This is a genomic window from Streptomyces sp. GbtcB7 (assembly GCF_019091445.1).
In the GTDB taxonomy this organism is placed as follows: domain Bacteria; phylum Actinomycetota; class Actinomycetes; order Streptomycetales; family Streptomycetaceae; genus Streptomyces; species Streptomyces mirabilis.
The window spans coordinates 115,344-173,014 of record NZ_JAGXJM010000017.1; the positions used below are offsets into that span (position 1 = coordinate 115,344).

At 70.9% G+C, this 57,671-nt stretch carries 47 protein-coding genes and 1 tRNA gene (2 of these 48 cut by a window edge); 21 read left to right on the forward strand and 27 right to left on the reverse strand.

Translation table 11 applies throughout. The features are described 5' to 3' along the window. The 6 genes from KVT44_RS26925 to KVT44_RS26950 all read left to right on the forward strand — a co-directional run. On the forward strand, positions 1-705 hold the 3' portion of the coding sequence (locus KVT44_RS26925; RefSeq protein WP_254649919.1) for a lantibiotic dehydratase. 2,115 nt of this gene lie to the left of the window's left edge; 705 of the gene's 2,820 nt are visible here — the last part of the coding sequence; its start codon lies off the left edge, out of view; it ends in the stop codon at positions 703-705. A gap of 2 nt (positions 706-707) precedes the next feature. After that, the gene (locus tag KVT44_RS26930; protein ID WP_217569231.1) at positions 708-1,802 is read left to right on the forward strand and encodes a lantibiotic dehydratase C-terminal domain-containing protein; all 1,095 of its coding nucleotides are present in this window, start codon (positions 708-710) and stop codon (positions 1,800-1,802) included. Beyond that, positions 1,799-3,076, forward strand: coding sequence for a peptidase M50 (locus KVT44_RS26935; protein WP_217569233.1), 1,278 nt, complete (start codon positions 1,799-1,801; stop codon positions 3,074-3,076). Before KVT44_RS26930 ends, KVT44_RS26935 begins: the two co-directional genes overlap by 4 nt. A 65-nt stretch (positions 3,077-3,141) precedes the next feature. Then, entirely contained in the window at positions 3,142-4,068 is a 927-nt protein-coding gene (locus KVT44_RS26940) for an ABC transporter ATP-binding protein (RefSeq protein WP_217569235.1), read from the forward strand. After that, positions 4,065-4,820: an ABC transporter permease gene (locus KVT44_RS26945; RefSeq protein WP_217569237.1), complete on the forward strand. Its 756-nt coding sequence runs from the start codon at positions 4,065-4,067 to the stop codon at positions 4,818-4,820. The genes KVT44_RS26940 and KVT44_RS26945 overlap by 4 nt, the downstream gene beginning before the upstream one ends. Further along, complete coding sequence (locus tag KVT44_RS26950) at positions 4,817-6,808, forward strand: TOMM precursor leader peptide-binding protein (protein ID WP_217569239.1); 1,992 nt, start codon at positions 4,817-4,819, stop codon at positions 6,806-6,808. The genes KVT44_RS26945 and KVT44_RS26950 overlap by 4 nt, the downstream gene beginning before the upstream one ends. Before the next feature lie 92 nt (positions 6,809-6,900). On the opposite strand, the gene KVT44_RS26955 is transcribed toward KVT44_RS26950, so the two are convergent. Next, positions 6,901-7,071 (reverse strand): thiazolylpeptide-type bacteriocin, encoded by a 171-nt coding sequence (locus KVT44_RS26955; RefSeq protein WP_217569241.1) that lies wholly within the window; start codon positions 7,069-7,071, stop codon positions 6,901-6,903. A 198-nt stretch (positions 7,072-7,269) separates the two neighbouring features. Between KVT44_RS26955 and KVT44_RS26960 the strand changes: the two genes are divergently transcribed. The 5 genes from KVT44_RS26960 to KVT44_RS26980 all read left to right on the forward strand — a co-directional run bounded on the left by KVT44_RS26960 (position 7,270) and on the right by KVT44_RS26980 (position 10,789). Further along, a complete protein-coding gene (locus KVT44_RS26960) occupies positions 7,270-8,646 on the forward strand; it encodes an amidohydrolase (protein ID WP_308314122.1) in 1,377 nt (458 codons plus the stop codon). A 58-nt stretch (positions 8,647-8,704) separates the two neighbouring features. Further along, positions 8,705-8,887, forward strand: a complete 183-nt coding sequence (locus KVT44_RS26965; protein ID WP_217569243.1) for a lantibiotic protein — start codon at positions 8,705-8,707, stop codon at positions 8,885-8,887. Between the two features lie 62 nt (positions 8,888-8,949). Beyond that, on the forward strand, positions 8,950-9,132 hold the full coding sequence (locus KVT44_RS26970; RefSeq protein WP_217569245.1) for a thiazolylpeptide-type bacteriocin: 183 nt from the start codon (positions 8,950-8,952) through the stop codon (positions 9,130-9,132). Positions 9,133-9,246: 114 nt separating this feature from the next. After that, positions 9,247-10,308 carry an LLM class flavin-dependent oxidoreductase gene (locus KVT44_RS26975; RefSeq protein ID WP_217569247.1) on the forward strand — a complete coding sequence of 354 codons (1,062 nt, stop codon included), beginning with the start codon at positions 9,247-9,249 and terminating at the stop codon, positions 10,306-10,308. A gap of 46 nt (positions 10,309-10,354) precedes the next feature. Next, complete coding sequence (locus KVT44_RS26980; protein ID WP_217569249.1) at positions 10,355-10,789, forward strand: DUF1707 domain-containing protein; 435 nt, start codon at positions 10,355-10,357, stop codon at positions 10,787-10,789. 374 nt (positions 10,790-11,163) lie between these two features. On the opposite strand, the gene KVT44_RS26985 is transcribed toward KVT44_RS26980, so the two are convergent. From KVT44_RS26985 to bldG, 12 genes are all read right to left on the reverse strand, one after another. After that, positions 11,164-11,237: transfer RNA gene (locus tag KVT44_RS26985), tRNA-Thr, on the reverse strand. Between the two features lie 107 nt (positions 11,238-11,344). Further along, entirely contained in the window at positions 11,345-12,904 is a 1,560-nt protein-coding gene (locus tag KVT44_RS26990) for an alpha/beta hydrolase (RefSeq protein ID WP_217569251.1), read from the reverse strand. 343 nt (positions 12,905-13,247) lie between these two features. Then, positions 13,248-14,453 carry a DNA polymerase III subunit delta' gene (locus KVT44_RS26995; RefSeq protein ID WP_075032478.1) on the reverse strand — a complete coding sequence of 402 codons (1,206 nt, stop codon included), beginning with the start codon at positions 14,451-14,453 and terminating at the stop codon, positions 13,248-13,250. Positions 14,454-14,530: 77 nt separating this feature from the next. After that, a complete protein-coding gene (gene tmk, locus KVT44_RS27000) occupies positions 14,531-17,836 on the reverse strand; it encodes a dTMP kinase (protein ID WP_217569253.1) in 3,306 nt (1,101 codons plus the stop codon). Between the two features lie 161 nt (positions 17,837-17,997). Then, the gene (gene topA / locus KVT44_RS27005; protein WP_099921391.1) at positions 17,998-20,811 is read right to left on the reverse strand and encodes a type I DNA topoisomerase; all 2,814 of its coding nucleotides are present in this window, start codon (positions 20,809-20,811) and stop codon (positions 17,998-18,000) included. Positions 20,812-21,047: 236 nt separating this feature from the next. Further along, positions 21,048-21,245, reverse strand: a complete 198-nt coding sequence (locus KVT44_RS27010; RefSeq protein ID WP_054237424.1) for a hypothetical protein — start codon at positions 21,243-21,245, stop codon at positions 21,048-21,050. 107 nt (positions 21,246-21,352) lie between these two features. Continuing rightward, the gene (locus tag KVT44_RS27015) at positions 21,353-23,758 is read right to left on the reverse strand and encodes a serine/threonine-protein kinase (RefSeq protein ID WP_217569255.1); all 2,406 of its coding nucleotides are present in this window, start codon (positions 23,756-23,758) and stop codon (positions 21,353-21,355) included. A 156-nt stretch (positions 23,759-23,914) separates the two neighbouring features. Further along, entirely contained in the window at positions 23,915-25,435 is a 1,521-nt protein-coding gene (locus tag KVT44_RS27020) for a class I SAM-dependent methyltransferase (RefSeq protein ID WP_217569257.1), read from the reverse strand. A gap of 281 nt (positions 25,436-25,716) precedes the next feature. Beyond that, a complete protein-coding gene (locus tag KVT44_RS27025; protein WP_217569258.1) occupies positions 25,717-26,301 on the reverse strand; it encodes a small secreted protein in 585 nt (194 codons plus the stop codon). Positions 26,302-26,513: 212 nt separating this feature from the next. Continuing rightward, entirely contained in the window at positions 26,514-28,919 is a 2,406-nt protein-coding gene (locus KVT44_RS27030; protein ID WP_217569259.1) for a sodium-translocating pyrophosphatase, read from the reverse strand. Between the two features lie 299 nt (positions 28,920-29,218). Continuing rightward, a complete protein-coding gene (locus tag KVT44_RS27035; protein WP_099921394.1) occupies positions 29,219-29,653 on the reverse strand; it encodes an ATP-binding protein in 435 nt (144 codons plus the stop codon). Positions 29,654-29,770: 117 nt separating this feature from the next. After that, positions 29,771-30,112: an anti-sigma factor antagonist BldG gene (bldG, locus tag KVT44_RS27040; RefSeq protein ID WP_010986038.1), complete on the reverse strand. Its 342-nt coding sequence runs from the start codon at positions 30,110-30,112 to the stop codon at positions 29,771-29,773. A gap of 80 nt (positions 30,113-30,192) precedes the next feature. On the opposite strand from bldG, the gene KVT44_RS27045 reads away from it, so the two are divergent. Then, complete coding sequence (locus KVT44_RS27045) at positions 30,193-32,646, forward strand: DEAD/DEAH box helicase (protein ID WP_217569260.1); 2,454 nt, start codon at positions 30,193-30,195, stop codon at positions 32,644-32,646. Here the strand turns inward: KVT44_RS27045 and KVT44_RS27050 are convergent. The 7 genes from KVT44_RS27050 to ssd form a co-directional block, all read right to left on the reverse strand. Beyond that, positions 32,612-33,058 carry an Rv3654c family TadE-like protein gene (locus KVT44_RS27050; RefSeq protein ID WP_217569261.1) on the reverse strand — a complete coding sequence of 149 codons (447 nt, stop codon included), beginning with the start codon at positions 33,056-33,058 and terminating at the stop codon, positions 32,612-32,614. The two genes, KVT44_RS27045 and KVT44_RS27050, sit on opposite strands and share 35 nt — an antisense overlap. Beyond that, positions 33,055-33,468 (reverse strand): TadE family type IV pilus minor pilin, encoded by a 414-nt coding sequence (locus tag KVT44_RS27055; RefSeq protein WP_217569262.1) that lies wholly within the window; start codon positions 33,466-33,468, stop codon positions 33,055-33,057. The genes KVT44_RS27050 and KVT44_RS27055 overlap by 4 nt, the downstream gene beginning before the upstream one ends. Next, positions 33,455-33,661, reverse strand: a complete 207-nt coding sequence (locus KVT44_RS27060; RefSeq protein WP_190171278.1) for a DUF4244 domain-containing protein — start codon at positions 33,659-33,661, stop codon at positions 33,455-33,457. Before KVT44_RS27060 ends, KVT44_RS27055 begins: the two co-directional genes overlap by 14 nt. Before the next feature lie 61 nt (positions 33,662-33,722). Then, positions 33,723-34,505 (reverse strand): type II secretion system F family protein, encoded by a 783-nt coding sequence (locus KVT44_RS27065; protein WP_190171279.1) that lies wholly within the window; start codon positions 34,503-34,505, stop codon positions 33,723-33,725. Beyond that, on the reverse strand, positions 34,502-35,371 hold the full coding sequence (locus KVT44_RS27070; protein WP_217569263.1) for a type II secretion system F family protein: 870 nt from the start codon (positions 35,369-35,371) through the stop codon (positions 34,502-34,504). The genes KVT44_RS27065 and KVT44_RS27070 overlap by 4 nt, the downstream gene beginning before the upstream one ends. Further along, positions 35,371-36,564 carry a TadA family conjugal transfer-associated ATPase gene (locus KVT44_RS27075; protein WP_099921400.1) on the reverse strand — a complete coding sequence of 398 codons (1,194 nt, stop codon included), beginning with the start codon at positions 36,562-36,564 and terminating at the stop codon, positions 35,371-35,373. The genes KVT44_RS27070 and KVT44_RS27075 overlap by 1 nt, the downstream gene beginning before the upstream one ends. Beyond that, on the reverse strand, positions 36,561-37,655 hold the full coding sequence (gene ssd, locus KVT44_RS27080) for a septum site-determining protein Ssd (RefSeq protein ID WP_217569264.1): 1,095 nt from the start codon (positions 37,653-37,655) through the stop codon (positions 36,561-36,563). The genes KVT44_RS27075 and ssd overlap by 4 nt, the downstream gene beginning before the upstream one ends. A gap of 596 nt (positions 37,656-38,251) precedes the next feature. Between ssd and KVT44_RS27085 the strand changes: the two genes are divergently transcribed. Then, positions 38,252-39,085: an HAD family phosphatase gene (locus KVT44_RS27085; RefSeq protein ID WP_217569265.1), complete on the forward strand. Its 834-nt coding sequence runs from the start codon at positions 38,252-38,254 to the stop codon at positions 39,083-39,085. Between the two features lie 359 nt (positions 39,086-39,444). On the opposite strand, the gene KVT44_RS27090 is transcribed toward KVT44_RS27085, so the two are convergent. Next, positions 39,445-40,269, reverse strand: coding sequence for an oxidoreductase (locus tag KVT44_RS27090; RefSeq protein ID WP_099921403.1), 825 nt, complete (start codon positions 40,267-40,269; stop codon positions 39,445-39,447). Positions 40,270-40,370: 101 nt separating this feature from the next. Between KVT44_RS27090 and KVT44_RS27095 the strand changes: the two genes are divergently transcribed. Then, positions 40,371-41,351, forward strand: a complete 981-nt coding sequence (locus KVT44_RS27095) for an ATP-binding protein (RefSeq protein ID WP_217569266.1) — start codon at positions 40,371-40,373, stop codon at positions 41,349-41,351. Here the strand turns inward: KVT44_RS27095 and KVT44_RS27100 are convergent. Next, positions 41,341-42,612 carry a hypothetical protein gene (locus KVT44_RS27100; protein ID WP_190171282.1) on the reverse strand — a complete coding sequence of 424 codons (1,272 nt, stop codon included), beginning with the start codon at positions 42,610-42,612 and terminating at the stop codon, positions 41,341-41,343. The genes KVT44_RS27095 and KVT44_RS27100 overlap by 11 nt on opposite strands. Before the next feature lie 334 nt (positions 42,613-42,946). On the opposite strand from KVT44_RS27100, the gene KVT44_RS27105 reads away from it, so the two are divergent. From KVT44_RS27105 to KVT44_RS58355, 6 genes are all read left to right on the forward strand, one after another. Then, a complete protein-coding gene (locus tag KVT44_RS27105; protein WP_217569357.1) occupies positions 42,947-45,370 on the forward strand; it encodes a bifunctional SulP family inorganic anion transporter/carbonic anhydrase in 2,424 nt (807 codons plus the stop codon). 479 nt (positions 45,371-45,849) lie between these two features. After that, positions 45,850-47,850 carry an acetate--CoA ligase gene (gene acs / locus KVT44_RS27110; protein WP_217569268.1) on the forward strand — a complete coding sequence of 667 codons (2,001 nt, stop codon included), beginning with the start codon at positions 45,850-45,852 and terminating at the stop codon, positions 47,848-47,850. A 1,193-nt stretch (positions 47,851-49,043) separates the two neighbouring features. After that, positions 49,044-50,444, forward strand: a complete 1,401-nt coding sequence (nhaA, locus tag KVT44_RS27115) for a Na+/H+ antiporter NhaA (protein WP_217569270.1) — start codon at positions 49,044-49,046, stop codon at positions 50,442-50,444. 259 nt (positions 50,445-50,703) lie between these two features. Then, a complete protein-coding gene (locus tag KVT44_RS27120) occupies positions 50,704-51,180 on the forward strand; it encodes a phage holin family protein (protein ID WP_054237407.1) in 477 nt (158 codons plus the stop codon). Further along, positions 51,177-52,127, forward strand: coding sequence for an alpha/beta fold hydrolase (locus KVT44_RS27125; RefSeq protein WP_054237406.1), 951 nt, complete (start codon positions 51,177-51,179; stop codon positions 52,125-52,127). The genes KVT44_RS27120 and KVT44_RS27125 overlap by 4 nt, the downstream gene beginning before the upstream one ends. 150 nt (positions 52,128-52,277) lie before the next feature. After that, positions 52,278-52,457: a hypothetical protein gene (locus KVT44_RS58355; protein ID WP_075033566.1), complete on the forward strand. Its 180-nt coding sequence runs from the start codon at positions 52,278-52,280 to the stop codon at positions 52,455-52,457. 86 nt (positions 52,458-52,543) lie between these two features. Here KVT44_RS58355 and KVT44_RS27130 read toward each other — a convergent pair whose 3' ends face one another. From KVT44_RS27130 to nth, 3 genes are read right to left on the reverse strand one after another with little or no spacing between them, the layout of a single operon-like run. Next, positions 52,544-53,743: a MarP family serine protease gene (locus KVT44_RS27130; RefSeq protein WP_217569272.1), complete on the reverse strand. Its 1,200-nt coding sequence runs from the start codon at positions 53,741-53,743 to the stop codon at positions 52,544-52,546. Between the two features lie 13 nt (positions 53,744-53,756). Then, entirely contained in the window at positions 53,757-54,506 is a 750-nt protein-coding gene (locus KVT44_RS27135) for a CoA pyrophosphatase (RefSeq protein ID WP_229889134.1), read from the reverse strand. Positions 54,507-54,558: 52 nt separating this feature from the next. Further along, positions 54,559-55,590, reverse strand: a complete 1,032-nt coding sequence (gene nth / locus KVT44_RS27140) for an endonuclease III (RefSeq protein WP_217569274.1) — start codon at positions 55,588-55,590, stop codon at positions 54,559-54,561. A 303-nt stretch (positions 55,591-55,893) separates the two neighbouring features. Between nth and KVT44_RS27145 the strand changes: the two genes are divergently transcribed. Further along, positions 55,894-56,568 carry a Crp/Fnr family transcriptional regulator gene (locus tag KVT44_RS27145; protein ID WP_006382668.1) on the forward strand — a complete coding sequence of 225 codons (675 nt, stop codon included), beginning with the start codon at positions 55,894-55,896 and terminating at the stop codon, positions 56,566-56,568. A gap of 190 nt (positions 56,569-56,758) precedes the next feature. On the opposite strand, the gene KVT44_RS27150 is transcribed toward KVT44_RS27145, so the two are convergent. Beyond that, the gene (locus KVT44_RS27150) at positions 56,759-57,589 is read right to left on the reverse strand and encodes an MBL fold metallo-hydrolase (protein WP_054237403.1); all 831 of its coding nucleotides are present in this window, start codon (positions 57,587-57,589) and stop codon (positions 56,759-56,761) included. Then, a protein-coding gene (locus tag KVT44_RS27155; protein ID WP_099921410.1) for an NUDIX hydrolase crosses the window boundary here: on the reverse strand, positions 57,586-57,671 show its final stretch. The gene runs 784 nt beyond the window's last position; the window shows 86 of its 870 coding nt (coding positions 785-870); its start codon lies off the right edge, out of view — the gene reads right to left on this strand; its stop codon occupies positions 57,586-57,588. Before KVT44_RS27155 ends, KVT44_RS27150 begins: the two co-directional genes overlap by 4 nt.

Below are 57,671 nucleotides of genomic sequence, written 5' to 3' on the forward strand. Positions count from 1 at the left end.
GTCTGCCCCGGCGAGACCAGCTCCGTACCGGCCGACGCGCAGATCCCGCTGGACGACCTGTGGGTGGAGCACGACCCGGCGGCCGACCGTCTGGTGCTGCGGTCGCGGCGCCTGGACCGCGAGGTGATTCCGGTCTACCTCGGCTACCTGCTGCCGATGGCCCTGCCGGAGGTTCCCCGGATTCTGCTCCTTCTCTCCCCGGCGACCATGGCGTCGCTGGACGTGTGGGGCGGCGTGCCGCGGCGTCCGGCGCGCGACGGAGTCACCGTCCGTCCGCGGGTGCGCCACGGCAACGTCGTCCTCAGTCGCCGCAGTTGGACCGTCGACACGGCGCAGCTGCCCGTGCGGACGTCGGAGACCACGGACGCGGACTGGTTCCGGGCGTGGCGGGCGTGGCGGGAGCGGCACGGCATCCCCGAGCAGGTGTACGCCACCGCCGGGCTCACCGTGCGCGGCGCGGACGGCGAGGAGCCGGCTGAGTGGCGCGGCAAGGAGAAGCCGCACTACGTCGACTTCGCAGGCTTCCTCTCCCTGACCGTGTTCGAGCGCCTGGTGAAGGACAAGGAGTCCGTCACGCTGCGCGAGGCACTGCCCGGCGAGAGCGACCTGTACATCGGCTCGTCCCGCGGCAGGCACATGGCCGAACTGGTCGTCGAGACCGTTTCCCAGCCCGGCCCCACCCGCCGTCGACCGGAAGAGGCGTGACCATGACCCTTCAGGAACCCACCACGACCGCCCCGTTCACCCCCCCGGCCTGGGGCTGCGCCGAGCCCGGCGAGGGCAAGTGGCAGGCGCTGTACATCTTCTACACCGGCAACCCGCGACCCGTGCTCACCGAGTACGTCAAGCCGCTGGTCGACGGCCTGACGGCCGACGGTCTCCTCGCCCGCTACTTCTTCCTCAACTACTGGCTGGAGGGCCCGCATATCCGGCTGCGGCTCAAGCCGTCCACCCCCGGGCACACAGCGGAGGTCCGGCGCCGGGCGGAGGAGGAGCTGCGCGCCTTCCTGCGGGCCCGGCCGTCGCTCTACGAGGTGCGCTCCGACTTCTACGTCGGCCTCTACAACACCCTCTTCGACCTGGAGTTCACCCCCGAGGAGCGCCTGCCCTACCTCGGCGAGGACGGCACCATGCGGCTGCGGAACAACAACTCCTTCAGCTGGGAGCCGTACGAGCCCGAGTACGGCAAGTACGGCGGACCGGCCGGTGTCGAGCTGGCCGAATGGCACTTCAAGCACTCCTCCGACCTCGTGATCGACGCGGCGCGCACGATGAACCTGCATGTGCGCACCGTGCTGCTGGGCACGGCCGCGCAGCTCATGATGGTGATGTCGTCGACGTTCCTCGGCGAGCGGCCCGCCATGGCCGCCTTCCTGGAGCGCTACCACTCCTTCTGGCACAACGCCTTCGCCGACACCGCGCTGATCAGCGGCACCGCCTACGACGGCAACTACGACACGATGGCCGAGTCCGTGCGCAAGCGATTCACCGCGATCCACGGGGCGCTGACCGAGCAGGAGCCCGGCCGGCTCTCCGGGTTCGTCCGCGCCTGGGCCGAGCACTGCGCCGAACTTCGTCACCGTGCCCGCGAGTTGGCGGTACGCGGGGATCTGGTGTTCCGCTCCTGGGACGGCACGCGGGACGAGGCCGTCACCGACCCGGACGTGGCCGCCGAGGCACTGCTCTCCCCCTACATGCACATGACGAACAACCGGCTGCACGTGACCGTCACCGACGAGGCGTACCTCAGCCACGTCCTGGCCCGGTCCCTGCGCGAGTCGTGCGCCGTGGAGGCGGGATGACCGGGGCGCCCGCGGCCTCGCTGCTGGAACGCAGACCGGCCCGGCACCCCGAGGTCGTGCTCGGACCGGCGCTGCGCTGCGGGCCGCGCACCGTCCACCTGGTCAGGCAACGCGGCACCGGGCGCGACTACGAGGTGGGGCCGAAGGAGCACTTCGTGCTCGCCCGCCTGGACGGCGAACGCACCCTCGCCGACATCGGCACGGCGTACGCGCAGACGTTCGGGCGCCGACTGGGCGAGGACAGCTGGCGGCAACTGCTCATGCTGCTGGCCGCGCGCGCGTTGCTGGCGGGCGGCGAGCGCCGTCCGGACGCCGCGAGCGGCCGTCCGATGGCCGGGGACCGGACCGGCTCTGCCGCCGGGCGTCCGCCCGCCGCCCGCCCGGAAGAGGAACGGCGCCCGAATCGGCTCAGTGGTGAGCTGGTCTTCGGTGATCCCACCCCGCTGCTGGAGTGGGCCCACCGCCGGGCGGGATTCCTCTTCTCGGCATGGTTCCTGGTCCCGCTGCTGGCCGCCCTTGTCACCATGGAGGCCGTGCTCGCGCTGCACTCGGGCGAAATATGGCGGCACGGCACCCGGGCCCTGGCGGCCCAGCCCGAGCTGGCGATGCTCGCCTTCACCCTCCTGTGGGCCAGCACCGGACTGCACGAGCTGGCCCACGGCCTGACGTGCCGCCACTACGGCGGCCGCGCCACCGAGGTGGGCATGCGCTGGAACCTTCCCCTGGTCTACATGTACTGCAAGGCCGACGACGTGCTGTTCTTCCCGTCCCGTCGGCCGCGCGTGGCCGCCGCGGCGGCCGGAGTGATCGCCAACCTCCTCTTCCTGCTGCCGTTCTTCGCGCTGTGGCTGTGCCTGCCGCCCGGGGACGTCACCCGCGACTGCGTCGGGGCGATGCTGCTGATCGGCAGTGTCAAGGGGCTGCTCAACTACCTTCCGCTGCCACAGCTCGACGGGTACGCGATGCTCTGCCACGCCCTGGCCACCACACGGCTGTCCCCCGAGACCGCGGGCTATCTGAAACTGCTCACCGGGCACGGCGAGGACGTCCGCAGACAGCGGGCCGCCTATCCGCCGCATGCCCGCGCGATGTACCTGGGCTACGCGGCCGTGTTCCTGGTCTGCGTGACCGGCCTGGCGGCGGGTGCCACGGCGCTCGTGCTGGCGGAGATTCCGGCCGCCCACCACACCCTCGCCCTCGCTGTCCTGGGCGCCCTCTTCGCGCTCATGCTCGCCGCCAACCTGCTGCGGTCCCGCCGCCGCCCCGCCGCGTGACCGCCGGCGCCACACACACCCGAACCGACGATCCACGTACCACCTTCATCTCACTGGGGAGTTCCATGCGGGACACAGCCGGGTCCACCCACGGACCCGCGATCACCGTCGACGCGCTGCACAAGTCGTACGGCAGCGTCCATGCCCTCAAGGGCGTCGCGTTCACCGTGGAGCGCGGTGAGTTTTTCGGCATCCTGGGCCCCAACGGCGCGGGCAAGACCACGCTCGTCGAGATCATGGAGGGCCTGCGCGCTCCCGGCGACGGCAAGGTCAGCGTGCTGGGGCACTCCCCCTGGCCGCGCGACACCGGACTGCTCCCGCTGATCGGCATACAGACCCAGGCGTCCGCCTTCTTCCTTCGGCTGACCGCCCTGGAGCACCTGGAGACGGTCGCGGGGCTGTACGGACTGGGGCGGGACCGGGCCCGGGCCGCGCTCACGATGGTGGGGCTCGACGACAAGGCGGACGCGGCGACCGACAAGCTCTCGGGCGGCCAGCGGCAGCGGCTGGCCATCGCCGCGGCCCTCGTCCACGAGCCCGAGCTCATCTTCCTCGACGAACCCACCGCTGCCCTCGACCCGCAGTCCCGCCGCGACCTGTGGGACCTGCTGCGGGACATCAAGGGCCAGGGCCGGACCATCGTCTACACCACCCACCACCTCGAAGAGGCCGAGGCGCTGTGCGACCGCGTCGCCATCGTGCGCGACGGCACCCTGCTCGCCCTGGACACCCCGGCCCGGCTGGTGCGCTCCCTCGACGCACCCACCCGGGTCCTGGTTCCCGCGGACCTGCTGGCCCCGGAGCGGGCCCGACAGCTCCCGGGCGCCGACGAGGTCACGGCCGAGGGCAGTTCGACCGTCATCACGACCCGCTCCGTGGGCGAGGTCCTGGGCGCCGTGGGGGCCATCGCCGGCCTGCAGGACGTCGAGACGCGCCGCGCCTCCCTCGAAGACGTCTACCTCAAGCTCACCGGAACGGAGTACCAGGCGTGACCGGCTACAACGTGCTGCTGAAGGCACACTTCCGCGCGGCCTTCAGGGACCGCACGACACTCTTCTTCACCTTCGCCTTCCCCCTGGTGTTCATCGTCGTCTTCGGCCTCCTCAACAGCGGCAAGACCCTGCCCGACGGACGCCACTACATCGACTACATCGCGCCCGGCGTGATGTCCTGGGGCATCGGCAACGGGGCGGTGTTCGGAGTCGCGTACACCCTCGTGCTGTGGCGGCGCAGCGACGTGCTGCGCCTGGTGCGCATGACGCCCACTCCGGCGCTGTCCGTGCTGGCCTCGCGGCTGGTGCTCGTCCTCGGCGTCGGGCTCGCCCAGGCCCTGCTGTTCCTCGGGGTCGCGGTGCTGCCGGTGTTCGGCCTGACGCTGACGGCGACGGGCGCCGTGCTCGCGCTGCCCGTGGTGCTGCTGGGGGCGCTCGCGTTCTTCGCCATCGGCGTCCTGGTCGGCACGGTCGCCAAGACGCCCGACGCGGTCGCGGCGATCGCCAACTGCATCATGGTGCCCATGGCCTTCCTGTCGGGGTCGTTCTTCCCGATGAGTGAGTCGCCCCACTGGCTCCAGGTCTTCTCCCGGGTACTGCCGCTGCGCTACATGAACGAGGGCATCACCAACGTGCTGGCCGGCAGCCACGGCGCCGCGTCGCTCGCCCTGCCCTGCGCCGGCCTGGTCGCCTTCGCCACGGTCCTCGGCGCGCTGGCGCTGCGCACCTTCTCCTGGGGCGACGAGGCATGAGCACTTCCGCACAGACGACGCCCTCGGCCATGGCCGAGGCGGTCGTCGAGCTCCAACAGCTGCTGACCGAGCGCTTCGACGAGATGACCGCCCCGGACGGCAGCACCCTGACCGGAGCGCGAGGAGTCGTACCCGCACCTGTGGTCGTGACACTCGGAGCCGAGGACACGCTGGCGGCCGGGTCCGCACAGGCCGAACGGCACGCCCGCGCCACCGTCCACCTGACTGCGCACACCGTGCTGTTCGGCCCCTGGTCCGCCCCGCTCGGAGACGGCACGGCCGACGGCGCGGGGCCCGCGTGCGGACAGTGCCTGGCGCAGCGCTGGCAGCGACTGCGTCCCCGCTACGAACGAGAGGCACTGGAGTTCGGGACCGGACTGCGGGCGGCGGGCAGCTGGCCGCTGGTCACCCCGTTCGTCGCGGACGCCGTCTGGTCGGGCTACCTGGCCTCGCTCAACACCGCTTCCGCGCACGGTCCCCAGGGGCATCCCGCCGGTTCCCGCGTGACCATGATGGACCTCGGCACGCTCATGCTCCGCACGTACCCGCTCGTCGCCGACCCGCTGTGCCCCGCCTGCGTCCCCGCGGTGCCGGAGACCGCCGCGCACGCCCCGCGCCCCCTCACCTCACGGACCAAGCCCGCCCCGGACACGTACCGTCTGCGCCGCCCCGCGGACTACCGGCTGTCCCCCGGGGCGCTGACGAATCCCGCGTGCGGCGTCCTGGGCGCGGCCACCACGATGAGCGTCACCTCACCCACCACCGCACCGGTCTCCGGCCAGGTCCTGGCCCCCGGCTACTACGGTCTGGCCGACATGTCCTGGAGCGGCCAGGCGAACTCCTACGGCCTCAGCCGCGACCTAGCCTTCCTCGAAGGCCTCGAGAGGTACGCGGGCATCGAACGGCGCAGGCGTACCGTGCTGCCTGTCGCCGCCTACCAGGACGTGGCGACCGACGCGCTGGACCCGCGCGAGTGCGGGGTGTACTCGCCGAAGACATACGAACTCGATGACGCGCTCGCGCCCTTCGACCCGGCGGCCGAGATCCCCTGGGTGTGGGGCCGCTCGCTGCGTGACGACCGCCCGGTGATGGTGCCCGCCCGGCTGGTGCACTACGGCTCGGGCTCCCTGGTGGACAACTTCGTCTTCGAGTCGTCCAACGGGTGTGCCGGCGGTGGCAGTCTGGAGGAGGCGGTCCTCTTCGGACTGCTGGAGCTGGTCGAGCGCGACGCCTTCGTGCTCGGCTGGTACGGCGGAGCGGACCTCACCGAGATCGACATCAGCGACACGGCAGACCCGCAGCTGCGCGCCATGCTCGACCGCGCGGCCTTCCTGGGCTACGACGTCAAGGTCTTCGACAACCGCCTCGACCTGCGCATCCCGGTCGTCACCGGAGTCGCGATCAGGAGGGACGGCGGGGACGGAGCACTCTCCTTCGCGGCGGCGGCCGGTCTCGCCCCGGAGGCGGCCGTGCTCGGAGCGGTCTCTGAGATCCTCACCTACATCCCCGCGCTGCCCGGCCGGATCGCCGAACGCCGCGACGAAGTCCAGGCCATGACGGACGACTACTACAAGGTGCGCGAACTGCGGGACCACTCCGCGCTGTTCTCGCTGCCCGAGATGAGGGTCCACGCGCGCCGCTACATCGAGCCCGCCGCCGTACGCCCCTTCGAGGAGGTCTACGACGGGTGGTCGCGGGAACGGCCGCGTACCAGGGACCTGCTGGACGACCTGCGGTTCTGCCAGGACGAGTTGACGGCTGCGGGGTACGACGTGATCGTCGTGGACCAGACGAGCGCCGAGCAGCGGGCACTCGGCCTGCACACCGCGTGCACCATCGTGCCCGGCCTGCTGCCGATCGACTTCGGCTGGGCGCGTCAGCGCGCGCTGCGGATGCCGCGGATGTTCTCGGCGCTGCGGCGGGCGGGCCTGCGGACTTCGGACCTCACGGAGGCCGACCTGCACCGGGTGCCGCACCCGTTCCCCTAGCTGACAGCGGGTCCCGGGGGCCCGGCGCGGTGCGCCCGGCCCCCGGTCGTACGGCTGCGGGCTGATCCGCCCGCCTCCTGACCGCCGCTCCGTCAGGAGCAGCTGGTGGTGCTGGTGGTGCTGGACGTGGTGCTGCAGCTGGTGGTGGAGGTGGAACCGAGCATGGCCTCGCCGGCGTCGGCGTAGTCCTTGATCTCGAAGTTCTCGGTCTCCAGAGCCAGGATCTCCTCGGCCAGGTCGGACAGCAGTGACGTGTTCGCCATATCCATCTCCCGTGAAATACCACGCCCCTTGAACGGGGCCGCGCAACGATGCGGGCCGAACGGCCCGCTCTGTCGATCCAGTTATGCCGGAGGCCGCTGGCTGCTCGTCTGTCATGCCGCTGGCAGACCGCCGACACCCGCGAGCGCCCGAACGGCGAAGAAGGCGCGAAGAAGAGGGCACGAAGGAAAGGAAATCCCGTGAACCCTGGAGAGAGTCCTGAGGGAAGCCCCGGGGAGAGTCCTCGGGACAGTTCGAGACGACGCGTCGCCGAGGAATGCGGCCGGGCGCTGGCGCCTGCCCTGGAGATGTACCTCGACCTGCACCGCTCCCCGGAACTGTCCGGATGCGAGGCGCGCACGGCCCAGCGGCTGGCCAGGGCACTGACCTCGGCGGGCTGCGACGTCACCACGGGCGTGGGCGGTCACGGCGTCGTCGGCGTCCTCACGAACGGCCCCGGCCCCACCGTGCTGCTGCGCGCCGACATGGACGCGCTGCCGGTCGAGGAGCGCACAGGCCTGGTCTACGAGAGCCGGGTCACGACACCAGGGCCGGACGGTGCACCGGTACCGGTGATGCACGCGTGCGGGCACGACCTCCACACCGCAGCGCTGGCCGCGTCGGCCGCGGCCCTGTCGGGACTCCGGCAGGACTGGAGCGGCACCCTGGCGCTGGTCGGACAGCCCGCCGAGGAGACACTGAGCGGGGCCCGCGCGATGCTCGCCGACGGTTTGTACGAGCGCTTTCCCGTGCCGGACGTCGTACTCGCGCAGCACGTCGCGCCCTTCCCCGCGGGGCATGTCGCTCACGGGACGGGCCCTATGACGGGGTACGCCACGCTGCTCGACGTCCTCGTGCACGGGCGCGGCGGCCACACCGGCATGGCGCACCTGGCCGTCAACCCGATCGAAACGGTCGCGGCCGCCCTGGTCCGCATCAGGGAATGGGTCCACGGCACCCACGGCGAAGTCGTCGTCGGCGCCGGGGCGTTACACGCGGGAGTGCGTGCCAACGTCGTACCCGAGACGGCCGTCCTCCGTCTCGCCCTGCGGGCGCACCGCGCGGACCGCCTGGAAGAGGCGACTGCGATGGTCCGCGAGATCCTCAGGCAGGAGTGCGGCGCGGCCGGCGGCGCGAGCGAGCCGGAGGTGACGGTGACCGCCGAGGCGGTCGGCAACATCAACAGCCCCCGGGCAGGACGCACCGTACGCCAGGCGCACGCGGCGTTCCTCGGCGCCGGGCAGGTCGTCGACTGGCCGCCCGCCCTGTCGGCGGAGGACTTTCCGCTGTACGGGCAGGCCGGGGCCGCCCTCCACGGCCACCCCGAGGTGGAAACCGCGTACTGGATGGTCGGCAGTGTGGGCCGTGACACATGGCGCCGGACACCGGGCACCACCGTGTTGGAGAAGCTGGCGTCTCTGCCGCCGAACCACTCGCCCGCCTACGCGCCCGACCCGGTGCCGACGCTGCGCACCGCGATCACGGCCATGGTCACCGGGGCGCTGTCGCACCTCGAGGTGTCAGGGAACTGCCAGCGAGACGCCCCCCGGGAAGCCAGCGGCGACCGCCATAACTGATAGCAGCGGGCGGCCGCTTCCCAGGTCTGCCCGTACAGCCGTCGACAGGAGAGCGCTTATGGCGACGAAGACCGAACTGACCGATCTGGCCCAGGAGATGTTGGCCCTGGAGGCAGAGACCTTCGAGATCAACGACTACACCGAGGGCCAGGGCAAGCTCCTCGGCATCAGCTCCACGAGCTGTGACAGCAGCAGCTGCTCGTCCAGCACGACCAGCACCACCAGCTGCAGCTGCGCCTGAGCCGGCCCACGGCCCGGCCTTTTCCCCACCCGACCCACCGATCCTCTGTGAGGAGAACGCACATGGCGATCAAGACCGAACTCGCTGACCTGGCCCAGGAGATGCTGGCCCTGGAGGCAGAGACCTTCGAGATCAACGACTACCCGGACACCCAGGGCGTCCTGCTGGGAGCCACGAGCACCAGCTGCGACAGCAGCAGCTGCTCGTCCAGCACCACCAGCACCACCAGCTGCAGCTGCGCCTGAGGCTGGTGACGCCCGGTCGCCGACGGACCGCGCACGCACGCGGTCGGCCGCGACCGGGCCCCTTCACACCTCACACCGCGACACCGCACGAAAAGCCAGGAAGGACCACCCTTGATGCGGCACGGAATCTCTCTCCTCCCCGACTGCCGGCCCGAGCGCCGCTCCGCCGTGGAGTACTACCGTGACGTTCTCGCGGTCAGCCGCTTCGCCGACACCGCCGGGCTCGACTACGTCAAGATGACCGAGCACTACCTCGGCGAGTACGGCGGCTACTGCCCGAGCCCGCTGACGTTCCTGTCCGCCGTCGCCGCCCAGACCAGCCGGATCCGGCTGATGACGGGTGCCGTACTGCCGGTGTTCCACCACCCCGTTCAACTGGCCGCGCACATAGCGCAGGTGGACGCCCTCAGCGGCGGCCGGGTCGAAGCGGGATTCGGCAGGGCCTGGCTGCCCTACGAGTTCGAGGCCTTCGGCGTGCCGATGGACGAGAGCCGCGCCCGGTACGAGGCGACCATCGACGCCGTGATCCGGCTGTGGACCGAGGAGAAAGTGGACGAGAGCACACCGTTCTTCTCCTTCCGGAACGCCACCTCGCAGCCGCCCGTGGTCCAGCGCCCGCACCCGCCCGTGTGGGGTGCGGCGGTCCGCTCACCGGAGAGCTTCCAGTGGCTCGCCGAGAAGGGCTTCGGCGTCATGCTCGCCCTGGCCCCCCTCAAGCAGCAGGTCGGTCTCAGCCGCCACCTCGTCGACCTCTACGCGGACACCTTCCGGCAGTGCCACGGCGACACCGGCCGTCCGCGCGTCGCACTGAGCACCCCGCTGTACGTCGCCGAGACGGACGCCGCGGCCCACCGCGTCGCCGAGCCTCTCTACCGCGAGTACCTGAGCGTGTGGTCGCAGGCCGCCTCCTCCTGGAAGGACGTCAGGTCCAGCCAGTACGCCGGCTACGAGTCCATGGGCCGCACGGACGCACGCGACCTGCGCGGCTTCGACGTACGCCGGCACGGCACAGCGGTCATCGGCTCGCCTGAGTCGGTGGTGGAGCAGATCACGGAGCTGCGCGAGACGTACGGCGTCGACACCTTCCTGTGGAACGTCGACTTCGGCGGCGCGGACCTCGCCACCATGGAGCCGAGCCTGCGGCTCTTCGTGGACAAGGTATTGCCGAATCTGTGAACTACGGAACGCATGTCCGCCGCCCCCCATCGATACGATGATCCCCGTGAACGAGTCCACGACGTCCCAGCTCCGTATCGGCCACGACGAACGCGAGCAGGCCATGGAGGCGCTCACGGAGCACAGCCGCGAGGGGCGCCTGAGCATCGACGAGTACGGCGACCGGATGACCGCTCTCAACGACGCGGTCACCCGCAACGACCTGCTAGCTCTCTTCCACGACCTGCCCGAACCGCATCCGCACATCGCGGACTCCGCCCAACTGGCAGTCCCCACCGCCGCCCCGGTCGCACTGAACGACGGCCGCCCGCCGACGCTGCGCGAACGCCTCACCCGCGTCAGCGTGCCCGTCGGCGCCGCCGCGGCGGTGGGCCTCACCGTGGCCACGGGCAACTGGGCTTTCATGTTCCTCACACCGCCGGTGACCTACGCGGTGGAGTCGATCCTGCGCGGCGCGAGGTGCCGTCGTCGGATTCGCTGAGCCGCACGGGTAGGGCAGACCGGATCGCACGCTCGGAGCAGGGACGGCCGTGAGGCTCGGCAGGTTTGTCACTCCCCCCCCGTGAGCAAAGGGCATGTCCAGTCCTGACGCACCGCTCGTCGTGAGAGTGAGCGGCTTCGGAGAGAGCCGGCAGGGCAGCTCGCCCCTGCCGCTCACCCACCCGGCCGACACACCACACACCGGGCAACGAAGAAGAAGGACCAACGGCGGACGGACCAGACCCGCGCGGGCCCCATATTGGGCCCCATCGGGCCGCCTTGAGGCCCGATCCGTAAGTGGTTTAGACCAGAAGGCGCTCCAGGAAAAGCAAAAGCCCCAGGTCACGGCGAGTGAGAATCCTGGGGCTTCCACAGAGCCGCCTTCGGGATTCGAACCCGAGACCTACGCATTACGAGTGCGTTGCTCTGGCCATCTGAGCTAAGGCGGCGCGCTGTCCGCACTATGGTGCGATCAGCAACGTCGGTAAGTCTACACAGTTCCCGGGGGTGCTCCGTACACGCCCCGGGAGGACCGGTTCCGGGGCGTGCGGGAGGGCTATGCGCAGCGCTTTCCCTTCGCGGGAGGGGTGCCCTGGAGGAGGTAGCGGTCGATCGTGGAGTCGATGCAGACGCTGCCGCGGCCGTACGCGGTGTGGCCGTCGCCGACGTAGGTGAGGAGGACGCCGGAGGAGAGCTGGGAGGCGAGGGCCTTGGCCCAGGCGTAGGGGGTGGCCGGGTCCCGGGTGGTACCGACCACGAGGATCGGGCCCGCACCGTTCGCCTCGATGCGGTGGGGCTCGCCGGTGGGCCGCACGGGCCAGTACGCGCAGTTCAGAGAGGCCCAGGCCAGACCGTCACCGAAGACGGGGGACGCCTTCTCGAACGCGGGAAGGTCCTTCTCCACCTGCTCGGGCGTGGAGAAGGCGGCCGGGAGGTCGAGGCAGTTCACGGCCGCGTTGGCGAACATGAGGTTCGCGTACTTGCCGTCGGCGTCGCGCTCGTAATAGCTGTCGGAGAGGGCGAGCAGGCCCGCGCCATCCTTGTCCTTCATCGCCGAGGTGAGCGCCTGGCGCAGCTGCGGCCACGCCGCCTGGTCGTACATCGCCGCGATCACACCTGTGGTCGCGAGCGCCTCGCCGAGCTTGCGGCCGCCCGCGTCGCCTGTCGGGATCGGCTTCGCGTCGAGCTGCTTGAAGAAGGCGCTGAGGTTCTTGCCGACCTGGTCCGGGCTCGTGCCCGGGCCACCCAGCGGGCAGTCGCTCTGGCGCACGCAGTCCTTCGCGAAGGACTGGAACGCCGTCTCGAAGCCCGCCGTCTGGTCCTGGTTGAGCTTGCGTGCGGACAGGGACGGATCCATCGCGCCGTCCAGGACCATGCGGCCCACCCGGTCCGGGAACAGGCCCGCGTACGTCGCCCCGAGGAGCGTCCCGTACGACGCCCCCACGTAGTTCAGCTTCTGGTCGCCCAGGGCCGCGCGCAGGATGTCCATGTCCCGGGCCGCCTCGACCGTGGAGACGTGCCGCAGCAGGTTCGGCGAGTGCCGGCCGCAGCCCTCGGCGAACTTCTTGTACGCGTCGACCAGTTCACCCGTCTCCTTCTTGTCGTCGGGGGTGACGTCCGTCTCCGTGTACGTGTCCATCTGGGGGCCGGTGAGGCACTCGACGGGCTCGCTGCGAGCCACCCCGCGCGGGTCGACCGCGACCATGTCGTAGCGGGCGCGGACCTCCGCCGGGTAGCCGATCCCCGCGTACGACTGCAGGTAGCCCACCGCCGAGCCGCCCGGCCCGCCCGGGTTGACCAACAGCGAGCCGATGCGCTTGCCGGGGCCGGTCGCCTTCTTGCGGGCCACGGCCAGCTTGACGTCGCCCGAGGCCGGTTTCGCGTAGTCGAGCGGCGCCTTCATCGTGGCGCACTCGAAGCCGGAGACGCCGCAGCTGCGCCAGGTCAGCTTCTGGTCGTAGTACGACGCCAGCGTGGAGGGTGTGGCTCGGGGCAGTGCGGCCAGCACCGCGTCCGCCGACGTCGTGGTCGTCCTGGTCGAACTCCCCGTGGAGCAGGCGGAGACGAGCAGCGTGGTGGCGGTGAGCAGCACGCCGCCCGCACGGACGGTACGCATCGCGCGGATCGCACCGCGGGGTCGGTTCGGCCGACGGGACCGGGGCGGCCGAGGGGTGCGCCTGAAGTACCTGGAGTACATCTCGCGAGCGTAACCCTGCGCGACGTCGTGATCACCAACAGTCGTGGATGTGCCTCGTACGAGTGATGTCGTCAACATGGCGACTCAACTCCTGCTCCCCACACCTCGCCTCAGCTCCTCACTCCGGCTCCTCGGCACGGCCCCGGCTGTCGGCCGGTCGTGGTCACTGTCGGCCGCTCGCCGGTCGCTGTCACTGTCAGCTGTTCGCCGGTCGCCGTTGGCTCAGGGTCCTCGGCTCCACCGTGCCTTCGAGCCTCTCGGCTCAGCCCGCCCGCAGCGCCATCGTCATCGCCTCCACCGCCAGCAGCGGGGCCACATTGCGGTCCAGCGCCTCGCGGCACGCGGCGATCGCGTCGATCCGGCGGAGGGTCGCCTCCGGCGAGCTGCCGCGGGCGAGGCGCTCGAGTACATCCTCGGCCTCCGTATTGGCGAGGGCCACCCGGGAGCCGAGCTGGAGGGCGAGAACGTCCCGGTAGAAGCCGGTGAGGTCGATGAGGGCCAGGTCCAGGCTGTCGCGCTGCGTACGCGTTCTCCGGCGCTTCTGCCGGTCCTCCAGCTCCTTCATGACGCCCGCGGTGCCACGCGGCATACGGCCGCCCTGCGACGCGCCGAGGGCCGCCTTCAGGTCTTCGGTCTCCTTGACGTCGACTTCCTCGGCGAGCTGCTTCGCGTCCTCCGAGGCCGTGTCGATCAGCTCCTGGGCCGCCTTGAGACAGCCACCGATGTCGTCGACCCGCAGCGGGAGCTTGAGGACGGCGGCCCGGCGCTCACGGGCACGCTGGTCCGTGGCGAGACGGCGGGCGCGCCCGATGTGGCCCTGTGTCGCGCGGGCGGCGGCCGCCGCGACAGCGGGCTCGATGCCGTCACGGCGGACGAGGATGTCGGCGACCGCGTCCACCGGCGGGGTGCGCAGGGTGAGCAGGCGGCAGCGGGAGCGGATGGTGGGCAGGACGTCCTCGATGGAGGGCGCGCAGAGCAGCCAGACCGTACGCGGGGCCGGTTCCTCGACGGCCTTCAGAAGGACGTTGCCCGCGCCCTCCGTGAGGCGGTCCGCGTCCTCCAGGACGATGACCTGCCAGCGGCCGGTCGCCGGGGACAGCTGGGCGCGGCGGACCAGGTCACGGGTCTCCTTCACACCGATGGAGAGGAGGTCGGTTCGGACGATCTGCACATCGGCGTGCGTCCCGATCAGGCTGGTGTGACAGCCGTCACAGAAGCCGCAGCCGGGGACTCCGCCCAGCGCGCGATCGGGGCTCACGCACTGGAGCGCCGCCGCGAAGGCCCGCGCCGCGGTGGAACGCCCGGAGCCGGGCGGGCCGGTGAACAGCCAGGCGTGCGTCATCTTGGACGCCTCGGGGAGCGGGGTGTCCGCGGCGACCGCCGAGACGAGGGCGTCGGCGTCACGAGCGGCGGCGGCGAGCTGCTCGCTCACCTTGTCCTGGCCCACCAGGTCGTCCCATACCGGCACGGGGCACCGCCCTTTCGTCGCACTTTGCCTTGCCGCGTCCATTGTGCGGGTCGCCACTGACAACGGGCCCCCGGACCTCAGCTACGGCGGCGACCGCCCCGTCCCTCGCGCCCGTCGTCCTGCTCGTCGTCGTCACGCGGGCCCAGCAGCTCGTCCGCCAGGGTCGGGAGGTCGTCGAGCGGGGTCTCCTCCGCCCAGTCGGAACGGGGGCGGCGACGCGGTGCGCCCTCGGTATTGACCTGGGGCAGCTCGCGCGTACGGTCATCGGCCCTCTCGGGCCGCTCGTCCCGGAAGAAGCCCGGAGGCACCCGGTTCGCGGGATCACCCGCACCGGCATCCGGAGCGGCACCCGCGCCCCGGTCGCGTACCGGAGGAAGCACCGCCGTCTCGTCGGCCGCGCCCGGCGCCACCGGCGGCAGCACGGCGGTCTCGTCCGCGGCCCCCGGAACCACCGGCGGGAGCACGGCGGTCTTCTCGGCCGCTTCCTCGGGCACGGGAGGCTTCGGCAGCTTGGCCGTCTCCTCCGAGTCGGAGCGGGAACCCTGGCGGCTCTCTCCGGAGCGCACGGGCCGCAGCACCGTCGTCTCGTCCACCGAGCCGCCCGAGGTGCTCGGGGGCGTCACGACCGGCGTGGGCACCGTCGTCTCGTTGTCGGCCACGGGACCCGTGGTCGCCGGCTCACCAGAACCCACAGGCGCCGAACCGGAAGTAGGAGCCGGCGTAGGCGATGAAGCGGAAGCCGCAGTCGAAGCAGAAGCGGAAGCAGACGTCGAAGCCGCCGTGGCTGCGGCCGCTGCCGCTGCCGCCGTCTCCGTCGCGGCCCGTCGCGCCTCCTCCGCCCGCAGCAACGCCTCCTCGGCCTTGCGCTGCTTCTCCAGACGGCGCTCCTCGGCCTCGGCCCGCAGCCGTGCCTGCTCCTCGGCCAGCCTGCGCAGCCGGTCCTGCTCGGCGGCCTGGGCCTGCTCCTGGGCCAGCAGCCGCGCCCGCTCCTCCTCGGCCCGGCGGCGGGCCTCCTCTGCGCGCTGTCGGGCCTCCTCCGCCTGGCGCTCGGCCTCGCGCCGCTGCGCCTCCTCCAGCTCGCGCTGCTTGCGCTCCTCTTCCTCCGCCCGCAGCCGGGCGAGCTGTTCCTGGCGCTCGCGCTCCAGTCGCTCTTCCTCGGCCTTTCGGGCGGCCTCTTCCTCGGCCTTGCGCCGGGCTTCCTCCTCGGCCGCCTTGCGTGCCTCCTCCTGGGCCTTCACCTCGGCCTCGGAGAGGGGCAGCATCACGTCGAGCCGGTGCCGGACGACGGTGGTGACCGCCTCGGGCTCCTGGGCGGCATCGACGACCAGGTACCGGCCCGGGTCGGCGGCGGCCAGCGTCAGGAAACCGGACCGCACGCGCGTGTGGAACTCGACCGGCTCCGACTCCAGCCGGTCGGGCGCCTCCGTGAAGCGCTCACGAGCCGCCTCCGGGGAGACGTCGAGGAGCACCGTCAGATGCGGCACCAGTCCATTGGTCGCCCATCGGTTGATGCGGGCGATCTCGGTCGGGGACAGGTCCCGGCCGGCTCCCTGGTAGGCCACCGACGAGTCGATGTAGCGGTCGGAGATGACGACGGCACCCCGCTCCAGCGCGGGCCGCACCACCGTGTCCACGTGCTCGGCGCGGTCGGCGGCGTACAGCAGCGCCTCCGCGCGGTGCGACAGGCCCGCCGACGACACGTCCAGCAGGATCGACCGCAGCCGCTTGCCGACCGGCGTGGCGCCCGGCTCGCGGGTCACCACGACCTCGTGGCCCTTGGCGCGGATCCACTCCGCGAGCGCTTCCGCCTGCGTCGACTTCCCGGCCCCGTCGCCGCCCTCCAGGACGAGGAAGAACCCGTTCGCGGTGGGAATCTGCACCGGGTCGTCGCCGCCGCGCAGCGCGTCCAGCAGGTCGTGTCGCAGCGGCACTCCGGAGCGGTCGTCGACCTTGGCGAGCACCAGGGCGGCGACCGGCAGCAGCAGGGCGCCCACCAGCATCAGTGTGAAGGCGGCGCCTCCGTGCGCGAACACGAACTTGCCGTTCTCGAGCCGGTGCGGGCCGATCGCCGCGGCCACCACGGGCGCCAGCAGGGCGCCGAGCGCCACGGAGACCCGTACGACCGCGTGCAGGTGTTCCGTCGTACGCGCCCGCCGGTACTCCTCGGTCTCCTGGTCGAGCAGCGCGTGCCCGGTGTTCGCGGCGACGCCCGCGCCGATGCCCGCGAGGCCGGCGATCAGCAGCCCCGTGGTGACGTCCGGGACCAGACCGGCGGCCAGCAGCGCGATCCCGGTGAAGGCGATCGCCAGCGAGAGCAGCCTGCGCCGCGACAGCGCCGGCAGCACGGAGGGGGCCGTCCGGATGCCGATGACGACACCCCCGGTCAGCGTCAGCACCAGCAGGCCGTACGTGACCGGTCCGCCGCCCAGGTCCTTGGCCTGCAGCACGGAGACGGCGACAGCGGCCGCGATCGCCGCGGCGACGGCCGCGCAGGCGAGCACCAGGAGCGGGATCGCGCCAGTACGGCCGTTGTCGACGCCTGTGCCCGTCCTGGGGCGGCGCAGGCCCTCCAGGGGCGAGCGCGCACGCGGGGTGCGGGTGTCGGGCAGTTCGAGGGACGTGAGCACGGAGAGCGAGGCGGCGAACAGTCCGGCGGCGACGTACGAGGCGAGCGCCCCCTGGTGCTGGTCGAACCAGGCGATCCCGGCACCCAGCAGGTTGCTGACGAGTGACACCACCACGAGCGTGGCGGCCGCGATCGGCACCGCCACGAAGGCCGTACGCAGTGACAGGCGCCGCAGCGCGTCCAGGTGGTCCGGCAGCGGGCGTACGGTGGCGCCCTCCAGCGGCGGCGCGGGCAGCAGTGCGGGCGCCGCGCTCTCCCGGCACACCGTCCAGAAGCGCTCGGCGACGCCGGTCACGAAGGCGAGGACGAGGAGGGCGGCGAGTGCGTTGTCCGGGGTCCAGTCGATCCACAGGGGCGCGATGAGCATGAGCACGGCGCGCAGTCCATCGGCTCCGACCATGGTCCAGCGCCGGTCGAGCGGCCCCTCCTGGGACGTCAGCGAGGTGAGCGGCCCGAGGAGTACGGCTCCGAAGAGCAGCGTGGCCAGAATGCGTGCCCCGAAGACGGCCGCCACGGCGAGGGCGACCCCGCGGTAGCCACCGCCGAAGGAGCCCTCCGCGATCGCTGCCTGGAGAACGAGGATGACCAGCACGAGCAGGGCCAGGGCGTCACCGACACCGCCCACCAGGTGGGCGCTCCACAACCGTTTCAGCTGAGGTCGGCGCAGCAGCGCGCGGACGGCGCGCTCGCGGGAATCCGCGACCAGGGCGTCGTCGGGGGCCGAAGTGTGGGCCGTTGGCTGCTCGGCTCGCGTCATCCTGCAAGCCTATCCGGCCCCACTGACTGCCCGTAGGGGTGCCCGAACATGTGGACGCCCCCACACCGAAAGGTGTAGAGGCGTCCACATCTGAATCTGTCTGACAGAGGCCGCGACCTGACAGAGACCGCGAGACCTGACGGGGGTCGCGAGCCCGGACCTCAGTTCTCCGAAGCCGCCGTCTTCTTGGCAACGGCCTTCTTGGCCGGAGCCTTCTTGGCAGCCGTCTTCGAAGTCGTCGTCTTCTTTGCGGCCGTCTTCTTGGCAGGGGCCTTCTTGGCCGGAGCCTTCTTGGCGGTCGCCTTCTTCGCGGTCTTCTTGGCGGGAGCCTTGGCGCGCTTCTCCGCCAGCAGCTCGTAGCCGCGCTCCGGAGTGATCTCTTCGACGCTGTCGGCGGAGCGCAGGGTCGCGTTGGTCTCGCCGTCGGTCACGTACGGCCCGAAACGGCCGTCCTTGACCACGACGGGCTTCCCGCTGACCGGGTCCTCGCCCAGTTCCTTGAGCGGCGGCTTGGCGGCCGCTCGCCCGCGCTGCTTGGGCTGGGAGTAGATCTCCAGCGCCTCTTCGAGGGTGATGGTGAAGAGCTGGTCCTCGGACTGCAGGGAGCGCGAGTCCGTGCCCTTTTTCAGGTACGGCCCGTAGCGCCCGTTCTGCGCGGTGATCTCCACGCCCTCGGCGTCCTTGCCGACGACGCGTGGCAGGGACATCAGTTTGAGGGCGTCGCCGAGCGTCACCGTGTCGAGCGACATCGACTTGAAGAGGGAGGCGGTACGCGGCTTGACGGCGTTCTTGCCCGTCTTCGGGGTGCCCTCGGGGAGCACCTCGGTGACGTACGGGCCGTAGCGGCCGTCCCTGGCGATGATCTGGTGGCCCGACTCCGGGTCCGTACCGAGCTCGAAGTCGCCGCTCGGCTTGGCGAGCAGCTCCTCGGCGAGCTCGATGCTCAGCTCGTCCGGGGCCAGGTCCTCGGGCACGTCCGCACGCTGGTGGTGCTCGGAGTCCTTCTCGCCGCGCTCGATGTACGGACCGTAGCGGCCCACACGCAGCATGATGCCGTCGCCGACCGGGAAGGACGACACCTCGCGGGCGTCGATGGCGCCCAGGTCGGTGACGAGCTCCTTGAGGCCGCCCAGGTGGTCCCCGTCGCCGTTGCCGGCCTCGGCGGCGCCCGCGGCGTCGCCCTCGCCGAAGTAGAACCGCTTGAGCCACGGCACGGCCTGCGCCTCGCCCCGCGCGATGCGGTCGAGGTCGTCCTCCATCTTGGCCGTGAAGTCGTAGTCGACGAGCCGCCCGAAGTGCTTCTCGAGGAGGTTGACGACGGCGAAGGACAGGAAGGACGGCACGAGTGCCGTGCCCTTCTTGAACACGTATCCGCGGTCGAGGATCGTGCCGATGATCGACGCGTACGTCGACGGGCGGCCGATCTCGCGCTCTTCGAGCTCCTTGACCAGCGACGCCTCGGTGTAGCGGGCCGGGGGCTTGGTGGCGTGCCCGTCGACCGTGATCTCCTCGGCGGACAGCGGGTCGCCCTCGTTGACCTGCGGAAGACGGCGCTCACGGTCGTCGAGCTCGGCGTTCGGGTCGTCCGCGCCCTCGACGTACGCCTTCAGGAAGCCGTGGAAGGTGATCGTCTTGCCGGACGCGCTGAACTCGGCGTCGCGGCCGTCGGAGGCCGTGCCCGCGATCTTCACGGTGACGGAGTTACCGACCGCGTCCTTCATCTGGGAGGCGACGGTCCGCTTCCAGATCAGCTCGTACAGCTTGAACTGGTCGCCGGTCAGGCCCGTCTCCGCCGGGGTGCGGAAACGATCACCCGAGGGACGGATCGCCTCGTGCGCCTCCTGCGCGTTCTTGACCTTCCCGGCGTACGTCCGCGGCTGGGCCGGCAGGTAGTCGGCGCCGTAGAGCTGCGTGACCTGGGCGCGGGCGGCGGAGATCGCCGTTTCCGAGAGGGTCGTGGAGTCCGTACGCATGTACGTGATGAAGCCGTTCTCGTACAGCTTCTGGGCCACCTGCATGGTGGCCTTCGCGCCGAAGCCGAGCTTGCGCGAGGCCTCCTGCTGGAGGGTCGTCGTGCGGAACGGCGCGTACGGCGAGCGGCGGTACGGCTTGGACTCGACCGAGCGGACCGCGAAGTTCGTGTCCTGGAGGGCGGCGGCGAGCGCACGGGCGTTCGTCTCGTCCAGGTGGAGCGTGTTCGCGCCCTTGATCTGGCCCAGCGAGTCGAAGTCGCGACCCTGGGCGATGCGCTTTCCGTCGACCGCGGTCAGACGGGCGACCAGGTTGGACGGGTCGCTCGCGTCACCGGCGCGGCCGGTGCCGAAGGTGCCGGTCAGGTCCCAGTACTCGGCGGAGCGGAAGGCGATGCGCTCGCGCTCCCGCTCGACGACGAGCCGGGTGGCCACGGACTGCACGCGGCCCGCCGACAGTCGCGGCATGACCTTCTTCCACAGAACCGGCGAGACCTCGTAGCCGTAGAGGCGGTCGAGGATGCGGCGGGTCTCCTGGGCGTCGACGAGCTTCTGGTTGAGCTCGCGCGGGTTGGCGACGGCGGCCTGGATCGCGGCCTTGGTGATCTCGTGGAAGACCATCCGCTTGACCGGGACCTTGGGCTTGAGCACTTCCTGGAGGTGCCACGCGATGGCCTCGCCCTCGCGGTCCTCATCGGTGGCGAGGTAGAGCTCGTCGGAGTCGCGCAGCAGGTCCTTGAGCTTCTTGACCTGGGCCTTCTTGTCGGCGTTGACCACATAGATGGGCTGGAAGTCGTTATCGACGTCCACGCCGAGGCGGCGCACCTCGCCGGTGTACTCCTCCGGCACCTCCGCGGCGCCGTTGGGGAGGTCGCGGATGTGCCCGACGCTCGCTTCGACGACATAGCCGGGGCCGAGATAGCCCTTGATCGTCTTCGCCTTGGCAGGCGACTCGACGATGACGAGTCGGCGGCCGCCGTGTGCGGTGTCGCTGGTCGGGGACAACTTCGCTCTTCTCTCCGGTCGACGCAGGGGGTCTCCCCGGGCCTTGGTCCCGGGGGTCGGGTCATGCTGACGCTGCGGAGTGTGACGGTACATCCCGCCCCCGTGTCAAACGGGAAAAGCCCGCAACGGCCACTCGAACGGTAACCCGACTACCGCCATTCCTGCCGCCCGGAGTGTCCAGCAGCCCTTTCGGGCCTATCCGGAGCGTGACCTCTCAGTTACTGGGGAGCCACCTCTCACGCGCGCGTAAAACACCACATCCCGAGCGCCAGGGCACCAGCTCCGGCGACGCCGGCGAGCGTCGCCGATGCGACGCGGTTCACACCGACGGCGACGGGCTCGCCCTGTCGCACCCGCACCGCGGTCCAGACCAGCAGTCCGCCTCCGAACAGGGCGAACACCGTCCCCACGAAGATCGCCGGTCCGCTTTCCATTGATATGTCCTTCCGCCCCGGAGCCCCAGGGTGGGGAGGTTGCCACTCCCCGGAAGCCGACGTGCGAACCTGCGGTGAACGCCGGGAAGACGGCGCACATGGACCGCTCAGACCGTGGCGGGATCGGGTATCCGCTCGCTCGTCCGCGTTCCGTCGACCCGTCTCACGGTGCACAGGACTTTGTTGAATCCTTGATTCCACTCCTCCTCACTGGCCAGCCAACCGGAGACGGTGTGCTCCGTGTCGGACGCCCAACTCGACGCGAACTTGTTGGTACAGAGCTTGCCTCCCTGGGCGAGGGCCTTCTTGTAGTCCATGCCCGCCGCGGCCTGCGCGGTACCGATCACCTGGTCGGTGTGCGGCTCACCACAGTCCGCCAGGTGAGCATCGAAGCTCTTGCCCTTCTCCGCATAGCTCCAGCAGTCCCCGGTGCCCATCTGAGTGGGCCACAGATTCACCCCCGCGTCCCGGAACCGCCCCACTTCGCCGCCTATCGCGACATGGCGTCCGAGCACGAGACATGCCGTACCGCCCTTGGCCGCGCCGAACCCGTCCTTCGTCGGCGCGACGGCGTAGACACCCGCGTCGGGCAGGGCGTCGGCCGTCGCCGCGCTCTGGCTGGTGCAACGCTGCGCGCCATGGGCGAGGGCGTCGGCGTAGTCGTCGGCCGTGTCGACGGCCACGACCTGGCCGTCCGGCCAGTCCTTGGCGCAGTTCACGACGCCCAGGTTGAGCGCCGACTTGAAGGCGGGTCCCGACCAGACCGTCTTCACGCAGTCGCCGGCCTGCAACGGCTTGGTGAGGCCCACCTGTTCGCCGTACGGATACACCGGTCCCGTCGGTCCCGGCGACGGGCTCCCTGTGGGGCGCTTCTTCGCGGTCGCGTCCTTCGTGCCGTCGTCGCCGGTGAGTGAGACGGCGGCCCAGGTGCCGCCGACGACCACCAGGAGGACGCCCACGACGAGGGCGACGACGGGGACCAGGGGCCTCCTGCGGCGCACCGGCGGCAGGGGCGGACCGGCCGTGGGCCTGGTGGGCGCACCGGTCCCGGCGTACGGATTCCACTCGTACGCGCCACTGGGAGTGGACGGGCGCCAAGGGCCGTACGCAGGCGGGGTCCCGGAGGGCGGTCCGAGCGGGCCACCGGGGGCGGCCGGGCCGCCTGGTGGAGTGTGCGGGGTGTTCGGGTTGTACGGGGTGTTCGGGGTCGGGGGTGCGCCTGAGGTCTGCGGGATGCCGGGGGTCTGCGGGGCGCCCGAAGTCTGCGGAACGCCTGGGATTTGCGGAACGCCTGGAGTCTGCGGAGTGCCGGGGATCTGCGGGACGCCGGGGGTCTGCGGAACACCTGGAGTCTGCGAAGTGCCAGGGGCCTGCGGAACGCCGGGGGTTTGCGGAACACCTGGAGTCTGCGGAACGCCGGGGGTTTGCGGAACACCTGGAGTCTGCGGAACGCCGGGGGTCTGCGGGGTTCCCGGAGGCGAGCCCGTGGCATGCCCGGGCGGTGCCCCGGCGAGGAACCCGGGGGGCGCCCCTGCGGCGTACCCGGGTGACGGTCCGGCGGCGTACCCGGGCGACGGTCCCGCGACGTACCCAGGCGGTAGCCCCGCGGGATACCCCGGCGGTGGCCCGAACACCCCGCCCGCCGCCGCCTGCACCACCCGCTCAAGCCCCCGTGCGACCGCCTCCGGCGACGACCGCCGCAACGGGTCCTTGACGAGCAGTCCGTGCAGCACGGAGGTCAGTTCACCCGCTCGGACGGGCGGGGTGGGTTCCTCGCCGAGCAGGGCCGTCAGAGTCGCGTACTGACCCGGCCGGTCGAAGGGGCCACGGCCCTCGACGGCGGCGTACAACGTGGCGCCGAGGGAGAAGAGGTCCGCGGCCGGGGTGGGCGGCTCGCCGCGGGCGCGCTCGGGGGCGAGATAGCCGGGCGTGCCGAGGATGCCGGCGGTGGCGGTGAGCCGGGGCTCGCGGGACTCGGGCTGGAGCGCGATCCCGTAGTCGGTGAGCAGTACGCGCGCGTAGGGATCGCCCGAAGAGTCGGGCGCCAGAAGGATGTTGGCCGGTTTCACATCCCTGTGGAGGATCCCGATCCGGTGTCCGGCGCAGAGCGCGTCGAGGACGGCCAGCCCGATCCGGGCGGCCCGAGCGGGCGACAGCGGCCCCGACTGCCGTACAACCGCCTGCAGATCGACCGCGTCCGGCACGTACTCCATGACGATCCACGGCAGTCCCTCGTGCACCACCACGTCGTGCACGGTGACCACATGGGGATGCCCGCGCAACCGCGCCGCGTGCCGGGCCTCGCTGCGCGCACGGGCGACGCGCTGTCCATGTTCCGCCGCGTCCATCGGCACGTCCGGCAGCGCGATCTCCTTCATGGAGACCTCGCAGGCCAACTCCGCGTCGTACGCGAGCCACACCCTCCCCATGCCGCCCGCGCCGAGCGTCCGCAGCAGCCGGTACCGGCCGCCGATGATCCTGCCCTCGCCCTGATCCGGCGTCTCCCCCGCCATGGCGCCTCCCCCGAGACAGCGCGCCTCCCCCGAGGACGCATGGAGCTTGTCTCTTGAAGGTAGCTTCGCACGCACCACTGACAGGAGCCCTTTTACCGACCAATCCCGATCAATATTGCGCAATCCCGTCAGAACAGGCACATGCGACTCAGCCCTTCACTCCGCGGGCTCGAGGAACCCCTGTTCCACCAGCAGCCGGATCTGCGCGGGCGTCCGGTCACGCAGCAACACCGGGTCCTCGCCGACCAGTTGGGCGATGGCGTCCAGGATCCGCCCGGCGCTCAGCGTGCCGTCGCACACGCCCGCGAAGCCCGCGCCGACCGTGTCCACCTTGGTGGCCCGGCGCATCCCGCGGTGCTGGCGCAGCACCACGTGCTCCGGGTCCTCGGCGCCGGGCAGCCCGACCTGCTCCTGGACGACTTCGGCCACGAGCCTGAAGTGCCCGTCGAGCAGGGCAGCGTCGTCACTCGCCCGCAGGTAGTCGACGCGGTCGAAGTGCGCGCGCACGGTCTCGCCGAGCGGCTGCTCGATGGAGTGCGGCCACTCCTCGACCGTGATCGAGGGCTCGGCGGCCGCCGTTCTGCGCAGCGTGATCCAACCGAAGCCGACGGCCTTGACCTTGCGGGCCTCGAACTCGTCCAGCCAGGCGTCGTACCGCGCCTGGTACTCGGCGGGGTCGTCGCGGTGGTCGCCCGCGTCGCGCAGCCACAACTCCGCGTACTGCGTGACGTCCTGCACCTCGCGCTGCACGATCCAGGCGTCACAGCCGCGCGGCACCCAGGAGCGCAGCCGGTCCTGCCACTCCTCGCCCTCCACGTGCTGCCAGTTGGCCAGGAACTGCGCATACCCCCCGTCGCTGAGCCGGTCCCCCGCCTGCTGAACGAGCGTGCGGCACAGATCGTCCCCGCCCATCCCGCCGTCGCGGTAGGTGAGCCGGGCGCCGGGCGAGATCACGAAGGGCGGGTTCGAGACGATCAGGTCGTACGTCTCGTCGTCCGCGATCGGTTCGAAGAGGGAGCCCTCGCGCAGATCGGCCGCCGGGGCGCCGGAGAGCGCGAGGGTGAGCGCGGTGATGTGCAGGGCGCGCGGGTTGAGGTCGGTCGCGATCACGCGCGTGGCGTGCTGCGCGGCGTGCAGTGCCTGGATCCCGGAGCCGGTGCCGAGGTCGAGCGCGGAGGAGACGGGCGTACGGACGGTGATGCCGGCCAGGGTCGTGGACGCGCCGCCCACACCCAGGACGACGCCCTCCTCCCGACTGCCGATGCCGCCCGCGCCGCCGACGGCGCACCCCAGGTCGGACACGATGAACCAGTCCTCGCCGCCGGGCCCGCCGTACGGCCGGATGTCCACGGTCGCGGCGACCTCGTCCGCGCCCGCCCGGGTCAGCCAGCCGCTCTCCAGGCAGTCCTGCACCGGCAGCACGTCCGCCACGCGCGCGTGCGGCACGGGCTGCTGGAGCAGGAACAGCCGTACGAGCGTCTCCAGCGGTGTGTCCCCGCGGGTCGCCCGGAGCGCGGGCACGGTCTCGCTGCGCGCCAGCGCCGCGTACGCGGGGGCGCCGAGCAGGTCGAGCAGGCCGTCGGCGGTGAAGGAGGCGCCGAGCAGGGCGTCCCGCAGCCGAGCGGCGACGTCGACGCGATCGGACGAGGGCAACGGTGACAGGCTGGTGTGACTCACGTCCCCCATTGTGTCCGTTCCCGCCGAAAGGGACGTACACCTGTGGACAGAGCCCGTGCGAATGTGGACAAGCCCGCACGAGGAGTCCTGGGGGCTTTGTAGGGGTAGCCGTGGGGGCGCTTGTGCAGGGAGCCGTGGGCCGTGCGTCGCCGAGAGCCGTGGGCTTGTGTCGGGAGCCGTAGGGCACGCGCCACGGGCCCGGTACGCGCGCGTACCGGGCTCTTTCCGGGTGCCGGACCGAATCCCGCTCCGCGGTCGCTCTCCGGGCGCTCCTCGGCGGGTCAGCCCTGGGTGGTCGCCGGCGAGGCGGACGCGGCGGCGGACTTGCAGCTCACCTGCTTGGCCATCGCCTTGCCGACGTCGCCCGCTTCGAGCTCCTTCAGGGCGTCGGTCCCGGTCTTGCTGAGCTTCTCCAGCTGCTTGGCGACGCCGTCGAGACCGTCCGCGAACTTCGCCTGGTCCTTCGTGTTCAGCGCGTCGGACTGCTTCCCCAGATCGGCGTAGGAGGCGGAGAGGGCGTTGAGCTCCTTGACCGCGTTCTCCTGCTTGGTCTTGCCGCTGTCCACGTCCGGCGGGCCGGCCTTCTCGATGGCGGCCGCCATCGCCTTGTAGGCGTCGGAGATGTCCTGGAAGCCCTTGGAGTCGGCCTTCTGCACGTCCGCCGGTGCGCTCTGGTCCGTGGTCTCCTTCTGGATCGCGGTGTTGGCGGCCGCGATCTTCTGGACCTGCGGCTGCACCGCGTCACAGACCTGCTTGGCCCAGGGGTCCAGCTTGTCGTCCTTGCTACTACTACCGCTGCTGCATGCCGACAGCGCCAGCACCAGTACCGCACCGCCGGACAGTGCGGCCGTGAGCTTCTTGTTCACCGGATTGGTCCCTTCCGTGGCTCTCGGCCCCGGAACTTACACGCCGCATGGGCGCCACCCCTATGGCGAATTTCCGATTTAGTCACTATTGCAGCCATTTGCGCCATACGAGAGAAGGCTCACGACACAGGGGTCAACACACACGAACGACGGGTGGGCGGCACGTCGCTGCGTGCCGCCCACCCGTGAGGACCTGCCCAAAGACCCGAACGCTACGAAACCACCGCGGCGTCGTGAGGCTTGGACACTCGTTCCGCGTTGTCTTCGTCACCCACGGCGATCCCGCGCCGCTTGGAGATGTACACCGCGCCCACGATCACGAGGATCGAGAGCACCGCGATCAGGATGCGCATACCGAGGTTCTTGTCGTCGCCGTACGAGAACTTCACGACCGCGGGTGCGATCAGCAGCGCCACCAGGTTCATCACCTTGAGGAGCGGGTTGATCGCGGGGCCCGCGGTGTCCTTGAAGGGGTCGCCGACGGTGTCGCCGATCACCGTGGCGGCGTGGGCCTCGCTGCCCTTGCCGCCGTGGTGGCCGTCCTCGACGAGTTTCTTCGCGTTGTCCCACGCACCGCCGGAGTTGGCGAGGAAGACCGCCATCAGCGTGCCGGTGCCGATCGCGCCCGCCAGATACGAACCGAGCGCGCCGACGCCGAGCGTGAAGCCGATGGCGATGGGCGCCAGGACGGCGAGCAGACCCGGAGTGGCCAGCTCCCGCAGGGCGTCCTTGGTGCAGATGTCGACGACCCGCCCGTACTCCGGCTTCTCCGTGTAGTCCATGATCCCGGGGTGCTCGCGGAACTGCCGCCGCACCTCGTAGACCACGGCACCCGCTGACCGGGACACCGCGTTGATCGCGAGGCCCGAGAACAGGAAGACGACCGCCGCGCCCGCGATCAGGCCCACCAGGTTGTTGGGCTGCGAGATGTCCATCATCAGGTTCAGCGGCGCGCCAGGACCGGAGACCTTCTCGCCCACGTCGTTCGCGGCCGTGAGGATCGCGTCCCGGTACGAGCCGAAGAGCGCCGAGGCCGCGAGGACGGCCGTGGCGATGGCGATGCCCTTGGTGATGGCCTTGGTGGTGTTGCCCACCGCGTCCAGGTCGGTGAGCACCTGGGCGCCCGCGCCCGTGACGTCGCCGGACATCTCGGCGATGCCCTGCGCGTTGTCGGAGACCGGACCGAAGGTGTCCATGGCGACGATGACGCCGACCGTGGTGAGCAGGCCTGTTCCGGCGAGCGCCACCGCGAACAGCGCGAGGATGATCGACGTACCGCCGAGGAGGAAGGCCCCGTAGACACTGAGGCCGATCAGCAGGGCGGTGTAGACGGCCGATTCCAGACCGATGGAGATACCGGCCAGGATGACGGTGGCCGCGCCGGTGAGCGAGCTCTTGCCGATGTCCCGTACGGGACGACGGGTGGTCTCGGTGAAGTAGCCGGTCAGCTGCTGGATGAGCGCGGCCAGCACGATGCCGATGGCCACCGCGATGAGCGCCAGGATCCGCGGATCGCCGTCCTTCGCCTTGATCGCCGCGTCCGTGACGCCGTCGAGGTCGGCGTACTTCCCCGGCAGGTAGATGAAGACGGCCACCGCCACCAGCACCAACGAGATCACCGCGGAGATGAAGAAGCCGCGGTTGATCGCGGACATGCCGCTGCGGTCGGAGCGTCGGGGTGCCACCGCGAAGATGCCGACCATCGCGGTGAGAACGCCGATCGCGGGCACGATCAGCGGGAAGGCGAGCCCGGAGTCGCCGAACGCCGCCTTGCCGAGGATCAGCGCGGCGACAAGCGTGACGGCGTACGACTCGAAGAGGTCCGCGGCCATGCCGGCGCAGTCGCCGACGTTGTCGCCCACGTTGTCGGCGATGGTCGCGGCATTGCGCGGATCGTCCTCCGGAATGCCCTGCTCGACCTTGCCGACCAGGTCGGCGCCGACGTCGGCGGCCTTGGTGAAGATGCCGCCGCCGACACGCATGAACATGGCGATCAGCGCCGCGCCGAGACCGAAGCCCTCCAGGACCTTCGGCGCGTCGGCCGCGTACACCAGCACCACACAGGAGGCGCCCAGCAGACCGAGCCCCACCGTGAACATGCCGACGACGCCGCCGGTACGGAAAGCGATCTTCATGGCTTTGTGCGAGACGGCGGTGAGATCCTTTTCGGGTTCGCCCTTGGCCGGAGTCGCTTCCCTTGCCGCGGCGGCCACGCGGACGTTGCTTCGTACGGCGAGCCACATACCGGTATAACCGGTGGTCGCCGAGAACACCGCGCCGATCAAGAAGAAGATCGATCGTCCGGCGCGCTGATTCCAGTCGTCCGCGGGCAGCAGCATGAGCAGGAAGAACACCACGACGGCGAATACACCGAGCGTGCGCATCTGCCGCCCCAGGTAGGCGTTCGCGCCTTCCTGGACCGCCGCCGCGATCTTCTTCATGCTGTCGGTGCCCTCGCCGGCCGCGAGCACTTGCCGTACCAGCACCCCGGCGACCGCCAGGGCCGCCAGGGCCACGGCACCGATGACCATCACGATCAAGCGATTGTCATTGGTCAGTACTGCGGCTGCGAAGGTAGTGGGATGGTCAAACTGATGAGGGGTAGAAAGCCCCGCCATTCGTCCTCCTTGACGCCTGTGCTGAGCTCAAGATGTGGACGGATTGTAGGTACCGGAACCTGATCAAAACAGTGCCCGGTAAACGGAATTCGCCTTCACATGCCCATCAGCGAATGATCGGCGGGCCTCCATGGAACCCAAAAGAAGTAATGCCCCAAAAGCGTTGACGCTTGATCCAATAATCGCGTGATTGATCGTGAATGAATTCACGAAAAGGCGGGGGCGGGTCCCGGCCGGGAGCGGGCATACAAAAAGGGCCCTGCTGAGCAGGGCCCTTCGAGTGTGTTGCGGGGGTGCGATCAGGGAACGAGCGCGGCCGGCGGCGTGGTCGGCCAGCTCATCTTGATCACTCCACCATGCTCACCGGCGGTGACTTCGACATCGTCGACGAGGCCACTGATGACCGCGAGGCCCATCTCGTCCTCCTCGGCATCCATGTCCGGATCACCCGTGGCACCGGGTGCCGTCTCACCGGGCACCGAACGCGGCGCCTCGTCGCCGACCTCGATGGAGAACTGCTTCTCCTCCTCGGTCAGCGTCACCCGCACCGGCGCCGAGATGCCGCTGCTCTGGTGCAGTCCGACGGCACGAGTACAGGCCTCGCCGACGGCGAGTCTGACCTCGTCGAGGACGGCCTCGTCCACTCCGGCCCTGCGCGCCACCGCTGCCGCCACCAGTCGGGCGGTCCTGACGTGCTCGGGCAGCGCGCTGAAGCGGAGTTCAACGGTGGCCATGCATCCCCCTCAACTACGGGCGTGCTGTCAGGGGGCCGGGCCGCCGAGGCCCGGTCCCCCGTCCATTGCTTCTACCGTCTCGGACACCACATCACTCGTGACGCCCAGAAGACGGGGTCAGTCGGTGGCCGCTACCGCTTCCTCGACCGAGGTGTGGATGGGGAACACCTTGGTGAGACCGGTGATGCGGAAGATCTTCAGAATGCGCTCCTGGTTGCAGACCAGTCGCAGCGAGCCCTCATGGGCACGCACACGCTTCAGGCCGCCCACCAGCACGCCGAGCCCGGTGGAGTCGAGGAAGTCCACGCCCTCCATGTCGACGACAAGGTGAAAATTGCCGTCGTTCACCAGCTCGACCAACTGCTCGCGCAGCTTGGGCGCGGTATATACATCGATTTCGCCACCGACCTCGACGACCGTACGATCGCCGACGGTACGGGTCGACAGGGACAGGTCCACGGATCCTCCAGCACCTTGCTATCGAGCGGTCATCCCAAGGGACACCTCGGCAGAGCCCCCGGGACGGTTCGCCAGCCGCGATGGCATTCAATCACTTACCGGCAGGCGTGCACGACGCCTTGGCCCCATTGTCCGTCACGCCAGTGACACACTCGATGCCGATGGCCAAGAATCATCGATCCGATCGACCCTCGACGGACACCGCTTCCCGCCCCGATCCAGGCACTGTCCTGGACCGGCTCGCCTCGGGGCCGAGCCGGGCTTCGCGCATCACTCATACGGAGCACTTGCCCCCGCGGGCGGGTCGCCATGCCGTGTGGCCCGACCGGATCCGTCCGGAGGTCATCGCCGCGGTGCAGGCCGCGGGCATCGAACACCCCTGGGCCCACCAGGCGCTGGCCGCCGAGCACGCCCTGGACGGCGACTCCGTGGTCGTCGCCACCGGCACCGCCTCGGGAAAGTCCCTGGCGTACCTCACACCGGTCCTGACGGCCCTTCTGGACGGCTCCGAGGCTCCGAACGGCCGGGGGGCCACCGCGCTCTATCTGGCCCCCACAAAGGCCCTCGCAGCCGATCAGCGCCGTTCGGTGAAGGAACTTTCACAACCTTTGGGCAATGCGGTTCGCCCAGCCGTGTACGACGGCGATACTCCGTTCGAGGAACGCGAGTGGGTACGGCAGTACGCCAACTACGTCCTGACCAACCCCGACATGCTGCACCGCGGGATATTGCCCTCCCACCCCCGCTGGTCCTCCTTCCTCCGCGCCCTGAAGTACGTCGTCATCGACGAGGTCCACACCTACCGCGGCGTCTTCGGCTCCCACGTGGCCCAGGTACTGCGCAGGCTGCGCCGCCTGTGCGCCCGCTACGGCTCCTCCCCCGTCTTCCTGCTGGCCTCCGCGACCGCCGCGGAGCCCTCGGTCGCCGCCCGTCGGCTGACCGGCCTCCCGGTCGTCGAGATCGCCGACGACGCCTCGCCCCGCGGCGAACTCGTGTTCGCCCTCTGGGAGCCCCCGCTCACCGAGTTGCACGGCGAGAAGGGAGCACCCGTTCGGCGTACCGCCACCGCCGAGACGGCCGACCTCCTCACCGACCTGACCCTCCAGGGCGTGCGCTCCGTCGCCTTCGTACGATCCCGCCGCGGCGCCGAGCTGATCGCGGTGATCGCCCAGGAGCGCCTCGCCGAGATCGACCGCTCACTGGCCCGGCGCGTGGCCGCCTACCGCGGCGGCTACCTCCCCGAGGAACGCCGCGCCCTGGAGCGCGCCCTGCACTCCGGCGAACTCCTCGGCCTCGCCGCCACCACCGCCCTCGAACTCGGCATCGACGTCTCCGGCCTGGACGCCGTCGTCATCGCGGGCTACCCGGGCACCCGGGCCTCCCTGTGGCAGCAGGCGGGCCGCGCCGGCCGCTCGGGGCAGGGCGCACTCGCCGTCCTCGTCGCCCGCGACGACCCGCTGGACACCTTCCTCGTGCACCACCCCGAGGCACTGTTCGACCAGCCGGTGGAATCCACCGTCCTCGACCCCGACAACCCGTACGTCCTCGCCCCGCACCTGTGCGCCGCCGCCTCCGAGATCCCCCTCACCGAAGAGGATCTGGAGCTCTTCGGCCCGGCCGCCGCGGATCTACTGCCACAGCTGGAGGCCGCGAAGCTGCTGCGCCGACGAACGACGGCATGGCACTGGACCCGTCGGGAGCGGGCCGCCGACCTGACCGACATCCGCGGCGAGGGCGGCAGTCCGGTACAGATCGTCGAGGCCGGGACCGGACGGCTGCTCGGCACGGTCGACGCGAGCTCCGCGCACACCACGGTCCACGAGGGCGCGGTCCACCTCCACCAGGGCCGTACGTACCTGGTGAAGCATCTGGACCTGGAGGACTCCGTCGCCCTGGTCGAGGAGGCCAACCCGCCGTATTCGACGGTCGCCCGCGACACGACGTCCATCTCCGTCCTGGAGACGGACATCGAAGTCCCCTGGGGCGAGGGCCGGTTGTGCTACGGCTCCGTCGAAGTCACCAACCAGGTCGTCTCCTTCCTGCGTCGTCGTGTCATCACCGGTGAAGTGCTGGGCGAGTCGAAACTCGACCTCCCTCCTCGTACGCTCCGCACGCGCGCCGTGTGGTGGACGGTCACCGAGGACCAGTTGGACGCGGCCCGGATCAACCCGGAGATCCTCGGCGGCGCGCTGCACGCCGCCGAGCACGCGTCGATCGGCATGCTCCCGCTGTTCGCCACCTGCGACCGCTGGGACATCGGCGGCGTGTCCATCCCGCTGCACCCGGACACGCTCCTGCCCACGGTCTTCGTCTACGACGGCCACCCGGGCGGCGCGGGGTTCGCGGAGCGCGCCTTCCACACCGCCCGCGCCTGGCTCACCGCCACCCGGCAGGCCATCGCGTCCTGCGAGTGCGAGGCCGGCTGCCCGTCCTGCATCCAGTCCCCCAAGTGCGGCAACGGGAACGAGCCGCTGCACAAACGGGGCGCTGTGCGGCTTCTCACGGAGTTGCTGCGGGAGGCGCCGGAGGGCTAGGCGCCGGCTCCTGTGGTCTCGCGGGACCGGCTCTGGACCTGACCTCCACGTCGAAGGGGCCGGCGCCCGACGCGGCCGTGACGTCCGAGATCTCGCCCTCCACGGCGCACCGCACCAGCCGGGCACGCTGGGCCCGCGCCACCCGGTCCGCCTGGGCGCAGGCCGCCGTGCCGCCGTACGCCCAGTGGTCCGCCGCGGCGAGCGCGGCCAGGTCGGCCGCCCCCGCCGCGCGGTGCCGGACCACGACCGCCTGTCCCATGGCCAGGGCGGCCCCGAACACGACACACAACACGGCGATCGCCCCGACGGTCCAGACGGTGGCCGATCCTCTGTCCGAGCAACGGATCCGGTAGGTGTGCCATCTGTTCCAGGCCGCTGTCCGCGCGACGTCACCGCGGCTCCGGACCCTCATCCCCTCACCACCCCCACGGTCTCCTCCGCCAGCGCCACGGCCTCGTCGCTGAGCTCCAGCGACAGTCCGTCCGGTCCCGGCGCGCTCGCCTTGACCGTGACCCGGACGAGGTCGCCCTCCCGGGTCACCGTGACCCTGGCGCCGCGCGGTGCCGCGCGGCGGGTCGTCGCCAGCACCGTGTCCGGCGGGTCCTGGCGGGCCGCCGCGCGGGCGCCCGCCCTGGCCGCGTCCACGCACTGGATCTGCGCCGACGCGGCGAGCAGGGCCCAGACCAGCGCCATTCCGACGAGCACCAGCGAGGGCAGCACCACGGCGGCCTCGGCGGTCACGAATCCCCGGTCCCCGCTCCGGTCCCAACTCCGGCCCCGGCCCCGGCCCCGGCCCACCGTCCCGCGTTCACATCGGCGCATTGAGCGCCCGCCCCACGATGCCCTGCAACTCCGCGCCGACCTGGCCGCTCGTCACCACCTTGTAGAGCACCGCCGCGAAGGCCACCGCCGCGAGGACACCCACCGCGTACTCGGAGGTGACCATTCCCGCGTCCCTGCGCGCCGCCAGGCCCAGCAGCCACGCCCGCATCCGTACGCTCACCGTCTTGCACATCTCAACCCCCGTAAGGTTCGAACCTGTTGATCGCCCGTCGTTCACCGCACGCCGCCGCCCGTCATCCGCCACCCCCTCCCAACACCCCGTCCGCCAGCCCGATCACCACGGGCAGGACGCCCATCGCGAGGAACGCGGGAAGAAAGCACAGCCCCACGGGCGCGGTGACCATGACGGCCGCCCGGCGCGCCCGCGCCGTCGCGGTGCGGCCCCGCTCGGCGCGGGCCTCCATGGCGAGCCGCCCGACCGGAACGGCCGCCGGTACGCCCGACTCGCCCGCCCGTTCCAGCAGCCGTGCCAGCGCCCCCGCGCCCGGGAGCGACGCCAACCTCCGCCATGCCTCGACCGGTTCGCCCCCGAGCCGCACCTCCGCCGCGCCCCGCGCGAGCCGCTCCCCCACCGGTCCGCCCAGGGCCTCGCCCACCGCCTGCGCCGCGACCACGGGGTCCGCCCCCGCCGCGATGCAGGCGGCGACCAGGTCGGCCGCCAGGGGGAGTTGCCGGGCGGCCAGCGCCACGTCGTACTCCTCCGCCGGCCCCGGTCTGCGTCGCTGCCGCCACCGCCAGGCCCCGAACCCGGCCAGCAGCCCCACCACAACCCCGGCAAGACCTCCGACCAGCACCCAGCCGGCGCACAGCGCGCCCGCCACCGGCAGCCACCGCCGCACGACGTCCCTGACCGCGAAGTGCCGCCTCTCGGGCGTCCTCTCCAGCGCCAGCAGCTCGGTCAGCCTTCTGCGCGCCCGTCGCTCACGCCGCGCCGCACCGAGCGCTCGCGGCAGCCACCCCACCGCCAGCGCCCCGCACACGAGCGCCCCCAGCCTGTGGACAACTTCCGTGCTCATGCCGCCTCCGCTCCCCTCACGATGCGCAGCGCCCACCACAACCCCACGCCCTCCAGCACCCCACCGACCACCAGACAGCCCAGGCCCGGCCCGCTGTGCAGCAGCACGTGCAGCGGATCCGCGCCCAGCGCGGTACCGAGCAGAAGGCCCAGAACGGGCAGCCCCGCGAGCATCACCGCCGTGGATCGCGATCCCGCCAATTGCGCTCGCAGATCGGCCCGTTGGTCCCGCTCGGCACACAGGGCCCCTTCCAGGCGGTCGAGGCCCGCCGCCAGGCCCGCGCCCCGGTCCACCGCCACCCGCCAACACGCGGCGAGCCCCACCAGCCCGTCGGCCCCCGGCTGCCGTGCCGCGTCGGTGAGCGCGCCCGGCACATCACCGCCGAACCGCGCCGCCGCCAGCACCACCGCCTGCGCCTCTCCGAGCCCGCCCGAGTCGTGTGCGGCTCTCCGCAGTGCCTCGCCCGGCTGATGCCCGGCCCGCACCTCGCCGGCCAGCGCCCCGCACAGGGCGATCACCGCCTCACCCCGACGCTCCCCCGCGCGCCGCGCCTCCCCGGCCCGCCGTACTCGGCGGAGCAGCGGCATCCCGGCCGCCCCGAGGAACAGCGGCACCACGGACGCGCCCAGTACCGCGATCACCAACCCGGCGACCAGTGACCACCCTTCGGGACGCAGCCGCTCACGTAGTCGCCGCCACTCGGCCCGTGCCCGCTCCCACGCCGGCGGTCCGGTGGCCACCACCCCGCCACCCGCGCACAGCAGCCGCGCCCTGCGTGCCCCCGCGTCCCAGCCGCCCATCAACCAGGCCGCCGCCCCGGCACACGCCATGGCCGCCCCCACCGAGATGTCACCGGCCCCCGCCATCACAGCCCACTCCCCTCGGTCCCGTCCCGGAGCAGCCCCCGCAGCCGCTCCCACCCCCGCTCGTACGCGAACGCCTCCGCGCCCCACCGCAGCGCGGGCACCGTCACCACCAACCCCGTCGCATCGCGCTCCAGGACATGCACCTCGGCGATCCGCCGCCGCCCGGCCCGGTCGCGTACGAGATGCAGGACCACGGACAGCGCCGCGGCCAACTGGCTGTGCAGCGCGGCCCTGTCGAGCCCTGCCGCCGTGCCCAGGGCCTCCAGACGGGCCGGTACCTGCGCCGCCGCATTCGCGTGCACCGTTCCGCAGCCGCCCTCGTGGCCGGTGTTGAGCGCCGCCAGGAGCGACACGACCTCCGGTCCGCGCACCTCGCCCACCACCAGCCGGTCCGGTCGCATGCGCAGGGCCTGGCGGACCAGGTCCTGCAGCGCCACGAGTCCGACGCCCTCCTGGTTGGCCGGCCGCCCCTCCAGGCGCACCACATGAGGATGGTCGGGCCGCAGCTCCGCCGAGTCCTCGGCCAGCACGATCCGCTCCCCGGCGCCGACCAGCCCCAGCAGCGCGCTCAGCAGGGTCGTCTTGCCGCTTCCGGTGCCACCGCTGATCAGGAACGACAGCCGGGCGTCCAGCAGGGCTCTGAGTACCCGGCCCCCGCCGGGCGGGACTGTCCCCGCCGCCACCAACTCGTCGAGGGTGAACGCGCGCGGCCGTACGACCCGCAGCGACAGGCAGGTGGAGCCGACGGCCACCGGGGGCAGCACCGCGTGCAGGCGGGTGCCGTCCGGAAGCCGGGCGTCGACCCAGGGGCGGGCGTCGTCGAGCCTTCGCCCGGCCACGGCCGCGAGGCGCTGCGCGAGGCGTCGTACGGCCGCCGCGTCCGGAAAGGAGACGGTCGTCAGTTCCAGGCCACCGCCCCGGTCCACCCACACCCGGTCCGGCGCGGACACCAGGACGTCGGTCACCGACGGGTCGGCGAGCAGCGGCTCCAGCGGTCCACTGCCGACCAGCTCGGAGCGCAACCGCTCGGCGGCGCCGAGGACTTCGGCGTCTCCGAGCACTCGCCCCTGCTCACGCAGGGCCTGTGCCACGCGCGCGGGTGTCGGCTCCGACCCGCTCTCGGCGAGCCACTGCCGTACGCCGTCCAGCAGTCCCGTGCCGGTCCCCGCGCCCGTGCCCGCCTCCCGGCTCATACGCCCCCGCCTTCCACCGCAACCCGCTGCCAGAAGGCCGTGCAGAACCGGGCGAGCGGCCCCCGCGCCGCTCCCCCGGGTGGCACGCCGGTGTCCAGCGGCGCGGATTCCGCGGGCACCTCACCGACCAGCGGCAGTCCGAGCAGGCGGGCCACTTCGCGGTCGTCGAGGCCCGGCGCGTAGGGGCCGCGGACCGCGACGCGCAGATCGCGCAGGACCATGCCGACCACGGACGCCACCCGTTTGGCCGCCGCGACGGCACGCAGATCGGCGGGGACGACCAGCAGTCCGAGGTCGAGCTGGGCGAGGGCTTCCGCGACTCCTTCGTCGACGCGGCGGGGCAGGTCGACGACCACGGTGCCGCCGCGCCGTCTGGCGGCGGCCAGGACCGCGCGGACGGCCTGCGCCGGGATGGTGACGGAGTCGCCGCGGTCCCAGCTGAGGACGCGCAGCGCGTGCAGTTCGGGAAGGGACTCCTCCAGGGCGCCGCCGCCGACCCTGCCGCGGGAGGCGGCGAACGCCGGCCAGCGCAGGCCTTCGGCGGCCTCTCCGCCCAGGAGTACGTCGAGTCCGCCACCCAGGGGATCCGCGTCCACGAGCAGGGTGCGGCGTCCCTCGCGCGCAGAGGTGACGGCGAGCGCGCAGGCCAGCGTGGAGGCTCCGGCCCCGCCGCGGCCGCCGATCACGCCGACGGTGAGCGCGGGTCGGCCGACTCCCTCGGCCACGTCGGCGATGCGGTCGACGAGCCACTGCTCGCCGTCCGGAAGCATCAGGACGTGGTCGGCTCCGATCTCGACAGCCCGTTTCCAGACGCCGGAGTCGTCCTGGTCCCGGCCGACCAGCACGACTCCGCGTCGGCGCGCTGCTCCGCGTACGCGCCGCGCCGCGTCGTCGCCGACCAGGACGAGCGGTGCCGCCTCCCAGCTGCCGCGGCCCTCAGGCACCCCGTGGTGGACCTCCGGCCTCGCGCCCGCCGCGGCGCACAGGCGCAGCAGGTCGTCGAGGAGTTCGGCGTCCTCCGTGACGATCAATGGTCCGCCCTGCCGCCCGTCGGCGGCGGGCGGCAGGTCGTGTGTGATGGCTCCCGCCACGATCTCCAGCCCCCTTCGCTGCTCCTTGCGCGGAGCTCGCAAGGTCCTCTGCGGACCCGCGATTCCCGCTCGTGTGAAGAACCGGCAAGCGGCCTCCATATGAACGGCCGATACGAACCGGCCAAACGCGTCCGACAAACGGAACCCGCCATGAACTTGCCGCGAGGAACTCGCCGCGAGCGGGACGCGCTGGAATCACGGTGCAGCGATCCAGAAAATCGTGTGGATCTTGGTCGATAACTGTGGACAACTCAGTGGTTGTGAATATCGCCTTCACCCATACCGGTGAGTCGCCTGTGACTTCCACAGAGCAGCCTCACGGATACGCGGAGTGACGAATCATGGGCACGCGGAAGGGGCGGCCACAGCGGTGACAACGGGGTCCCGGGGCCGCGCGAAAGAGGGGAAAAACCCATCCGGACATGCGACGACCCCCGCCGGGGGGGAGAGCGGGGGTCGTCCCCACGGCCGACTCGGGGGGGGAGGAGCCGGACCGGGTTAGCACGGTCGCGAACGATCCGTGACTTCCATGGTGTACCCGAGAGCCCTCTCAGGCAAACCCACGCGCCCCACACTAGCCCGAATGGTGGGCGCATATGCTCGGGCTCGTGGAAAACCACTCCTTGCCTCGCACGGCAGCCTTCTTTGACCTGGACAAGACGGTCATTGCGAAGTCGAGCACGCTCACGTTCAGCAAGTCGTTCTACCAAGGCGGGCTGATCAACCGAAGGGCCGTGTTGCGCACCGCATATGCCCAGTTCGTGTTCATGGCGGGCGGCGCGGACCACGATCAGATGGAGCGGATGCGCGCATACCTGTCCGCGCTGTGCCGGGGCTGGAACGTCCAGCAGGTCAAGGAGATCGTCGCCGAGACGCTGCACGACCTGATCGACCCGATCATTTACGACGAGGCCGCCTCCCTCATCGAGGAGCACCACACCGCCGGGCGCGACGTCGTGATCGTCTCCACGTCCGGGGCGGAAGTGGTCGAACCGATCGGAGAGCTGCTCGGCGCGGACCGGGTGGTGGCCACGCGCATGGTCGTCGGCGAGGACGGCTGCTTCACCGGAGAAGTGGAGTACTACGCGTACGGTCCGACGAAGGCCGAGGCGGTCAAGGAGCTGGCCGCGTCCGAGGGGTACGACCTCGGACGCTGCTACGCCTACAGCGACTCCGCGACCGACGTTCCGATGCTGGAGGCCGTCGGCCATCCCCATGCGGTGAATCCGGACCGTGCGCTGCGACGCGAGGCACTTGCCCGCTCGTGGCCGATTCTGGACTTCCACCGGCCGGTCCGGCTCAAGCAGCGGCTGCCCGCGCTGTCGGTGCCACCGCGTCCGGCGCTCGTCGCGGCGGCCGCGATAGGAGCGGCGGCAGCCACGGCGGGACTCGTCTGGTACGCGAGCAAACGGCGCGCGACGGTGATGTGAGCGCGTCACGCGTGTGCGTGCGGCACATTTACGTCCCGATTCACTCCCATTTGAACCTAAAAGTAAAGAAGTACAGCCAGGGGTTCCGCTTCCTCTGAACCAGGAGTAGAAAGGGTTTAACGGCCCGCGAGACCAAGGACATCCGAAAGGATCACCTTCAAACGCAACCAAGGCCCCACGGACCGCGCATGGACATCGAGCACCCACGCGACGTCGACCCGTCGATTACGGGCCAGCCGCACCAGGTGACGGGCAGGAGTTCCCGACCTGATGGGCAACATATCGAGGACGCTTGGTAACCCGGTGAGCATGCCAGCGGCGGTACGAAAACTCGTACCGCCGCAACCCTGTCCGGAGACTTACGCCGCGCCGCGCTGAAGCGCCTCGCAGACGGCTGTCGACTCCCTGGCTCCCAGTTCAATCGCCCGGCCGCAGTGGGCGATCCAGGTCGCCATGCCCTCCGGGGTGCCGGAGACGTAGCCTTCCAGTGCCGCCAGGTAGGCCGCGCGGCCCGGCTCGGCGTGACCGACCTCCGCCGGGCAGACGGATTTGGGGTCCAGACCGCTGCCGACCAGGACGATGCGCTCGGCCGCGCGTGCGACCAGGCCGTTGTGGGTGCCGAAGGGGCGCAGGGCGAGCAGTTCGCCGTGCACGACGGCAGCCGTCACCAAGGCCGGGGCCGAACCACCCGCGATGATCAGCTGCGAGAGCCCTTCGAGTCGGCCGGCCACCTCGGTCGCGTCCGGCAGGGGCAGCTCGACGAGCGGCTCGTCGACCGGTTCGCCGTCCTGGCGGGGCCTGCCGACGGTGTCCTCCTGGCCCGCGGCCGCGACGAGGTGCAGCCGGGCCAGCACCCGGAGGGGCGACTGTCGCCAGATGGACAGGAGTTGGCCCGCCTCGGCGGTCAGCCGCAGGGCCGCGCCGACCGTGTGGGCTTCCTCGTCACCACTGAAGTCGGTGCGGCGGCGTACCTCTTCGAGGGCCCAGTCGGCACCGGACAGCGCCGCGGAACCACGGGCGCCCCGCAGTGCGGCCTCGGAAGTGATCTCGTTGCTGCGGCGCCGCATGATCCGGTGTCCGTAGACCCGGTCCACTGCCTTGCGGACGGACTCGACGGATTCGGCCACGCCGGGCAGCGAGCCCAGGGCCGCGAGCGGATCGGCGGTCGCGCCTGTCGTACTCATGAGTACGACCCTACGCACCCCGGCGGCCCACCCCACGAAGGAGTGGTCTTCTTCACGTCACCAGGGCACCGTGCGCAATCAGCCCACTACCCTTGGTGAACATGAAAATTGCTTTCGTAGGGAAGGGCGGCAGCGGCAAGACGACCCTGTCCTCCCTCTTCATCCGCCACCTCGCGGCCTCGGGATCGCCGGTCGTCGCGGTGGACGCCGACATCAACCAACACCTGGGGGCCGCCCTCGGCCTCGACGATGCGGTGGCCGCCGGGCTGCCCGCCATGGGCCCGCGGCTAAAGCTGATCAAGGACTACCTGCGCGGCTCCAATCCGCGGATCACGTCCGCCGAGACGATGATCAAGACGACCCCGCCCGGTGAGGGGTCCCGACTGCTGCGGGTGCGCGAGAACAATCCGGTGTACGACGCCTGTGCGCGGCCGGTGGAACTCGACGGCGGCGCCGTCCGTTTGATGGTCACCGGCCCGTTCAGCGAGGCCGATTTGGGAGTGGCCTGCTACCACTCCAAGACCGGTGCAGTGGAGCTCTGCCTGAACCATCTCGTCGACGGCCAGAGCGAGTACGTCGTCGTGGACATGACGGCTGGCTCCGACTCCTTCGCGTCCGGGATGTTCACCCGCTTCGACATCACGTTCCTCGTCGCCGAGCCGACCCGGAAAGGGGTCTCCGTCTATCGGCAGTACAAGGAGTACGCCCGCGACTTCGGAGTCATCCTGAAGGTCGTCGGCAACAAGGTGCAGGGCCAGGACGACATCGACTTCCTCCGCGCCGAGGTCGGTGACGACCTCCTGGTCACAGTCGGGCACTCGGACTGGGTGCGCGCCATGGAGAAGGGCCGCCCACCCCGGTTCGAGCTCCTGGAGGACGCCAACCGTCGCTCCCTGCGCACCTTGCAGACCGCCGCCGACGCCACGTACGAGCTGCGGGACTGGGAGCGCTACACGCGCCAGATGGTGCACTTCCACCTGAAGAACGCGGGCAGCTGGGGCAACGAGAGGACCGGGGCCGACCTGGCGGCGCAGGTCGACCCCGGTTTCGTGCTGGGAGAGGGACTGGTGGCTACGGCTTGAGGGCCGGCGCCCCGGGGATGCCCTTCGGGGCCGGGGCGGGGCGGCCCGACAGGAAGGACGCCCAGCCCTGCTTCGGGACCTCTCCGACGTTGAGGCCGCGCAGCCTGTCCAGCGTGGCCGGGTCCTGGGCGTCGAGCCAGTCGGCGAGTTGCCGGAAGGAGACGCAGCGGACGTCGGGCTTGTTGCAGACGTTCTCCACGACCTGGTCGATGGCACGCATGTAGGTGCCGCCGTTCCAGGACTCGAAGTGGTTGCCGATGATCAGCGGCGCGCGGTTGCCGTCGTAGGCGCGGTCGAAGCCCTTGAGCAGGCCGTCACGCATCTGGTTGCCCCAGTACTCCCGCTTGTCGGGGTCGCCCTGGGTCTGTGTGCCCGACTGGTTGACCATGAAGTTGTAGTCCATGGTGAGCTGCTCGAAGGTGTGCCCGGGGAAGGGAACCAGCTGCATCGACAGATCCCACAGGCCGTTCTTCTTCTTGGGCCAGACCTGGTTGTTGACACCGCTGGTGTCATAGCGGAAGCCCAGCTGCCGGGCCGCCTTCATGAAGTTCTTCTGGCCCTCCAGGCAGGGCGTGCGGGCGCCGATGAGCTCCTTGTCGTAGTCGAAGGGCAGCGGAGCCGCGTTCTTCATGCCGGCGTTGGTCTTCCAGGACTTCACGAACGCCTTCGCCTGGGCGATCTCGCTCTTCCACTCCGCGACCGACCACTCGCCGACACCGCCGTCCGCACCACAGAAGTGGCCATTGAAGTGCGTGCCGATCTCGTTGCCCTCCAGCCACGCACCGCGTAGCTGCTCGACGGTGTCCTTGATGCCCTTCTCGTCGTTGAAGCCGATCTCCGAGCTGCCCGGCGAGTGCTCTGGCGGCTTGTACAGCTCGCGCTTGTCCTCCGGCAGCATGTACACGCCGCTCAGGAAGTAGGTCATCGTCGCCCCGTTGGCCTTGGCGACCGTGCGGAAGTGCGAAAAGAGCTTCTGGCTGTCCTCGCCGGCGCCGTCCCACGAGAAGACCACGAACTGCGGGGGCTTCTGACCGGGCTTCAGCCGCTCGGGCTTGGGCAGATGCGGCTGCGCTCCGGTGTACGCGGTGGAGCCGTCGCCGATCAGGCGGACCGCGCTCTGGGGCGCCGGCGCCCCCTCCGCCTCGTTCGCGCCGTGCGCGCCTTCCTTGGAACCGGTGGTGCCGGTGGCGCAACCGGCGAGCGCCGTGGCGCAGGCCGCGGCGACTGCTACGCCCGCGGCGATCCTCTGGGTGGCGGCCATCTCCGCCCACCTTCTTCCTTCTGTCAGAGCAACGCCACTTTGGGCGTTCTAGGGTGTTGTGCGGCGAAATGCCGACAGCGCCGTCAAGGTCGCACGGGGCCGAGATCGAATAAATACGACAAGCCGATAAAAAGCTCGCTTCACCCACGCGAGTGATTTACTGCCCCATTTGCCCATAAATTCCGCATGTGGGCTTTACTCTGGATTACGATCTATTTACCGAGCGTTGAAAGTCCCGCCACTGCACGCCGTGACCCACGGCCGCGATCTGCCCCCGTCCTCCCTGGACGGGGACCACCTGTTCCGCGACCGCGCTGCCCCGGAGGAGACGGGAATGTCTGCCTGCGTCCCCACCCGCGCCGCCGACTCGACTCGGCCCAGGCGCACCCATCAACCCCACAGCCCCCCGCCGACCCCGCCCCGCCGATTCCGTATCGCGGGCGCCGATCTGTCGGCCTCGATCGCGGTCTTCCTGATCGCCCTGCCCCTGTCCCTCGGCATCGCGCTCGCCACCGGCGCGCCGCTCCAGTCGGGCCTCGTCGCCGCCGCCGTGGGCGGAATCGTCGCCGCCCGGCTCGGCGGCTCACCGCTCCAGGTGAGCGGGCCCGCCGCCGGGCTCACGGTCGTCACCGCCGAGCTCATCCACCGCTACGGATGGCGTGCGACCTGCGCCATCACCGTCCTCGCCGGAGTCGCCCAGCTGGGCCTGGGATGCCTGCGCGTGGCCCGCACGGCGCTCGCCGTCAGCCCCGCGATCGTGCACGGCATGCTCGCCGGCATCGGTGTGACCATCGCCGTCGCGCAGCTGCACATCGTGCTGGGCGGCACCCCACAGAGCTCCGTACTCGACAACCTGCGCGCGCTACCCGCCCAGTTGGCGCACGTTCACCCCGCGGCGGTCTCGATGAGCGTGCTGACACTGACGCTCCTCTTCGCCTGGCCACGGATTCCCGGACGGGTCGGGCACATCCTGCGCACCGTGCCGGCCGCGCTCGTCGCCGTCGCGGGGGCCACCCTGACCGCCTCACTCACCGGGCTGGTCCTGCCCAAGGTCGACCTGCCGTCCTGGAGCAGTCACGCGCTGGCCGGGCTGCCCGAAGGGCCGGTGCTCGGGATCGCCGCCGCCGTCCTCACCGTCACGCTGGTGTGCAGTGTGCAGTCGCTGCTCGGCGCCGTGGCCGTGGACAAGCTGGTGGCGCGGCGGCCCGCGCAGCAAACCCGGGTGGGCCGCTCCGACCTGAACCGGGAGTTGCTCGGTCAGGGCGCCGCCAATGTCGTCTCCGGCGCGCTCGGCGGGCTGCCCGTCGCCGGGGTCGCCGTGCGCAGTTCGGCGAATGTGCAAGCCGGTGCCGTGAGCCGGAACTCCACGATGCTGCACGGCGTTTTCGTAGTAGTTGCCGCGCTGCTGATGGTCCCGATCCTGGAGCTGATCCCCCTCGCATCGCTCGCCGCCCTGGTGATGGCCGTCGGCATCCAGATGGTGTCCCTGCACCACATCCGCACGGTCACCCGCCACCGCGAAGTGCTGGTGTACGTCGTCACCACGCTCGGCGTCGTGTGCCTCGGTGTTCTCGAGGGCGTGGTGCTGGGGGTCTCCGTGGCCGTCGCCGTCGCCCTGAACCGGCTCGCCCGCACGCGCATCACGCATGAAGAGAGAGGAGAAGTCCATTACGTACGAGTACGAGGGCAGTTGACGTTCCTCGCGGTGCCTCGGCTCAGCCGCGCCCTGCACCTGGTACCTCAGGGAGCGCATGTGGTCCTGGAGTTGGACGGATCGTTCATGGACCACGCGGCATACGAGTCCCTGCAGGACTGGCAGAACTCGCATGTCGCGCGAGGTGGCACGGTCGAGTTGACCGGGCGGACCGGCACCCGGATCGCCGAGCCCGAGGGCCCCTCCCACTGCCGCTGCCGCCCCTGGACGCCATGGCGCAACCACCACTGCGAACCCTCCGCCGGTCCGCAGCCCGCATCCGCCGACGACCGGTCGGGTGGGGCGGGCCCGGCAGACGGATCGGAGGGGCCGGACGGTACGGCCGATGCATCCGGTGCCGCCGGGCGCGATGGCCGCAGCGGGCAGAGCGGGCATCAACTGGCGCGTGGAATCAGCGCGTTCCAGCGCAACACCGCGCCCCTGGTGCGGGGTGAGCTGGCACGGCTGGCGCGGGAAGGGCAGCGGCCGTCGCAGCTGTTCCTGACCTGTGCCGACTCGCGGCTCGTCACGTCGATGATCACCTCCAGTGGTCCAGGCGACCTGTTCGTCGTACGCAACGTGGGCAACCTCGTGCCGAAGCCCGGGGAAGAGAGCGGGGACGACTCGGTGGCCGCGGCGATCGAGTACGCGGTGGACGTGCTGCATGTGCGATCCATCACGGTCTGCGGGCACTCCGGATGCGGGGCCATGCAGGCCCTGTTGAACGCGGAGCCCGGCGGGGCGCAGACCCCGCTCAAGCGGTGGCTGCGGCACGGGGTGCCCAGTCTGGAGCGGATGGCCGCCAAGAACCGTCCCTGGGCCCGGCTCGCCGGGCGGGCGCCGGCCGACGCGGTGGAGCAGCTGTGTCTGACCAACGTGGTGCAGCAGTTGGAGCATCTGCGGGCGCACGAGTCCGTGGCACGGGCCCTGCGGGAGGGTGCGCTCGAGCTGCACGGGATGTACTTCCACGTCGGAGAGGCGCAGGCGTATCTGCTCGTCGAACGCGACAACGGTGAGCTGTTCGATCATGTGGGGGCGACGGAGGAACTGCGGCACCCCGCCTGACCTCGCCACCCGTGTGACCTCGGCGTGGTGCGCGGCCCCGCTCGGCGGGAGTGCGTGCCACGCCGTGCGTAGGGATGCGGCGGGTGTATGGGCGCGGGGCACCCTTGCCCGGGCCGAGGGCCGGGTGCGGGGGCCGGGCGTGTAGGCCAGGTGTGAGGGGCCGGGCATGGGGGCCGTACGTGGGGAGGCCGTACGTGGGGGGGCCGTACGTGGGGGGCCGTACGTGGGGGGCCGTACATGGGGGGGGCCGTACATGGGGGGGCCGCGACACGCCCGGGCGTCTCGTGTGTCACGGCATCCACGTGGGGGGCGGTCGCGGGAATGGTTGCCGGGTGAACCCGCGCGCCTGTCCGTACGTGGCTCGGAGTGCGTACCCCATGCATGCCTGGTGCGTACTTCTGAAGGGACCTCAGCTCCTCGATAGGTCTAAACCAATTTGAGGTCGGCCCTTGTCATCGAGGCCCCCGGTCTGATGAGCTGTGGCCTGGGACACAACGGACACCCTGGGAAAGGGAGATGTCGTGAGCAACGAAAGCCTGGCCAACCTGCTGAAGGAAGAGCGCAGGTTCGCGCCGCCCGCCGACCTGGCGGCGAACGCCAATGTCACCGCGGAGGCGTATGAGCAGGCCAAGGCTGACAGGCTCGGCTTCTGGGCCGAGCAGGCCCGCCGGCTGACCTGGGCCACCGAGCCGACCGAAACGCTGGACTGGTCGAACCCGCCGTTCGCGAAGTGGTTCGCCGACGGGAAGCTGAACGTCGCGTACAACTGCGTCGACCGGCATGTGGAGGCCGGGAACGGCAACCGGATCGCCATCCACTTCGAGGGCGAGCCCGGTGACAGCCGGGCGATCACCTACGCCGAGCTCAAGGACGAGGTGAGCAAGGCCGCCAACGCACTGATCGAGCTGGGCGTCGGGAAGGGCGACCGGGTCGCCGTCTATCTGCCGATGATCCCCGAGGCCGTCGTCGCGATGCTGGCGTGTGCGCGGATCGGCGCGGCGCATTCGGTCGTCTTCGGCGGATTCTCCGCGGACGCGATCGCCACGCGCATCCAGGACGCGGACGCCAAGCTGGTCATCACCTCCGACGGCGGTTACCGGCGCGGCAAGCCGTCCGCGCTCAAGCCGGCCGTCGACGAGGCGGTGAGCCGGGTCGACGGGGTCGACAAGGTGCTGGTGGTCCGCCGTACCGGCCAGGAGGTCGACTGGACCGAGGGCCGCGACGTGTGGTGGCACGAGATCGTCGAGCGGCAGTCCGCCGAGCACACGCCGGAGGCCTTCGACGCCGAGCAGCCGCTGTTCATCCTCTACACCTCCGGGACCACGGGGAAGCCGAAGGGCATCCTGCACACCTCGGGCGGCTACCTCACGCAGGCCTCGTACACCCACCACGCCGTCTTCGACCTCAAGCCGGAGACCGACGTGTACTGGTGCACGGCCGACATCGGCTGGGTCACCGGGCACTCGTACATCACGTACGGGCCGCTTTCGAACGGTGCGACGCAGGTGATGTACGAGGGGACGCCGGACACGCCGCACCAGGGGCGGTTCTGGGAGATCGTGCAGAAGTACGGGGTGACGATTCTCTACACGGCGCCCACCGCGATCCGTACGTTCATGAAGTGGGGGGACGACATCCCCGCGAAGTTCGATCTCAGCAGCCTGCGGGTGCTGGGGTCCGTGGGCGAGCCGATCAACCCCGAGGCGTGGGTCTGGTACCGCAAGCACATCGGCGGCGACCGGACGCCCATCGTGGACACGTGGTGGCAGACCGAGACCGGCGCGATGATGATCTCGCCGCTGCCGGGAGTCACCGAGACCAAGCCGGGGTCGGCGCAGCGACCGTTGCCGGGGATCTCGGCGACCGTGGTCGACGACGAGGCGCGGGAGGTTCCCAACGGGGGTGGCGGGTACCTGGTGCTCACCGAGCCGTGGCCGTCGATGCTGCGCACGATCTGGGGCGACGACCAGCGGTTCCTCGACACGTACTGGTCGCGGTTCGAGGGGAAGTACTTCGCCGGGGACGGGGCGAAGAAGGACGAGGACGGGGACATCTGGCTCCTCGGGCGGGTCGACGACGTGATGCTCGTATCCGGGCACAACATCTCGACGACCGAGGTCGAGTCGGCGCTCGTCTCGCATCCTTCGGTCGCCGAGGCGGCGGTGGTCGGTGCGGCGGACGAGACGACGGGGCAGGCGATTGTCGCGTTCGTGATTCTGCGGGGGACCGCTTCCGCGGAGGATGCAGGGCTGGTGGCGGATCTGCGGAATCACGTGGGGGCGACGCTGGGGCCGATCGCGAAGCCGAAGCGGGTGTTGCCGGTGGCCGAGCTTCCCAAGACTCGGTCCGGGAAGATCATGCGGCGGTTGTTGCGTGACGTGGCGGAGAACCGGGAGCTGGGAGATGTCACGACGTTGACGGACTCCACGGTGATGGATCTCATCCAGGCGAAGCTGCCGGCGGCGCCGAGCGAGGACTGAGGGTTTCCCCACCCACCCGCCCCTTGGGGGTGTGGGGGCGCTACCTGCCCCCACACCCCCCACCTTGCACCTTGCGGGGCTCCGCCCCAAACCCCAACCCCCCGGGGGCTCCGCCCCCGCACCCCACTCGGGGCTCAGCCCCACATCCCCGTACACCGTGACGCTCCGCCCCATGCCCAACGGCGTTGGACTCCGCGCGCACGCCGGGCAAAGCTCCGCCCCCTCATCCCCAGTACCACGACGCTCCGCTCCACAGCACCCCAACATCGCTGGATCCCGCGCCCACACCCGACGCGGGGCCACACACCTGCACCCTGCAGGACTACGCCCCCGCATCCCCGGCAGCGTGACGCTCCACCCCCAGCACCACTAGCGTTGCTGGACCTTCGTGCGCACGCCAGGCAGGGCTCCGCCCCTGCGCCCCACCCGGGGCTTCGCCTCGCACCCCCCAACGCCGCAGTGCCGCCATCGCCGGCCCCCGCGCCCGCACCCCACACGGGGCTCCGCCCTTGCACCCACAACTCCGCCGTGCCCCTGGCGCTGGGCCCCCGTCGGCGCCTCAACGTTCGAAGCCCGCGCCCCGACATCGCTACGCCCCGCCCTGCGCCCGCACCCCACATGGGGCTCCGCCCCGGCACCCCGGCGGGGATCGCACCTCCTGACCACCCCGCGCTTGCGCGGCCCCGCTGGGGCCTGGAACACGGCCCCGGCCCCGGCCGTGTTCCCCGCGGCGGCGAGGCGTGCAGTGCCCTTGCCGCAGCCCTGCGGCAACACGCTGGGAGGTCTGCTCCTGGGGCTCGTGCTGGGCCTGGAGGCCGTGAAGTCTCCGTCGCGTTGGCTACCACCGCTCCGGCCTCCGTGCCTGGCGGGCCCCGCATGGCCTCGCGTCGCGTCCGCTACCCGGCCGTGGGATCGCTCCCGTACGCCGTGTCCCGGTCAGGCTCTCGCAGGTCCGTGCCGCACGGCAGTGAGCCGTCACGTCCAGCCCTCGTTGGTGCCGAGGCGCGCCGCCGCGCGTCTACGCGGCCACTCACTCCGCTTGTGCACCATATGTCCGTAACGCGAAATATCTCGCTGTAATGGCAAGGTAAAGTAGTGGCCTCAGGGTGTGCCGGGAAGTCTGGTCGGCGGTGTCGTCAGCGATCCCGTGTGGCGGCCGTCAGCAACAGCCGTAACGACCCGGAGGTCCCGCCGTGGCGACGACGCCCAGCGCCAACAACCGCAAGCTCCTCGGACGCCTCTCCCTGCCCGAGCGGAACTTCGTCGCGGAGGCGTTGCGGACCGAGACCGTCGGTGGGGTGCTGTTGCTCGTCGCGGCGGTTGCCGCGCTGGTGTGGGCCAACACGCCGCTGCGGGACAGTTACGCGAGCGTCAGCCATTTCCATCTCGGGCCCTCCGCGCTCGGACTGAACCTGTCCGTTCAGCACTGGGCGGCGGACGGACTGCTGGCCGTGTTCTTCTTCGTCGCCGGTATCGAACTCAAGCGCGAGCTGGTGGCCGGGGATCTGCGCGATCCGAAGGCCGCGATACTGCCCGTCGTCGCGGCCGTGTGCGGAATGGCCGTGCCCGCGCTGGTCTACACCCTCACCAATGCGATCGGGGGCGGATCCCTTCGCGGGTGGGCCGTACCCACCGCCACCGACATCGCCTTCGCCCTCGCCGTACTCGCCGTGATCGGCACCTCCCTGCCGTCCGCCCTGCGCGCCTTCCTGCTCACCCTCGCCGTCGTCGACGACCTGTTCGCGATTCTCATCATCGCGATCTTCTTCACCGACCACATCGACTTCGGCGCGCTGGGCGGGGCCGTCGTCGGGCTCGGCGTGTTCTGGGTACTGCTGCGCAAGGGCGTACGCGGGTGGTACGTGTATGTGCCGCTCGCGCTCGTCATCTGGGGGCTGATGTACAACAGCGGCGTCCACGCCACCATCTCCGGCGTCGCGATGGGGCTGATGCTGCGCTGTCACCCGCACGAGGGCGAGGAGCACTCACCCGGGGAGCACATCGAGCATCTTGTACGGCCCCTTTCCGCCGGGCTCGCCGTGCCGCTGTTCGCGCTCTTCAGCGCCGGGGTCGTCGTCTCCGGCGGGGCGATCGGTGACGTGTTCACGCGGCCCGAGACACTCGGTGTCGTGCTGGGACTCGTCGTCGGGAAGGCCGTGGGCATTTTCGGGGGGACCTGGCTGGCCGCCCGGTTCACCCGGGCCTCGCTCAGTGAGGATCTCGTCTGGCCCGACGTCTTCGCCGTCGCCTCCCTCGCCGGAATCGGCTTCACCGTCTCCCTCCTCATCGGCGAACTCGCCTTCAAGAACGACCTGGTACTCACCGACGAGGTCAAGGCCGCCGTACTGATCGGCTCGCTCATAGCCGCCGTACTCGCCACGACGCTGCTGAAGGTACGCAACGCCAAGTACCGTGCGCTGTACGAGGCCGAGGAGCTCGACGAGGACAGCGACGGCATTCCCGACATCTACGAGCAGAACAACCCGGCGTACCACCTGCGGATGGCCGAGATCCACGAACGGAAGGCCGCCGAGCACCGAAGGCTTGCCGAAGTGGCGGGCGGGGCAAGCGAGGAGAACGACGGTCCGGCATGATCTGAGCAGAACCGGATAGTCAGGACCGGATGGTCAGGACTGGGTGGTCAGGACTGGGTGGTCAGGACTGGGTGGTCAGGACTGGGTGGTCAGGACTGGACGGTCAGGGCCGGACGGTCAGGGCGAGATGGTCAGGCCGGGCGGTCGGCAGTGGACGGTACGGGCACTGGAGCAGCCAGGACCGTGCCGACACCGTTGGCAGCCGGATCGTACAGAGCAGCCCGTACAGAGCAGGCACATACAGAAGAGGGAGTCCGCGATGAGCGCACCCGACGGCAGCCCGGTCGGCGCCGAACGCAGCATCGGCCAGTTGTTCGCCTCGGCGACGACCGAGATGTCCGCACTGGTGCACGACGAGATCGCGCTGGCGAAGGCGCAGCTCAAGCAGGACGTCAAGCGCGGCGCGGTCAGCGGCGGCGCGTTCTCCGCGGCCGGAGCGGTGCTGATCTTCTCCCTCCCGATGCTGAACTTCGCCCTGGCGTACGGCATCCGGACCTGGAGTCACTGGAATCTCGCGATCTGCTTCGTCCTGTCGTTCGCCGCGAACGTGCTGGTCGCCGGCTTCCTCGCGCTGATCGGCCTGGTCTTCGCGAAGAAGGCGAAAAAGGGCAAGGGCCCCCAGAAGGTCGCCGCCTCGGTCAAGGAGACCGCGGGTGTGCTCCAGAACGCCAAACCCCACCCCCGGACCGCCCCTGTGAGTGACGCGGTCGAGGTTGTGGCACGCTCGACGTCATGACGGACCCCGCCACCCCTTCGGCGCAACCCACCTCAGTCGTGCGGCTCGACGTCCCCGGCGGGAGAGAAGTGACCCACCGGGACGTCGCCGCCAACGGCGCGCGCTTCCACATCGCCGAGATGGGCGACGGGCCGCTCGTCCTGCTGCTGCACGGCTTCCCACAGTTCTGGTGGACCTGGCGCCGGCAGATGGTGGCGCTCGCTGACGCGGGCTTCCGGGCCGTGGCCATGGATCTGCGCGGCGTCGGCGGCAGCGACCGCACGCCGCGTGGTTACGACCCCGCCAACCTCGCGCTCGACATCACCGGGGTCGTACGGTCCCTCGGTGAGCCCGACGCCGCGCTGGTCGGACACGACCTGGGCGGCTATCTGGCGTGGACGGCGGCCGTGATGCGCCCCAAGCTCGTCCGCCGGCTCGCCGTGTCGTCCATGCCGCACCCGCGGCGCTGGCGCTCGGCCATGCTCTCCGACGTCAAGCAGTCGGCGGCGGGTTCGTACATCTGGGGGTTCCAGCGGCCCTGGATCCCGGAGCGCCAACTCGTCGCCGACGAAGGCGCCCTGGTGGGTCGTCTGGTGCGGGACTGGTCGGGGCCGCGACAGCCGGACGACGAGGCCGTGGAGACGTACCGCCGCGCCATGTGCATCCCGTCGACGGCGCATTGTGCGATCGAGCCCTATCGGTGGATGGTCCGTTCGATGGCGCGACCGGACGGGATCCAGTTCAACCGGCGCATGAAGCGACCGGTTCGGGTGCCGACGCTGCATCTGCACGGGTCGCTCGACCCGGTGATGCGGACGCGGAGCGCGGCCGGTTCCGGGGAGTACGTCGAAGCGCCCTACCGTTGGCGGCTGTTCGACGGCCTCGGACACTTCCCCCACGAAGAGGACCCGGTGGCGTTTTCGACCGAATTGGTCAACTGGCTGAAGGACCCCGAGCCTGACCGGTGACCCGTCGGTGACTGTCCGATTGCGGCCCGTGGCCCGCCCGGTATGCGGACGCGAACGCCTGTCCTACGAACAGCCAAATGCCTCGCGCATAGGCCAATTGGGGGGCTTGGGCGAGGTTATCGACCTTGGGGCAGGGGCAGACGTCGAGGTATGGGCTGGACGCACGACTACAGTGACGCACCACGCAACCGCCGCTCGGCGACGGGCCTGAGCTCCCATCAGAGGGGCACCCCGCAGTTGCCGGGCGCGGACCCCCAAGTGGGGATCCCGCGCATTTTGCGCCGCCGGGCCCGCTGGGTTTCGGTACGGCTGCGTCACCCACGAGGCTGAGGCCCCGCACACCGCCGCCCGTCACCCTTCGCTCTCGGAGCGGTCCGTCACCCTTCGTTCTCGGAGCGGTCCGTCACCCTTCGCTCTCAGAGCGCGCAGCTGTCGCTGTCCACCTGCTGATCGGCCGCACGCCCCTTGGTGGCGTCCGGCTGGACCTCGTCCGCGGTGAGCGCGTACCCGGTGTTGGCGTCGTCGAGGGACTTCGCGAAGACCACTCCGTACACCTTGCCGTCGGGCGTGAGCAGCGGGCCGCCCGAGTTGCCCTGGCGCACGGTCGCGTAGAGCGAGTAGACGTCGCGGCGCACGGTTCCGCGGTGGTAGATGTCCGGGCCGTTGGCCGTGATGCGGCCGCGCACGCGCGCGGGCTGGACGTTGTACGCGCCGTTCTGCGGGAAGCCGGCCACGATCGCGTTGTTGCCGCTGGTCGCGTCCTTGGCGGTGAACTGGAGCGCGGGCGCGTCCAGGTTCGGTACGTCGAGTACGGCGATGTCGCGCTCCCAGTCGTACAGGACGACCTTGGCGTCATACTTCCTGCCCTCGCCGCCGATCTGGACGGTGGGCTCGTCGACCCCGCCGACCACGTGCGCGTTGGTCATCACGCGGCGGTTGCCGAAGACGAAGCCGCTGCCCTCGAGGACCTTGCCGCAGCTCTGCGCGGTGCCCATCACCTTGACGATGGACTTCTGGGCGCGGATGGCGACGGGGCTGTTCGCGAGCGCCGGGTCGGGGGGCTGGACGTCGGTGATGGGTTCGTTGGCGAACGGGCTGAAGACCTGCGGGAAGCCGTTCTGCGCGAGGACCGAGGAGAAGTCGGCGAACCAGGTGTCGGCCTGGGAGGGCAGGGCGCCGGAGACGCCGTGGAGCACCTTGGAGCCGCGGACCTCCTTGCCGAGCGTCGGCAGCGTCGTGCCCGCGAGGGCCGAACCGATCAGCCAGGCGACCAGGAGCATCGCGACGACGTTGACGAGGGCGCCGCCGGTCGCGTCCAGGGCGCGGGCCGGGGACCAGGTGATGTACCGGCGCAGTTTGTTGCCGAGGTGGGTGGTGAGGGCCTGGCCGACGGAGGCACAGACGATCACGACGATCACCGCGACCACGGCGGCGGTCGTACTCACCTTGGAGTCGTCTGTCAGGGCACCCCAGACGACGGGGAGCAGATAGACGGCGACGAGGCCGCCGCCCAGGAAGCCGATCACCGACAGGATGCCGACGACGAAGCCCTGGCGGTAGCCCACGATCGCGAACCACACGGCGGCGACCAGCAACAGGATGTCCAGCACGTTCACGGGGGCCACCCTGTCATGCGCGCCAGTCGAGCGGGACCTGCTTCTCGCGGTCCCAGGGCAGCTCCCAGCCCGCGTAGTGCAGCAGACGGTCGATGATCCCCGCGGTGAAGCCCCAGACCAGGGCCGATTCGACCAGGAATGCCGGACCTCGGTGACCGCTGGGGTGCACGGTCGTCGCACGGTGGGCGGGGTTCGTGAGATCCGCCACGGGGACCGTGAAGACCCTGGCCGTCTCGGCCGGATCGACCACGCCGACCGGGGTCGGCTCGCGCCACCAGCCCAGGACCGGGGTGACCACGAAGCCGCTCACCGGGATGTAGAGCTTCGGCAGCACGCCGAAGAGCTGGACGCCGCTCGGGTCGAGCCCGGTCTCCTCCTCGGCCTCCCGCAGCGCGGCCCGCAGCGGTCCGTCGGCCTTCGGGTCACCGTCCTGCGGGTCGAGGGCGCCGCCGGGGAAGGAGGGCTGCCCCGCGTGCGAGCGCAGGGAGCTGGCACGCTCCATCAGCAGCAGCTCGGGGCCGCGGGCGCCCTCGCCGAAGAGGATGAGCACGGCGGACTGCCGCCCCGCGCCGTTCGACGGCGGCAGGAAGCGGCTCAGCTGGAGCGGTTCCACGGTCTCTACGGCGTGCACCACCGGGTCGAGCCAGGTGGGCAGACCGTCCTTGGTCACCACGACCCGGCCGTTCTGCGAGTCGGGGCCTTCGTGCGTGCGGTGTGTGTCTGGCTCCTCGTGCCTGCTGTGCGTGTTGCTCGCGTGCGTCATCGCCACCCCCGTTCTGCTCTGCCCAACGCCGGGCGGCGCCGTGTTCGTTCCGTCATCCGGCGCCCAGTGGGGGTGCCGGGATACCGCCCGCGTCCAGGTAGGACTGCGGCGGGTTGAGGCGTTGGCCGGGGAAGCCGCCCTTCTCGTACTTCAGGAGCTTGCGCGCCTTCTCCGGGTCCGTCTCGCCCTCCCCGTACGCGGGGCAGAGCGGGGCGATGGGGCAGGCGCCGCACGCGGGCTTACGGGCGTGGCAGATGCGGCGGCCGTGGAAGATCACGTGGTGCGAGAGCATCGTCCACTCGCTCTTCGGGAAGAGCGCGCCGACGGCGGCCTCGACCTTGTCCGGGTCGGTCTCGTCGGTCCACTGCCAGCGGCGCACGAGTCGGCCGAAGTGGGTGTCCACGGTGATGCCGGGGCGCCCGAAGGCGTTGCCCAGGACGACGAAGGCGGTCTTGCGGCCTACGCCGGGGAGCTTGACGAGGTCTTCGAGGCGGCCGGGGACCTCGCCCCCGAAGTCCTCCACCAAGGCCTTGGAGAGCCCTATCACCGACTTGGTCTTGGCCCGGAAGAAACCGGTCGGACGGAGGATCTCCTCGACCTCCTCCGGATTCGCCGCGGCGAGGTCCTCGGGCGTGGGGTACTTGGCGAAGAGCCCCGGAGTCGTCTGGTTCACCCGCAGGTCGGTCGTCTGGGCCGACAGGACCGTGGCGATCACCAGCTGGAAGGGGTTCTCGAAGTCCAGCTCCGGGTGGGCGTACGGGTACACCTCGGCGAGCTCACGGTTGATGCGGCGGGCGCGGCGCACGAGAGCGGCGTGGGACTCGACGACCGCCTTCTTGGGAGCGGCTTGGGCGGGGGCAGCCTTCTTGGCCACGGTCTTGGCCGGCGCCGCCTTCTTGGCGACCGTCTTGGCCGGCGCCGCCTTCTTGGAAGCGGCCGCCGCCTTCTTGATCGTGCCCGTCGCCTTCTTGGCCACGCCTGTCGTCTTCCCGGTCGTGGCTGTCGCCTTTTTGGCAGCCTTCTTCGCGACCTTCTTCGCGGCCGGCTTCACCGGCGTCGATTTTGCCGCTTTTGTCCTTTTCATACTTTCGGCGGAACTCTGTTCGCCCACAGCAGAATCGCGACGTACAACCACCCGCCCAGCCCCCTTGGCCTGTGCTCTCACCGGCGATTTGGACACCCGGCCAGCCTAAAGCCCCCCACCGACATCCGCCCCGGACCCAGAAGATCAGCCCCCAATTGGCCCCCTGCCGCACTGCCCGGCACGCCAGTGCGGCAGACTTGTGACTGATCACACTGTTTGGACCGTCCAGCAAGATGGGGAACACGCTCCCCTGGTATCACGGGGGAGCAAGATCCCCTGAGCAGGTCGACAAGGAGAGAACTCGTGGACGACGTTCTGCGGCGCGCCCCGCTCTTCGCGGCGCTCGATGATGAGCAGGCCGCGGAGCTCCGCGCCTCCATGAGTGAGGTGACCCTCGCACGCGGCGACGCTCTCTTCCACGAGGGCGACCCCGGCGACCGCCTTTACGTGGTCACCGAGGGCAAGGTGAAGCTCCACCGCACCTCACCCGACGGCCGCGAGAACATGCTGGCCGTCCTGGGCCCCGGTGAGCTCATCGGCGAGCTGTCGCTGTTCGACCCGGGCCCGCGCACGGCGACCGCCACCGCGCTGACCGAGGTCAAGCTGCTCGGCCTCGGCCACGGCGACCTCCAGCCCTGGCTGAACGCGCGGCCTGAGGTGGCCGCCGCGCTGCTGCGCGCCGTCGCCCGGCGCCTGCGCAAGACCAACGACCAGATGTCCGACCTGGTCTTCTCGGACGTGCCCGGCCGCGTGGCCCGCGCGCTCCTGGACCTCTCCCGTCGCTTCGGCGTGCAGTCGGAGGAAGGCATCCACGTCGTGCACGATCTCACGCAGGAGGAGCTGGCCCAGCTGGTCGGCGCGTCCCGCGAGACGGTCAACAAGGCGCTCGCCGACTTCGCGGGCCGCGGCTGGCTCCGACTGGAGGCCCGCGCGGTCATCCTGCTGGACGTGGAGCGCCTCGCGAAGCGCTCGCGCTGACCGCACCGCGCGCCGGCTTTCGACGCACCTGAAGGGCCTCGCTGCACAGCGGGGCCCTTCTCGTATCCCCGACGTCCCCGGCATCCCCGGTTCTCGTACGGCCGGTTCTCGTACGGCCGGTTCTCGTACGGCCGGTATCGCCGCCGGTATCGCACGGGCGCCCACCGGCCGCCCGGACGCCCCCAGGCGCCTAGATGAGGCCGTGTTCCCGGAGGTAGTCCATCTGCGCCCGGACCGACAGCTCCGCCGCCGGCCACAGCGAGCGGTCCACGTCCGCGTACACGTGCGCGACGACCTCGGCCGGCGACCGGTAGCCGTTCTCGACCGCCGTCTCGACCTGGGCCAGGCGGTGAGCGCGGTGGGCGAGGTAGAACTCGACGGCGCCCTGGGCGTCCTCCAGGACGGGCCCGTGCCCCGGCAGCACGGTGTGCACGCCGTCGTCCACGGTGAGGGACCTGAGCCGCCGCAGCGAGTCCAGATAGTCGCCCAGACGGCCGTCGGGGTGGGCCACGACGGTCGTACCGCGGCCGAGGATGGTGTCACCCGTCAGGACGGCCCGATCGGCCGGGAGATGGAAGCACAGCGAGTCGGCGGTGTGGCCCGGGGTCGGTACGACACGCAGTTCGAGCCCGCCCACGGCGATGACGTCCCCGTGTGCCAGCCCCTCGTCCCCGAGCCGCAGCGCCGGATCCAGCGCCCGCACCTTCGTGTCCGTCAGTTCCGCGAACCGCCCGGCGCCCTCGGCGTGATCGGGGTGCCCGTGCGTCAGCAGGGTCAGCGCCACCCGCTTCCCCGCCTTCTCGGCGGTGTCCACGACATTGCGCAGATGTACGTCGTCCAGGGGCCCGGGGTCGATCACCACCGCCAGGTCGGAGTCCGGCTCGGAGACGATCCAGGTGTTGGTGCCGTCCAGGGTCATCGCGGACGCGTTGGGCGCGAGCACGTTGACGGCGCGCGGGGTGGCGGAGCCGGAGAGGACCCCGCCTCGCGGCTGGCCGGGGAGGGCTGCGGCGTCGGTCATGCGGGGGCTCCACCGGTCGGGATGTGCTTGGTGAACTCGTCGTGTCCCGGCCAGGCGAGGACGACTTCGCCGTTCTCCAGGC

What these genes read in the sequence shown, in the direction of transcription:
- KVT44_RS26930 (WP_217569231.1), top strand. Translation starts at nt 708, where the DNA reads ATGACCCTTCAGGAACCCACCACGACCGCCCCGTTCACCCCCCCGGCC.
- KVT44_RS26935 (WP_217569233.1), top strand. Translation starts at nt 1,799, where the DNA reads ATGACCGGGGCGCCCGCGGCCTCGCTGCTGGAACGCAGACCGGCCCGG.
- KVT44_RS26940 (WP_217569235.1), top strand. Translation starts at nt 3,142, where the DNA reads ATGCGGGACACAGCCGGGTCCACCCACGGACCCGCGATCACCGTCGAC.
- KVT44_RS26950 (WP_217569239.1), top strand. Translation starts at nt 4,817, where the DNA reads ATGAGCACTTCCGCACAGACGACGCCCTCGGCCATGGCCGAGGCGGTC.
- KVT44_RS26955 (WP_217569241.1), bottom strand. Translation starts at nt 7,071, where the DNA reads ATGGCGAACACGTCACTGCTGTCCGACCTGGCCGAGGAGATCCTGGCT.
- KVT44_RS26965 (WP_217569243.1), top strand. Translation starts at nt 8,705, where the DNA reads ATGGCGACGAAGACCGAACTGACCGATCTGGCCCAGGAGATGTTGGCC.
- KVT44_RS26970 (WP_217569245.1), top strand. Translation starts at nt 8,950, where the DNA reads ATGGCGATCAAGACCGAACTCGCTGACCTGGCCCAGGAGATGCTGGCC.
- KVT44_RS26975 (WP_217569247.1), top strand. Translation starts at nt 9,247, where the DNA reads ATGCGGCACGGAATCTCTCTCCTCCCCGACTGCCGGCCCGAGCGCCGC.
- KVT44_RS26990 (WP_217569251.1), bottom strand. Translation starts at nt 12,904, where the DNA reads ATGCGTACCGTCCGTGCGGGCGGCGTGCTGCTCACCGCCACCACGCTG.
- tmk (WP_217569253.1), bottom strand. Translation starts at nt 17,836, where the DNA reads ATGACGCGAGCCGAGCAGCCAACGGCCCACACTTCGGCCCCCGACGAC.
- KVT44_RS27010 (WP_054237424.1), bottom strand. Translation starts at nt 21,245, where the DNA reads ATGGAAAGCGGACCGGCGATCTTCGTGGGGACGGTGTTCGCCCTGTTC.
- KVT44_RS27015 (WP_217569255.1), bottom strand. Translation starts at nt 23,758, where the DNA reads ATGGCGGGGGAGACGCCGGATCAGGGCGAGGGCAGGATCATCGGCGGC.
- KVT44_RS27030 (WP_217569259.1), bottom strand. Translation starts at nt 28,919, where the DNA reads ATGGCGGGGCTTTCTACCCCTCATCAGTTTGACCATCCCACTACCTTC.
- KVT44_RS27035 (WP_099921394.1), bottom strand. Translation starts at nt 29,653, where the DNA reads ATGGCCACCGTTGAACTCCGCTTCAGCGCGCTGCCCGAGCACGTCAGG.
- KVT44_RS27045 (WP_217569260.1), top strand. Translation starts at nt 30,193, where the DNA reads ATGGCATTCAATCACTTACCGGCAGGCGTGCACGACGCCTTGGCCCCA.
- KVT44_RS27050 (WP_217569261.1), bottom strand. Translation starts at nt 33,058, where the DNA reads ATGAGGGTCCGGAGCCGCGGTGACGTCGCGCGGACAGCGGCCTGGAAC.
- KVT44_RS27055 (WP_217569262.1), bottom strand. Translation starts at nt 33,468, where the DNA reads ATGCGCCGATGTGAACGCGGGACGGTGGGCCGGGGCCGGGGCCGGGGC.
- KVT44_RS27060 (WP_190171278.1), bottom strand. Translation starts at nt 33,661, where the DNA reads ATGTGCAAGACGGTGAGCGTACGGATGCGGGCGTGGCTGCTGGGCCTG.
- KVT44_RS27065 (WP_190171279.1), bottom strand. Translation starts at nt 34,505, where the DNA reads ATGAGCACGGAAGTTGTCCACAGGCTGGGGGCGCTCGTGTGCGGGGCG.
- KVT44_RS27070 (WP_217569263.1), bottom strand. Translation starts at nt 35,371, where the DNA reads ATGGCGGGGGCCGGTGACATCTCGGTGGGGGCGGCCATGGCGTGTGCC.
- KVT44_RS27075 (WP_099921400.1), bottom strand. Translation starts at nt 36,564, where the DNA reads ATGAGCCGGGAGGCGGGCACGGGCGCGGGGACCGGCACGGGACTGCTG.
- KVT44_RS27085 (WP_217569265.1), top strand. Translation starts at nt 38,252, where the DNA reads ATGCTCGGGCTCGTGGAAAACCACTCCTTGCCTCGCACGGCAGCCTTC.
- KVT44_RS27090 (WP_099921403.1), bottom strand. Translation starts at nt 40,269, where the DNA reads ATGAGTACGACAGGCGCGACCGCCGATCCGCTCGCGGCCCTGGGCTCG.
- KVT44_RS27095 (WP_217569266.1), top strand. Translation starts at nt 40,371, where the DNA reads ATGAAAATTGCTTTCGTAGGGAAGGGCGGCAGCGGCAAGACGACCCTG.
- KVT44_RS27100 (WP_190171282.1), bottom strand. Translation starts at nt 42,612, where the DNA reads ATGGCCGCCACCCAGAGGATCGCCGCGGGCGTAGCAGTCGCCGCGGCC.
- KVT44_RS27105 (WP_217569357.1), top strand. Translation starts at nt 42,947, where the DNA reads ATGTCTGCCTGCGTCCCCACCCGCGCCGCCGACTCGACTCGGCCCAGG.
- KVT44_RS27120 (WP_054237407.1), top strand. Translation starts at nt 50,704, where the DNA reads ATGAGCGCACCCGACGGCAGCCCGGTCGGCGCCGAACGCAGCATCGGC.
- KVT44_RS27125 (WP_054237406.1), top strand. Translation starts at nt 51,177, where the DNA reads ATGACGGACCCCGCCACCCCTTCGGCGCAACCCACCTCAGTCGTGCGG.
- KVT44_RS58355 (WP_075033566.1), top strand. Translation starts at nt 52,278, where the DNA reads ATGGGCTGGACGCACGACTACAGTGACGCACCACGCAACCGCCGCTCG.
- KVT44_RS27135 (WP_229889134.1), bottom strand. Translation starts at nt 54,506, where the DNA reads ATGACGCACGCGAGCAACACGCACAGCAGGCACGAGGAGCCAGACACA.
- nth (WP_217569274.1), bottom strand. Translation starts at nt 55,590, where the DNA reads ATGAAAAGGACAAAAGCGGCAAAATCGACGCCGGTGAAGCCGGCCGCG.
- KVT44_RS27150 (WP_054237403.1), bottom strand. Translation starts at nt 57,589, where the DNA reads ATGACCGACGCCGCAGCCCTCCCCGGCCAGCCGCGAGGCGGGGTCCTC.